The sequence below is a fragment of the Rhodopseudomonas sp. BR0M22 genome, from assembly GCF_010907035.1.
Lineage (GTDB): Bacteria > Pseudomonadota > Alphaproteobacteria > Rhizobiales > Xanthobacteraceae > Rhodopseudomonas.
Genome location: NZ_QUMK01000001.1, coordinates 57,224 through 112,710, shown reverse-complemented (window position 1 = coordinate 112,710; position 55,487 = coordinate 57,224). Strand labels below are relative to the sequence as shown.

Annotated in this window: 54 protein-coding genes, 1 tRNA gene and 2 pseudogenes (2 of these 57 running past the window's edge); 41 read left to right on the top strand and 16 right to left on the bottom strand. The window is 63.9% G+C overall.

Annotation, left to right across the window (positions count from 1 at the left end; all coding sequences use genetic code 11):
* A protein-coding gene (locus DY468_RS00530) for a group III truncated hemoglobin (protein ID WP_164601353.1) crosses the window boundary here: on the top strand, positions 1–34 show its 3' portion. The gene continues 368 nt to the left of window position 1, outside the view; 34 of the gene's 402 nt are visible here — the last part of the coding sequence; its start codon lies beyond the left edge, outside the window; its stop codon occupies positions 32–34.
* A gap of 177 nt (positions 35–211) precedes the next feature.
* Here DY468_RS00530 and yghU read toward each other — a convergent pair whose 3' ends face one another.
* Positions 212–1,090, bottom strand: coding sequence for a glutathione-dependent disulfide-bond oxidoreductase (gene yghU / locus DY468_RS00525; RefSeq protein ID WP_164601351.1), 879 nt, complete (start codon positions 1,088–1,090; stop codon positions 212–214).
* A gap of 273 nt (positions 1,091–1,363) precedes the next feature.
* Here yghU and DY468_RS00520 point away from each other — a divergent pair, with 273 nt between their 5' ends.
* Positions 1,364–1,570 carry a hypothetical protein gene (locus DY468_RS00520; RefSeq protein ID WP_164601462.1) on the top strand — a complete coding sequence of 69 codons (207 nt, stop codon included), beginning with the start codon at positions 1,364–1,366 and terminating at the stop codon, positions 1,568–1,570.
* 223 nt (positions 1,571–1,793) lie between these two features.
* Here the strand turns inward: DY468_RS00520 and DY468_RS00515 are convergent, their stop codons facing one another.
* Both DY468_RS00515 and DY468_RS00510 read right to left on the bottom strand, forming a co-directional pair.
* The gene (locus DY468_RS00515; RefSeq protein WP_164601349.1) at positions 1,794–2,417 is read right to left on the bottom strand and encodes an NUDIX hydrolase; all 624 of its coding nucleotides are present in this window, start codon (positions 2,415–2,417) and stop codon (positions 1,794–1,796) included.
* A gap of 214 nt (positions 2,418–2,631) precedes the next feature.
* Positions 2,632–3,192: a hypothetical protein gene (locus DY468_RS00510; protein ID WP_164601347.1), complete on the bottom strand. Its 561-nt coding sequence runs from the start codon at positions 3,190–3,192 to the stop codon at positions 2,632–2,634.
* Positions 3,193–3,624: 432 nt separating this feature from the next.
* Between DY468_RS00510 and glyA the strand changes: the two genes are divergently transcribed.
* The 15 genes and pseudogenes from glyA to DY468_RS00440 all read left to right on the top strand — a co-directional run bounded on the left by glyA (position 3,625) and on the right by DY468_RS00440 (position 17,193).
* Complete coding sequence (gene glyA / locus DY468_RS00505; RefSeq protein ID WP_164601345.1) at positions 3,625–4,923, top strand: serine hydroxymethyltransferase; 1,299 nt, start codon at positions 3,625–3,627, stop codon at positions 4,921–4,923.
* Between the two features lie 141 nt (positions 4,924–5,064).
* On the top strand, positions 5,065–5,547 hold the full coding sequence (gene nrdR / locus DY468_RS00500) for a transcriptional regulator NrdR (protein ID WP_164601344.1): 483 nt from the start codon (positions 5,065–5,067) through the stop codon (positions 5,545–5,547).
* Positions 5,544–6,713, top strand: a complete 1,170-nt coding sequence (gene ribD, locus DY468_RS00495; RefSeq protein WP_164601342.1) for a bifunctional diaminohydroxyphosphoribosylaminopyrimidine deaminase/5-amino-6-(5-phosphoribosylamino)uracil reductase RibD — start codon at positions 5,544–5,546, stop codon at positions 6,711–6,713. The genes nrdR and ribD overlap by 4 nt, the downstream gene beginning before the upstream one ends.
* Positions 6,714–6,723: 10 nt before the next feature.
* Positions 6,724–7,332 (top strand): riboflavin synthase, encoded by a 609-nt coding sequence (locus DY468_RS00490; protein WP_164601340.1) that lies wholly within the window; start codon positions 6,724–6,726, stop codon positions 7,330–7,332.
* A gap of 103 nt (positions 7,333–7,435) precedes the next feature.
* Positions 7,436–7,927, top strand: coding sequence for a 6,7-dimethyl-8-ribityllumazine synthase (gene ribH, locus DY468_RS00485; RefSeq protein ID WP_164573619.1), 492 nt, complete (start codon positions 7,436–7,438; stop codon positions 7,925–7,927).
* Positions 7,928–7,932: 5 nt separating this feature from the next.
* A complete protein-coding gene (gene nusB / locus DY468_RS00480; protein WP_205511741.1) occupies positions 7,933–8,457 on the top strand; it encodes a transcription antitermination factor NusB in 525 nt (174 codons plus the stop codon).
* 204 nt (positions 8,458–8,661) lie between these two features.
* Entirely contained in the window at positions 8,662–9,633 is a 972-nt protein-coding gene (gene thiL, locus DY468_RS00475; protein ID WP_164601338.1) for a thiamine-phosphate kinase, read from the top strand.
* 230 nt (positions 9,634–9,863) lie between these two features.
* The gene (locus DY468_RS00470) at positions 9,864–11,984 is read left to right on the top strand and encodes a sodium-translocating pyrophosphatase (RefSeq protein WP_164601336.1); all 2,121 of its coding nucleotides are present in this window, start codon (positions 9,864–9,866) and stop codon (positions 11,982–11,984) included.
* A gap of 139 nt (positions 11,985–12,123) precedes the next feature.
* A complete protein-coding gene (locus DY468_RS00465) occupies positions 12,124–12,813 on the top strand; it encodes a hypothetical protein (RefSeq protein WP_164601334.1) in 690 nt (229 codons plus the stop codon).
* Positions 12,814–13,058: 245 nt separating this feature from the next.
* A complete protein-coding gene (locus DY468_RS00460) occupies positions 13,059–13,823 on the top strand; it encodes a hypothetical protein (RefSeq protein WP_164601332.1) in 765 nt (254 codons plus the stop codon).
* A gap of 129 nt (positions 13,824–13,952) precedes the next feature.
* A pseudogene (locus DY468_RS00455) lies at positions 13,953–14,189 on the top strand (sodium/proton-translocating pyrophosphatase); the annotation flags it as partial.
* 65 nt (positions 14,190–14,254) lie between these two features.
* A protein-coding gene (locus DY468_RS00450; RefSeq protein ID WP_205511739.1) for an IS3 family transposase occupies positions 14,255–15,441 on the top strand; the annotation gives its coding sequence in 2 pieces (ribosomal slippage) (positions 14,255–14,509 and positions 14,512–15,441; 1,185 coding nt in all).
* Positions 15,442–15,608: 167 nt separating this feature from the next.
* Positions 15,609–15,851 (top strand): DUF2171 domain-containing protein, encoded by a 243-nt coding sequence (locus tag DY468_RS00445; RefSeq protein WP_205511737.1) that lies wholly within the window; start codon positions 15,609–15,611, stop codon positions 15,849–15,851.
* A gap of 284 nt (positions 15,852–16,135) precedes the next feature.
* Positions 16,136–16,294: a hypothetical protein gene (locus DY468_RS24575; RefSeq protein ID WP_205511735.1), complete on the top strand. Its 159-nt coding sequence runs from the start codon at positions 16,136–16,138 to the stop codon at positions 16,292–16,294.
* A 35-nt stretch (positions 16,295–16,329) separates the two neighbouring features.
* Positions 16,330–17,193 (top strand): alpha/beta fold hydrolase, encoded by an 864-nt coding sequence (locus DY468_RS00440; RefSeq protein WP_164601328.1) that lies wholly within the window; start codon positions 16,330–16,332, stop codon positions 17,191–17,193.
* An 89-nt stretch (positions 17,194–17,282) separates the two neighbouring features.
* Here DY468_RS00440 and DY468_RS00435 read toward each other — a convergent pair whose 3' ends face one another.
* Complete coding sequence (locus DY468_RS00435; RefSeq protein WP_164601326.1) at positions 17,283–17,768, bottom strand: outer membrane protein assembly factor BamE; 486 nt, start codon at positions 17,766–17,768, stop codon at positions 17,283–17,285.
* 105 nt (positions 17,769–17,873) lie between these two features.
* Between DY468_RS00435 and DY468_RS00430 the strand changes: the two genes are divergently transcribed.
* From DY468_RS00430 to DY468_RS00375, 12 genes and pseudogenes are all read left to right on the top strand, one after another.
* Positions 17,874–18,425, top strand: a complete 552-nt coding sequence (locus DY468_RS00430) for a ubiquinol-cytochrome C chaperone family protein (RefSeq protein ID WP_164601324.1) — start codon at positions 17,874–17,876, stop codon at positions 18,423–18,425.
* 2 nt (positions 18,426–18,427) lie between these two features.
* Positions 18,428–18,994 (top strand): YceD family protein, encoded by a 567-nt coding sequence (locus DY468_RS00425; protein WP_164601322.1) that lies wholly within the window; start codon positions 18,428–18,430, stop codon positions 18,992–18,994.
* A 241-nt stretch (positions 18,995–19,235) separates the two neighbouring features.
* Positions 19,236–20,297 carry a phosphate acyltransferase PlsX gene (gene plsX, locus DY468_RS00420; RefSeq protein ID WP_164601320.1) on the top strand — a complete coding sequence of 354 codons (1,062 nt, stop codon included), beginning with the start codon at positions 19,236–19,238 and terminating at the stop codon, positions 20,295–20,297.
* Positions 20,294–21,271 carry a beta-ketoacyl-ACP synthase III gene (locus DY468_RS00415; RefSeq protein WP_164601318.1) on the top strand — a complete coding sequence of 326 codons (978 nt, stop codon included), beginning with the start codon at positions 20,294–20,296 and terminating at the stop codon, positions 21,269–21,271. The genes plsX and DY468_RS00415 overlap by 4 nt, the downstream gene beginning before the upstream one ends.
* A 142-nt stretch (positions 21,272–21,413) precedes the next feature.
* Positions 21,414–21,770 (top strand): integration host factor subunit alpha, encoded by a 357-nt coding sequence (locus tag DY468_RS00410; protein ID WP_164601317.1) that lies wholly within the window; start codon positions 21,414–21,416, stop codon positions 21,768–21,770.
* Positions 21,771–21,784: 14 nt separating this feature from the next.
* Positions 21,785–22,507: a MerR family transcriptional regulator gene (locus DY468_RS00405; protein WP_164601315.1), complete on the top strand. Its 723-nt coding sequence runs from the start codon at positions 21,785–21,787 to the stop codon at positions 22,505–22,507.
* 345 nt (positions 22,508–22,852) lie between these two features.
* Positions 22,853–22,930, top strand: a tRNA-Pro gene (locus tag DY468_RS00400).
* Positions 22,931–23,557: 627 nt separating this feature from the next.
* Complete coding sequence (locus DY468_RS00395) at positions 23,558–24,028, top strand: hypothetical protein (RefSeq protein ID WP_164601314.1); 471 nt, start codon at positions 23,558–23,560, stop codon at positions 24,026–24,028.
* 129 nt (positions 24,029–24,157) lie between these two features.
* Positions 24,158–24,316, top strand: a pseudogene (locus DY468_RS00390) (transposase); the annotation flags it as partial.
* 633 nt (positions 24,317–24,949) lie between these two features.
* The gene (locus DY468_RS00385) at positions 24,950–27,244 is read left to right on the top strand and encodes a TonB-dependent receptor (protein ID WP_164601311.1); all 2,295 of its coding nucleotides are present in this window, start codon (positions 24,950–24,952) and stop codon (positions 27,242–27,244) included.
* Positions 27,245–27,705: 461 nt separating this feature from the next.
* Positions 27,706–29,802, top strand: coding sequence for a TonB-dependent siderophore receptor (locus DY468_RS00380; protein WP_164601309.1), 2,097 nt, complete (start codon positions 27,706–27,708; stop codon positions 29,800–29,802).
* 153 nt (positions 29,803–29,955) lie between these two features.
* Complete coding sequence (locus tag DY468_RS00375) at positions 29,956–30,393, top strand: hypothetical protein (RefSeq protein ID WP_164601308.1); 438 nt, start codon at positions 29,956–29,958, stop codon at positions 30,391–30,393.
* Positions 30,394–30,506: 113 nt separating this feature from the next.
* On the opposite strand, the gene DY468_RS00370 is transcribed toward DY468_RS00375, so the two are convergent.
* Complete coding sequence (locus DY468_RS00370; protein ID WP_164601306.1) at positions 30,507–30,824, bottom strand: hypothetical protein; 318 nt, start codon at positions 30,822–30,824, stop codon at positions 30,507–30,509.
* A gap of 222 nt (positions 30,825–31,046) precedes the next feature.
* Between DY468_RS00370 and DY468_RS00365 the strand changes: the two genes are divergently transcribed.
* From DY468_RS00365 to DY468_RS00355, 3 genes are all read left to right on the top strand, one after another.
* Positions 31,047–32,015 (top strand): SDR family NAD(P)-dependent oxidoreductase, encoded by a 969-nt coding sequence (locus DY468_RS00365; protein WP_164601305.1) that lies wholly within the window; start codon positions 31,047–31,049, stop codon positions 32,013–32,015.
* A gap of 189 nt (positions 32,016–32,204) precedes the next feature.
* Positions 32,205–34,109, top strand: a complete 1,905-nt coding sequence (locus DY468_RS00360; RefSeq protein WP_164601303.1) for a potassium transporter Kup — start codon at positions 32,205–32,207, stop codon at positions 34,107–34,109.
* Entirely contained in the window at positions 34,102–34,896 is a 795-nt protein-coding gene (locus DY468_RS00355; protein WP_164601301.1) for a DUF169 domain-containing protein, read from the top strand. Before DY468_RS00360 ends, DY468_RS00355 begins: the two co-directional genes overlap by 8 nt.
* A gap of 159 nt (positions 34,897–35,055) precedes the next feature.
* On the opposite strand, the gene DY468_RS00350 is transcribed toward DY468_RS00355, so the two are convergent.
* Together DY468_RS00350 and DY468_RS00345 are read right to left on the bottom strand one after the other, a co-directional pair.
* The gene (locus tag DY468_RS00350; protein ID WP_164601299.1) at positions 35,056–36,612 is read right to left on the bottom strand and encodes an undecaprenyl-phosphate glucose phosphotransferase; all 1,557 of its coding nucleotides are present in this window, start codon (positions 36,610–36,612) and stop codon (positions 35,056–35,058) included.
* 112 nt (positions 36,613–36,724) lie between these two features.
* A complete protein-coding gene (locus DY468_RS00345; RefSeq protein WP_164601297.1) occupies positions 36,725–37,864 on the bottom strand; it encodes a glycosyltransferase family 4 protein in 1,140 nt (379 codons plus the stop codon).
* A gap of 270 nt (positions 37,865–38,134) precedes the next feature.
* Between DY468_RS00345 and DY468_RS00340 the strand changes: the two genes are divergently transcribed.
* Complete coding sequence (locus DY468_RS00340; RefSeq protein ID WP_164601295.1) at positions 38,135–40,495, top strand: GumC family protein; 2,361 nt, start codon at positions 38,135–38,137, stop codon at positions 40,493–40,495.
* Positions 40,496–40,522: 27 nt separating this feature from the next.
* Here the strand turns inward: DY468_RS00340 and DY468_RS00335 are convergent, their stop codons facing one another.
* On the bottom strand, positions 40,523–41,731 hold the full coding sequence (locus DY468_RS00335) for a GNAT family N-acetyltransferase (RefSeq protein ID WP_164601293.1): 1,209 nt from the start codon (positions 41,729–41,731) through the stop codon (positions 40,523–40,525).
* 127 nt (positions 41,732–41,858) lie between these two features.
* On the opposite strand from DY468_RS00335, the gene DY468_RS00330 reads away from it, so the two are divergent.
* A complete protein-coding gene (locus tag DY468_RS00330) occupies positions 41,859–42,908 on the top strand; it encodes a polysaccharide deacetylase family protein (protein WP_164601291.1) in 1,050 nt (349 codons plus the stop codon).
* Positions 42,909–42,968: 60 nt separating this feature from the next.
* On the opposite strand, the gene DY468_RS00325 is transcribed toward DY468_RS00330, so the two are convergent.
* A complete protein-coding gene (locus DY468_RS00325; protein ID WP_164601289.1) occupies positions 42,969–43,451 on the bottom strand; it encodes a Dps family protein in 483 nt (160 codons plus the stop codon).
* A 390-nt stretch (positions 43,452–43,841) separates the two neighbouring features.
* Between DY468_RS00325 and DY468_RS00320 the strand changes: the two genes are divergently transcribed.
* Positions 43,842–44,726, top strand: a complete 885-nt coding sequence (locus DY468_RS00320) for a DUF6662 family protein (RefSeq protein WP_246700834.1) — start codon at positions 43,842–43,844, stop codon at positions 44,724–44,726.
* Positions 44,727–44,809: 83 nt separating this feature from the next.
* On the opposite strand, the gene DY468_RS00315 is transcribed toward DY468_RS00320, so the two are convergent.
* A complete protein-coding gene (locus DY468_RS00315) occupies positions 44,810–45,022 on the bottom strand; it encodes a DUF2842 domain-containing protein (RefSeq protein ID WP_110785468.1) in 213 nt (70 codons plus the stop codon).
* A 96-nt stretch (positions 45,023–45,118) separates the two neighbouring features.
* Between DY468_RS00315 and DY468_RS00310 the strand changes: the two genes are divergently transcribed.
* Positions 45,119–46,225, top strand: coding sequence for a COX15/CtaA family protein (locus DY468_RS00310; RefSeq protein ID WP_164601286.1), 1,107 nt, complete (start codon positions 45,119–45,121; stop codon positions 46,223–46,225).
* A 13-nt stretch (positions 46,226–46,238) separates the two neighbouring features.
* On the opposite strand, the gene DY468_RS00305 is transcribed toward DY468_RS00310, so the two are convergent.
* Both DY468_RS00305 and DY468_RS00300 read right to left on the bottom strand, forming a co-directional pair.
* Positions 46,239–46,916 carry a TetR/AcrR family transcriptional regulator gene (locus DY468_RS00305; RefSeq protein WP_164601284.1) on the bottom strand — a complete coding sequence of 226 codons (678 nt, stop codon included), beginning with the start codon at positions 46,914–46,916 and terminating at the stop codon, positions 46,239–46,241.
* Position 46,917: 1 nt separating this feature from the next.
* Positions 46,918–48,657 (bottom strand): thiamine pyrophosphate-binding protein, encoded by a 1,740-nt coding sequence (locus tag DY468_RS00300; RefSeq protein WP_164601282.1) that lies wholly within the window; start codon positions 48,655–48,657, stop codon positions 46,918–46,920.
* 83 nt (positions 48,658–48,740) lie between these two features.
* Here DY468_RS00300 and budC point away from each other — a divergent pair, with 83 nt between their 5' ends.
* The gene (gene budC, locus DY468_RS00295) at positions 48,741–49,538 is read left to right on the top strand and encodes a meso-2,3-butanediol dehydrogenase (protein ID WP_164601280.1); all 798 of its coding nucleotides are present in this window, start codon (positions 48,741–48,743) and stop codon (positions 49,536–49,538) included.
* Positions 49,535–50,614 carry a zinc-binding dehydrogenase gene (locus DY468_RS00290; RefSeq protein ID WP_164601278.1) on the top strand — a complete coding sequence of 360 codons (1,080 nt, stop codon included), beginning with the start codon at positions 49,535–49,537 and terminating at the stop codon, positions 50,612–50,614. The genes budC and DY468_RS00290 overlap by 4 nt, the downstream gene beginning before the upstream one ends.
* Positions 50,615–50,736: 122 nt before the next feature.
* Here DY468_RS00290 and DY468_RS00285 read toward each other — a convergent pair whose 3' ends face one another.
* The 4 genes from DY468_RS00285 to DY468_RS00270 form a co-directional block, all read right to left on the bottom strand.
* Positions 50,737–51,312, bottom strand: coding sequence for a TMEM175 family protein (locus DY468_RS00285; RefSeq protein WP_164601276.1), 576 nt, complete (start codon positions 51,310–51,312; stop codon positions 50,737–50,739).
* Between the two features lie 39 nt (positions 51,313–51,351).
* A complete protein-coding gene (locus tag DY468_RS00280; protein ID WP_164601274.1) occupies positions 51,352–52,632 on the bottom strand; it encodes an O-acetylhomoserine aminocarboxypropyltransferase in 1,281 nt (426 codons plus the stop codon).
* Positions 52,633–52,724: 92 nt separating this feature from the next.
* Complete coding sequence (locus DY468_RS00275) at positions 52,725–53,309, bottom strand: CoA-binding protein (protein ID WP_164601272.1); 585 nt, start codon at positions 53,307–53,309, stop codon at positions 52,725–52,727.
* 134 nt (positions 53,310–53,443) lie between these two features.
* Complete coding sequence (locus tag DY468_RS00270; RefSeq protein ID WP_164601270.1) at positions 53,444–54,271, bottom strand: enoyl-CoA hydratase; 828 nt, start codon at positions 54,269–54,271, stop codon at positions 53,444–53,446.
* A gap of 90 nt (positions 54,272–54,361) precedes the next feature.
* On the opposite strand from DY468_RS00270, the gene DY468_RS00265 reads away from it, so the two are divergent.
* From DY468_RS00265 to rpsI, 3 genes are all read left to right on the top strand, one after another.
* The gene (locus DY468_RS00265) at positions 54,362–54,790 is read left to right on the top strand and encodes a PaaI family thioesterase (RefSeq protein WP_164601268.1); all 429 of its coding nucleotides are present in this window, start codon (positions 54,362–54,364) and stop codon (positions 54,788–54,790) included.
* A 155-nt stretch (positions 54,791–54,945) separates the two neighbouring features.
* The gene (gene rplM / locus DY468_RS00260) at positions 54,946–55,410 is read left to right on the top strand and encodes a 50S ribosomal protein L13 (RefSeq protein WP_011158318.1); all 465 of its coding nucleotides are present in this window, start codon (positions 54,946–54,948) and stop codon (positions 55,408–55,410) included.
* A gap of 1 nt (position 55,411) precedes the next feature.
* On the top strand, positions 55,412–55,487 hold the 5' portion of the coding sequence (gene rpsI, locus DY468_RS00255; protein ID WP_164601266.1) for a 30S ribosomal protein S9. It continues 407 nt past the right edge of the window; 76 of the gene's 483 nt are visible here — the first part of the coding sequence; the start codon lies at positions 55,412–55,414; its stop codon lies beyond the right edge, outside the window.

Here is a 55,487-nt window from a genome sequence, read left to right as displayed (position 1 = left end):
AGGCAAAGTCGCGAGTCCTCGGCACAGCGTGTAGTTCGGGCGCGGCCTTCCAGCCCGTCATTCCCGGGCGCTCACGTTAGTGAGCGAACCCGGAATCTGGAGCTTGTGGAAACGCTCGCCCGGCCAATCTCGGGATTCCGGGTTCGCGCTACGCGCGCCCCGGAATGATGGGAGGGAGAGGGCGCTCACGCGGTCCGTTTGGTGACGTCCCTTACGACTTTGCAGCCTCGAGTTTGTCCTGCGTCTTCGTCTCGAAGTCGCCGGCGTCATGGCGTTCGTGAAGCTGGGTCGACGGATCGCCGCTGACGCGGTTGACGATACGGCCGCGCTTCACCGCGGGGCGGGCGCCGATCGCCTTGGTCCAGCGCTGCACGTTCTTGTAGCTCGCCACATCCAGGAATGTGGCGCTGTCGCCATACAACACGCCGTTGGCCAGCCCGCCGTACCACGGCCACACCGCGATATCGGCGATCGAGTATTCGCTGCCGGCGAGATACTCAGTCTCCGCGAGCCGGCGGTCGAGTACGTCCATCTGCCGCTTCACCTCCATGGCGAAGCGGTTGATCGGGTACTCCCACTTCTCTGGGGCATAGGCATAGAAATGGCCGAAGCCGCCGCCGAGATACGGGGCTGAGCCCATCTGCCAGAACAGCCAGTTCAGGCATTCGGTGCGGCCGGCCGGATCCTTCGGGATGAATTCGCCGAACTTCTCGGCGAGGTAGAGCAGGATCGAGCCGGATTCGAACACGCGCTGCGGCGGGTTCACCGAGCGGTCGAGCAGCGCCGGGATCTTCGAATTCGGATTGACCGCGACGAAGCCCGACGAGAATTGGTCGCCGTCGCCGATCTTGATCAGCCAGGCGTCGTATTCGGCGCCGGTGTGGCCTGCGGCGAGCAATTCCTCGAGCAGAATCGTCACCTTCTGGCCGTTCGGGGTCGCCAGCGAATACAGCTGCAGCGGATGCTTGCCGACCGGCAGCTCCTTGTCGTGGGTCGGACCGGCGATCGGGCGGTTGATCGACGCGAATTTACCGCCATTCTCCTTGTCCCAGGTCCAGACGGATGGCGGCGTGTAGGGGGCGTCGGTCATGCAAGGGCTCCGTCTTGTGGTTCGGATTATCGTTGGGTGGGACCACAGAGATTGGCGAGGCGGGCGCCCAATGCAAGAGGCTGTGAGGCGGCGAGGTGAGCCCCTGCAAGCGGCTGTGACCTCTGCAGGCGTCGCCGGACGAGTGCCGAGGCGAAGGCGCGGTGCGCAACGCCGCTGTCAACTGATTTTCGTCCGGCGCTGCGGATTTGATGCGGCCGCCGTCATCGTGCTGCGCTACAACGCGGGGCAACGACACAACGGACGATGGACGACATGGACAAGAAGGCGATGCGCGAAGAGGCCGAACGGCTGATGCGCGAGGCGATGGCGACCCGCAACGTCACGGTGAAGCAGGGCGATACCGTGATCATGGCCACCTGCGGCAAATGCGGCGCGCCGAACAAGGTGAAGGCACCAAAGGGCGTCAGCCGGGTTGCCTACACTTGCAAGGAATGCGGGGCGAAACAGGAGACGTTGTGAGTCCAGCGGTAGCCCGGATGAGCACAACGACATCCGGAATTTGCCGGAGATCCAGTCGCCGAGCTCAGGTCGCAGATTCATCTCGGCGAGCGATATCGATCCCGCAGACGGTGGCTGCGGCGGGGAGGGCGAAGTCTCTTCTTAGAGCTAAGCGTTTGCGTGGCCGTACCGCTATCGATACGAGTAAGCCTGCGCGTTGCTGCGCTCCGATGATCGCCAATTCTCAATCAAAGATGGTTGTGCGCAACGAGCCGCGCTGGAACGCAAATGCAGCCTCGATATCGCTTTCGACAACGCGGCCGCGGGAGAGTCTGGGTAGGCGGTCCGCCGGGAAAAAATCGACGTCGGTTGTTTCACCGCGGGCTGACGGAGCCGTCAGATCTGTTCTTTCGCAAATGAAGAACAGTTTATAGAAGTCACGCGCGTCCGGCTCGTAGGGTTGCTTTGCCTTGTGGCGGACGCTGTAGAGGCTTCGTGCGGAAACGGCGATTCCGGCCTCTTCCCAAATTTCCTTCACGACGTTTTCTGCCGCGGAGCGACCGACATCGGCAAAGCCGCCCGGAAGTGTCCAGCACCCGTCGCTCCTCTCGCGAACGAGAAGGATCTTGTCTTTCTCGATCACGGCCCCACGGACATCTACTTTGGGTGTGGCGTAGCCCTTGGCGAAGTCCGACACGAGGCCTTCGATCCGCTCGATCGGCACAGTCCCCAGCTGAGCTATCATGCTGTTGGCGATGTGTGCGATCTCGCCATAGCGCTCCTGATCAAACTCGTCCTTGCAGAAGGACAGGCCTGTCGAGGCAATTGCCTGAAGCTGTTTCGCCCATGCGAGCCATCGGTCTTCCATGGCAACCCTCCGTGCCGTTCAGCCGGTGCACACAGCCGTGGACCAGTCGTCAGTTCACAAAGGCTCTGTGCTCGCCCGATGGTGTATTCCGCGCATGCGGCATGAAATGGTCAACTGGTCTGCAACGGTAGCCCGTTGGAGCAAAGCAATAGACATCGGCTGACCAATTCGGGCTATCAGCCTTGCTGATGCGAACAGCGGTGTTATGGCCCCGTTAGTGGCTGACTCTCGCAGCCTCACTGCGACGTTTCAGACCGGCCAGGATGCGGCGCCGGAGCAGGCCGCTGAACGGACGGACCGCGTACCAGTAGGGCAGCAGCTTCCGGCGGGTGCGGCGATCGGGGCAGAAGGCGCGGGTTTCGGTCGTCAGGCGAATGCGGCCGTCGCTTTGCGGAGCGAGCGCGAAGTTGAGCGCGAGCTTGACGAAGCCGGCACGCTGAAACGCGGCGAAAGCAGCGCCGTCAGGAATGCGGGCGAGACCGAAATCGGGGCGCCAGAATTGCCCGACCAGGCCGAAGACCACTTCGCGGTCGTCGTGCTCGAGCAGGGTGAAGTCGTCGATGCCGAACACCCTCGGCGACGTCTCGCTGCCACCGAGCAAGCGCCTCGCGCGCATCGGCAGTTCGCGCAAGGTGATCAGCACGCGGAACAGCGGATCGTCCTCCGGACGGAACGTCAGAATCGCGGCCAGCACCTTGTCGGCCGGCGCATCGACCAGGACGGCGTGGCGCTCGTTGAAGCTGAATGACGGCACGTATTTGTCGATCAACGTCATTGGACGGCTCGGGCAATCTGCAGGCTGTGCGGAGGCGAGGGCCGGGAAGTGTTTGTTTCGGCGGGGAGCCATCTGCGTTGGTTGCGTCGGGGTGCGCTCCTGTTGAGATTCCGTCAAACGCAAAGTGCGGTGCTCGGTCTGCTCACGAGAACGCCGGCTCACGGATTCGCCGCCCCAACCCGCTCCCTCCCTGCCGGGGGGACGTGTCCGCGTGGGCGGTTCGGGAGAAAAGGAGGGGTTCCAGGAGGATTGACCTCCTGCAACTTCCTCGCATCCACCATATCTGGGTCTGACTGGGGCGCATGGCCGCAAATGTGGCGGCGTCCTTGGCCGGCGGGGGCGGATGTGCTATGGCCCAGCCGCCGCTTCCGAACCGCTATCCCGTAACCGCTCGCACCCGATGAACCGGCTGCGACGGTGGAGACTTTTCCCATGAGCACAGCAAACCCCGCGTCCGCGCCCGACAGCTTCTTCTCCGCCTCGCTCGAGCAGGCCGATCCCGAGATCGCCGCTGCGATCCGCGGCGAACTCGGCCGCCAGCGCCATGAGGTCGAGCTGATCGCCTCAGAGAACATCGTCAGCCGCGCGGTGCTGGAAGCGCAGGGCTCGGTGATGACCAACAAGTACGCGGAAGGCTATCCGGGCAACCGCTATTACGGCGGCTGCGAATTCGTCGACGTCGCCGAAAATCTGGCGATCGAGCGCGCCAAGAAGCTGTTCGGCGCGGGCTTCGCCAACGTCCAGCCGAATTCCGGCAGCCAGATGAACCAGGCTGTGTTCCTGGCTCTGCTGCAGCCGGGCGACACCTTCATGGGCCTCGATCTGGCCGCCGGTGGCCATCTGACCCACGGCGCCCCGGTCAACATGAGCGGCAAGTGGTTCAAGCCGGTACATTACACCGTGCGCCGCGAAGACCAGATCATCGACATGGACGCGGTCGCCAAGCTGGCCGAGGAGGCCAAGCCGAAGCTGATCATCGCCGGCGGCTCGGCCTATCCGCGCGCCTGGGACTTCAAGCGCTTCCGCGAGATCGCCGACAGCGTCGGGGCGTATTTCATGGTCGACATGGCGCACTTCGCCGGCCTGGTGGCGGGCGGCGTCCATGCCTCGCCGGTGCCGCACGCCCATGTCGTCACCACCACCACCCACAAGTCGCTGCGCGGCCCGCGCGGCGGCCTGATTCTCACCAATGACGAGGCGCTGGCCAAGAAGTTCAACTCGGCGATCTTCCCCGGCCTGCAGGGCGGCCCGCTGATGCATGTGATCGCCGCCAAGGCGGTGGCGTTCAAGGAAGCGCTGCAGCCCGACTTCAAGGTCTACACGAAGAACGTCGTCGAAAACGCCAAAGCACTTGCGGAAACGCTGCGTGGCGCCGGCTTCGATCTGGTCTCGGGCGGCACCGACAACCATTTGATGCTTGTCGACCTGCGGCCGAAGGGGCTGAAGGGCAACGTCTCGGAGAAGGCGCTGGTCCGCGCCGGCATCACCTGCAACAAGAACGGGATCCCGTTCGACCCGGAGAAGCCGTTCGTGACCTCGGGCCTGCGCCTCGGCACCCCGGCGGCGACCACCCGCGGATTCGGCGTCGCCGAGTTCCAGCAGGTTGGTAACTTCATCGCCGAAGTACTGAACGCGATTGCGCAATCCGAAGGCGGCAGCGCCCCGCTGGTGGAAGCCTCGGTGAAGCAGCGGGTCAAGGAATTGACCGACCGCTTCCCGATTTATCAGTAACGACCAACGGCCCGTCATGCCCGGGCTTGACCCGGGCATCGATCTTCTTCGCAAGATGATGGATTGCCGGGCCTTCGCCGCGCCGAAGGGGCTTCAATCCCGCAGGCGGGTCAGGCCCGGTAATGACGTAGGGAACGAGCGATGCGCTGCCCGAACTGCAACAGCCTCGATACCCAGGTGAAGGATAGCCGGCCCACTGAGGATTCCTCGGTGATCCGGCGGCGGCGGGTGTGCATTGCCTGCAATTTCCGATTCACCACCTTCGAGCGGGTGCAGCTTCGCGAGCTGATCGTGATCAAGCGCAACGGTCGACGGGTGCCGTTCGACCGCGACAAGCTGGTCCGCTCGGTGCAGATCAGTTTGCGCAAGCGGCCGGTCGATCCGGAGCGGGTCGAGCAGATGGTGTCGACCATCGTGCGCGAGCTGGAAAGCGGCGGCGAGGCCGAGGTTTCGTCTGAGGCGATCGGCGAGAGCGTGATGGATCACCTGCGCAAGCTCGACGACGTCGCCTATGTCCGGTTCGCCTCGGTGTATCGCAATTTTCGCGAGGCCAAGGACTTCGAGGCAGTACTTGGCGAGCTGTCTCACGAGGACGAGGCGAAAGCGACCTTGGTCCGCAAATGATCTTCCGCATCCTGGAGGAGCAGGTCGGCCAGAAGCTCGCTGCCGAGAAGGCGGCCAAGGCCGGTGAGTCCTCCGATCGCCGCTTCATGCAACTGGCGCTGGCGCTCGGCCGGCGCGGGCAGGGGCGGACCGGCACGAATCCGGCCGTCGGCGCGGTGCTGGTCAAGGACGGCATCATCGTCGGCCGCGGCTGGACTCAGGACGGCGGCCGCCCCCATGCCGAGGTCGAAGCGTTGCGGCGCGCCGGCGATGCGGCGCGCGGCGCCACGCTCTACGTGACGCTGGAGCCGTGCTCGCATCATGGCCGTTCGCCGCCGTGCGCCGATGCGATCATCGCGGCCGGAGTCGCACGCGTTGTGTCGGCGATCGAAGACCCCAATCCGCTGGTCGGCGGCCAGGGACATGCCCGGCTGCGCGCGTCCGGCATCGCGGTGGAGACCGGGCTGTGTGCCGAGGAGGCAGCGCGCGACCATGCCGGCCACCTCCATCGCATCCGCGACCACCGTCCGCACGTCACGCTGAAGCTGGCGGTCTCGGCCGACGGCAAGATCGCCGCCGCCGGCCACAAGCCGGTCGCGATCACCGGAGAGGCTGCCAACGCGCGGACGCATCTGCTGCGCGCCCGCTCCGATGCGGTGCTGGTCGGGATCGGCACCGTGCTGGCCGACGATCCGGCGCTGACCTGCCGGCTGCCGGGGATGGCGGCGCAATCGCCGATCCGGGTGGTGCTCGACCGGTCGTTGCGGATTCCCACCACCAGCAAGCTCGTGCATTCGGCGCGAACCACGCCGCTGTGGCTGATGGCCTCCGAGATCGCCGAAGCCGCGACCGCCGCGCGGCTCGGCGCGGCCGGTGCCGAGGTGGTCCACGTCGCCGATTGCGCCGACGCGCCGGGCCTCGATCTGCCGGCGGTGCTGCGCGCGCTATCGGACAAGGGCGTGACGCGCCTTTTGGTCGAAGGCGGCGCCCGCGTCGCCGCGGCGTTCGTCAATCGGCGGCTCGCCGACGAGATCTGGCTGTGGCACAGCCAGACGCCGATCGGCGCCGACGGTGTCGACGCACTGGACGGCCAGGCGCTGACCGCGATCACCGATTCCCCGCATTGGCGCGTTCGCAGCACAGACCGCGTCGGCGCGGATAGGCTCACCATTTACGATTCGAACTAGAAGGCATTCCATGTTCACCGGCATTGTCACCGACATCGGCGAGATCGAGACCGTCAAGCCGGTCGCGCAGGGCCAGTTGCACCGGCTGCGGATCCGCTGCGCCTACGACCAGTCGACCATCGCCGACGGCGCCTCGATCGCCAGTAACGGCATCTGCATGACCGTGGTCGGCTCCGGCATCGAGGGCGGCAAGACCTGGTACGAGGTCGACGCCGGCGCCGAGACGCTGGCCAAGACCACCGCGAGCGCCTGGGCCGCCGGCACCCGACTCAACCTCGAACGCGCGCTGAAGATCGGCGATGAGCTCGGCGGCCACATCGTCACCGGCCATGTCGACGGCATTGCCAAGGTGGTGGCGCGCGAGGAGCTGCCGGACATGGCCCGCTTCACGCTGGAAACCAGCCGCGAGCTGGCGCGGTTCATCGCGCCGAAGGGCTCGGTGACGCTCGACGGCACCTCGCTGACGGTGAACACCGTCGAGGACACCAAATTCTCGGTGCTGATCATCCCGCACACGCTGACGGCGACCATTTTAGGCGGCTGGCAGGTCGGCAGCGAGGTCAATATCGAGGTCGACCTGATGGCCCGCTATGCCGCGCGCCTGAGCGAGATGAAATAGAAACCACCGTCATGCGCGGGCTTGACCCGCGCATCCATCCTCTTAACAAGATGGATCGCCGGGTCGAGCCCGGCGATGACGTTCGAGTAGGATTGAGAGTCCCATGGCAGACGCACGGCGCGCACCTCTGAAAGACCAGACCGACGTTTCGGGCGCGCGCGTCCTGATCGTCGAGGCGCGGTTCTATGATGATATCCAGGACGCGCTGCTGGAAGGCGCGGTTGCCGAGCTGAAGGCCGCCGGCGCCACCCACGACGTCCTGACGGTGCCCGGCGCGCTGGAGATCCCGGCCGCGGTTGCAATCGCTATCGACGCCGCGGAAGCTGCCGGCAAGCCCTATGACGCCGCGATTGCGCTCGGCTGTGTGGTGCGCGGCGAGACCATCCATTTCGAGATCGTGTCGATGGAGTCGGCCCGCGCGCTGATGGACCTCAGCGTCGCGCGCAAATTCCCGCTCGGCAACGGCATCATCACCGTTAACACCGACGAGCAGGCCTGGGCGCGGGCCAAGCCCGGCGACCTCAACAAGGGCGGCGACGCCGCGCGCGCCGCGCTGGCGATGCTGCGCATCAAGCGCCGGCTGGCGAAGGCGTGATGCCGATGGCCGAGATCAACAAACCCGCGTTCAAAAAGCCCGATCTTAAAAAGATGACGCCGAAGGGCGAGCGCAAGGCCAACCGCCGGGGCGCGGCGCGCCTCGCTGCGGTGCAAGCGCTGTACCAGATGGACATCGGCGGCGCCGGCATCAACGAGACCTTCGCCGAGTTCGAGAGCTTCTGGATCGGCAACGAAGTCGAAGGCGAACAGTATCTCCCCGCAGAGGCCGCTTTCTTCCGCGACATCGTCGCCGGCGTGGTGCGCGATCAGAAGCAGATCGATCCCCTGATCGACGATCTGCTCGCCAAGGGCTGGCCGCTGGCGCGGATCGACGCGATCCTGCGCGCGGTGATGCGGGCAGGGGCCTACGAGCTCGAACACCGCAAGGACATCCCGGCGCGGGTCGTCGTCTCCGAATATGTCGACGTCGCCCACGCCTTCGTCGAGAAGGACGAGACCGGCATGGTCAACGCCGTGCTCGACCAGATCGCGCGGCGGTTCCGCGAGGACGAGTTTACGCGTAGCTAGCCAAGCGCCACGGCCTAACCTCTCCCCGCGCGCGGAGAGAGGTCGGATCGCACCGTCAGATGCGATCCGAGTGAGGGGGCGCTTCCGCGAAGCCGAGCGTCAGTGCTCGGGGCACCCTCACCCCAGCCCTCTCCCGCAAGCGGGAGAGGGAGCGCGCCGTGCCTTGGGTAACGTAGGTGCAATGACGGCGAGGTTCTTGCTTCGATGCCCTCCGGTGAAGACGGTCTGATCGCACGCTACTTCAAGCCACTGGCGACCGATCAGGGCGCGCGCGGGCTCGTGGATGACGCTGCCGTCTTGGCGGCGACGGGCAGCGATCTGGTGCTGACCACCGACGCGATCGTCGAGGGCGTGCATTATCTCCCCGACGATCCTCCGGAGGCCATCGCCCGCAAGGCGCTGCGGGTGAACCTGTCTGATCTCGCCGCCAAGGGCGCCGAGCCGGCCGGCTTCCTGCTGACGCTGGCGCTGCGCCGGGCCGACGAGCGTTTCCTCGCGCCTTTCGCCGCCGCGCTCGGCGAGGATGCGGCGACGTTCCGCTGCCCGCTGCTCGGCGGCGACACGGTTTCGACTCCTGGCCCGATGATGATCTCGGTGACGGCGCTCGGCCGGGTGCCGCCGGGCCGGATGGTGGCGCGCGACGCGCTGCGCCCTGGCGACGCCATCGTCGTCACCGGCACGATCGGCGATGCCGCGCTCGGGCTCGATCTGCTGCAAGGCCGGGCGACCGCCGCCAATCAGGCTGACCATGCGTTTCTGATCGATCGCTATCGGGTGCCGCAGCCACGCTCGGCTCTGGCGGCGGCCGTGCGCGACTATGCCGGCGCGGCGATGGACATCTCCGATGGCCTCGCCGGCGATCTCGCCAAAATGTGCGCCGCCTCCGGGGTCACCGCGATTGTCCGCGCTGCTGCGGTGCCGTTGTCGGACGCTGCGTGTGCGATTGCGGGAACTGATGAGTCGAAGCTCGCGCGATTACTCAGCGGCGGTGATGATTACGAATTGCTTTGCGGCGTTGCACAAAACAACCTCGATCAGTTTCTTGCTGCGGCGCAACGAAGTGACGTGCAGGTGACTGTCATTGGTGTCGTCGAGCAGGGAACTGCTCCGCCTCGCTGGCTCGATCAAAACGCCCGTGAAATCGCACTGAAGACGCTGTCTTTCAGTCATTTCTGACGCTTAGTCACTGGTATTCCAGCGCGAGGAAGCCCGCTGGAATAGCCCGAAGGTCGGCGGAAAAGCCCAGCTTAGTCCCTTCGCAGCGATTGCGGAGCACCTGTGATTTTGGCAAGGTTCGCCGCGATTTGAGGCTGCCCCGCAAAAGAGGGCACGCCATCTTGTTGCGCGCCCGCGCCGCTCCCGCAGCGCAGGCACGGGGGTGAAACTCGGGACTGAGGCAATCAGGTATGACAGCTCTATGGGTGATCGTGCTCTGCGGAGCGCTATCGATCGTATACGCCATCTGGGCGACCTCGTCGGTGCTCGCTGCCGACCAGGGCAACGCGCGGATGCAGGAAATCGCGGGGGCGGTGCGTGAAGGCGCGCAGGCCTATCTGAAGCGCCAATACATGACCATCGCCATCGTCGGCGTGGTGATCTTCGCAGCGCTCGCTTACTTCCTCGGCATCCTGGTGGCGGTCGGCTTCGCGATCGGCGCGATCCTGTCCGGCGCGGCCGGCTTCATCGGCATGAACGTCTCGGTGCGCGCCAACGTCCGCACCGCGCAGGCGGCCACCACCTCGCTCGCCGGCGGCCTCGAACTGGCGTTCAAGGCCGGCGCGATCACCGGCCTCTTGGTCGCGGGTCTCGCGCTGCTCGGTGTCACCCTGTATTTCATCTACCTGATCCACTTCGCGGCTTTGCCGGCCAACAGCCGCACCGTGGTCGACGCCCTGGTCGCGCTCGGCTTCGGCGCGTCGCTGATCTCGATCTTCGCTCGTCTCGGCGGCGGCATCTTCACCAAGGGTGCGGACGTCGGCGGCGACCTTGTCGGTAAGGTCGAAGCCGGCATTCCGGAAGACGATCCGCGCAACCCGGCGACGATCGCCGACAACGTCGGCGACAACGTCGGCGATTGCGCCGGCATGGCGGCCGACCTGTTCGAGACCTATGCGGTGACCGCGGTGGCCACCATGGTGCTGGCCGCGATCTTCTTCGGCACCGCCTCGCCGGAGCAGTTGCAGAGCGTGATGACACTGCCGCTCGCCATCGGTGGCATCTGCATCCTGACCTCGATCGCCGGCACCTTCTTCGTCAAGCTGGGTGCCTCGCAGTCGATCATGGGCGCGCTGTACAAGGGCCTGATCGCCACCGGCGTGCTGTCGCTGATCGGCGTCGGCGCCGCGATCTACTGGCTGGTCGGGTTCGGCGCGCTGCCGGGCGTCAGCTATACCGGCATGTCGCTGTTCCTGTGCGGCGTCGTCGGCCTCGCGGTCACCGGCCTGATCATCTGGATCACCGAATACTACACCGGCACCGACTTCCGCCCGGTGAAGTCGATCGCCCAGGCCTCGGTCACCGGCCACGGCACCAACGTGATCCAGGGCCTCGCCATCTCGATGGAAGCGACCGCGCTGCCCGCGATCGTGATCATCGCCGGCATCCTGATCACCTACAGCCTTGCCGGCCTGTTCGGCATCGCGATCGCCACCACCACCATGCTGGCGCTGGCCGGCATGATCGTCGCGCTCGACGCCTTCGGTCCGGTCACCGACAACGCTGGCGGCATCGCCGAGATGGCCGGCCTGCCGAAGGAAGTGCGCAAGTCGACAGACGCGCTCGACGCCGTCGGCAACACCACCAAGGCCGTCACCAAGGGCTACGCGATCGGCTCCGCCGGTCTCGGCGCGCTTGTGCTGTTCGCCGCCTACAACGAAGACCTGAGCTACTTCGTCGCCAAGAAGACGCCGTACTTCGTCGGCGTCGAGCCGAACTTCGCGCTGACCAACCCCTATGTCGTGGTCGGCCTGCTGTTCGGCGGCCTGCTGCCGTATCTGTTCGGCGCGATGGGCATGACCGCGGTCGGCCGCGCCGCCGGCGCGATCGTCGAGGAAGTGCGTCGCCAGTTCCGCGAAAAGCCCGGCATCATGAAGGGCACCGACAAGCCGGACTACGGCAAGGCGGTCGACCTTCTGACCAAGGCGGCGATCAAGGAAATGATCATCCCGTCGCTGCTGCCGGTGCTGTCGCCGATCTTCGTCTACTTCGCGATCTATGCGATCGCGGGCGGCGGAGCGGCCGGCAAGTCGGCGGCGTTCTCGGCGGTCGGCGCGATGCTGCTCGGCGTCATCGTCACCGGCCTGTTCGTCGCGATCTCGATGACCTCGGGCGGCGGCGCCTGGGACAACGCCAAGAAGTATATCGAGGACGGCCACCACGGCGGCAAGGGCTCCGACGCCCATAAGGCCGCGGTGACCGGCGATACCGTCGGCGATCCCTACAAGGACACCGCGGGTCCGGCCGTGAACCCGATGATCAAGATCACCAACATCGTCGCCCTGCTGCTGCTGGCGATCCTGGCGCACTAAGCGTCAGGAGAGGTTGGTCCAACATGAAGCCCCGCGGCGCGAGCCGCGGGGCTTTTCATTTTCCGTCGCTTTCCCTCATTTCGGAAGCAGGGTAGCTTTTGACGAAGTTTTTGATTCTTGCCGTTTTGAAGAAAAAGTCATGAATTTCTTTGGCGCATTTACTTTCGGGGTTAAAACGTTTCTGCCGGGTTTTGTTTGGCTCGCGATCTTAATCGTTGGCGAAGACAAAATTGGGCCAAATCTTGCGCTATCCTCAATCTGGAAATTCGCCATCGCCCAGCCGACACTTGCCTTGGGGCTGGCATTGCCCGTCGCGACCTTGCTGGGGTTGTTGTCAAATATTGTAGTGTTTATGGGGCCCTTAGATTCGTTGGTTCGCGATCCTGTCCTCGAGCAAGATGAGAAGCTAAGAGAGTTGTGCGCACATTTGTCGGGATGCTTATTGGATCGGTGTTGGTCATCCGGCTCATTCCAGCGTCCTGACCTTAGGGAGGAGTTCGATTCGAAAATCGATCCCGAATTGCTACTCATAGAGAAAATCGGTGTCGCTACTGTCGACCACATTCGCGAGGGATATTGGTACCACCTTGAATTCCAACTAAATCTTCTGTTGTCGTTGGTCGGCGTGATGATCGTCACTTTGTTTTACGTGGTGGAGTCTCCGGCGCCTACAACTTCTCTACTCATTCTTTTGATGACTCCTCTAGTTGGCGTGTACTTGCTGAAGTCCGCTCGAAAGAATTTTGCTAGGTACATGGCAAAGAGGGCAAGTCTTATCGCTGCCGTCCTAAGTTCAGACAAAATGAAAGCAGTTGCAGGTAAACGGTAAGGCGAGCCATCTAAAGAGGGATGACCAATGTCACTGTCATCCGCCAAGACCTGCGCGCCGCCAAGTGGTGAAACAGAAGAAAGCGAGCGTCGTACCAAGGCGCTGCCGAGCTTACGGTTCAAAGCGAGTTAAGCCTGAGCAAGCGCGTCAAGACCCTAGAAATGCGTGACCCGCAGCCGAAGGCTTCATTCAAGCCATAGTGGAATTACGCACCTCGGCTAACTTTAAGCTCTACGGTTAAAAAAATGACCGACCGCATCCAGCCTGACCGAGAGAAGCCCGCCTCAAACTCTCGAACATTGATTAATTTCGTTGGTATAACATGGCGGATGTTAGCAACGAATTGTGGTGCGATCGCGGCTGTGGCTTCGGGAATTGGTAGCTTAGCGGCAGCTCTGGTGGCATATGCAGCTTTGGAATTGTCCAGAGACGCGACCCGGATATCTCAAGAGTCGTTTCGACTCACGTCAGAAAGCACAGTGAGAGACCAGCGCTTTCAAGAGATTCAGTTAATGCCGTTTGTGCGCATTGAGGTCGACCCCGCACGGTTGGAAATCACGGTCGTCAATAACGGAACGGGCATTGGCGACATCTACGAGTTCTTTATGATATTGGGCGAAAGGCATCATGTGGTGAAGAACGGCGAAACGAACCTCAAGGACATTAGGGAGCGCGGGTCTGATTTTTTGCGTTGGGCTGTGTCGGTGCCCAAGACAAGCTTCCAGGGCAAATTTGAGAATAGTAGATTTGAACTCTCGATTCCGCGAGGCGCGCTTATGCCCGGTCAGCGTCACACTATTCTTCGATTTTTCCCGCAAGGTGTCGAGGAAAGTTCTTTGTCCGATGCATTTCTCAGTTTGACTGATAGCATGTTATTTGGTGTCTGTTTCACAAACGTGCATGGCAATCTTAATGGCAGATACGCTTGGGGAGACATATCCAATTCGCACAATTGCGACCCAAAGCCTACCAATCCTCTAGGCCTCGATTGGGGTAAGGGGGCTAATTAGAAGAAGTAATCGTGCAATCCTCGGTCGCCGGTCGCGCCACCGACGTGATCCAGGGGCTGGCGATCGCGATGGGATCCACGACGGCGCACGCGATGGTGATCATGCCCGGCAATATGGTGGGGTGTTTTCCTGTTCGGCGGCCTGCTGCCGTACCTGTTCGGCGCGATGCGCATGACCGCGGTCGGCCGCGCCGCCGGCGCGATCGTCGAGGAAGTGCGTCGTCAGTTCCGCGAAAAGCCCGGCATCATGAAGGGCACCGACAAGCCGGACTACGGCAAGGCCGTGGACCTGCTGACCAAGGCGGCGATCAAGGAAATGATCATCCCGTCGCTGCTGCCGGTGCTGTCGCCGATCTTCGTCTACTTCGCGTGACCTGCCCCTGAGTTTTTCCTCCAGTTGGAGTTAGAGTCCGGCCAGACGAGGACGGACTGATGAATCGAGCAAGGTTCACGGAAGAGCAGATCATCGCGGTGCTGAAGGAGCACGAGGCCGGCGCCAAGACGGCCGATCTGGCGCGCAAGCACGGCATCTGTGAAGCAACGCTGTACAATTGGAAGGCCAAATTCGGCGGGATGGACGCCTCGGAGGCCAAGCGACTACGGCAGCTCGAGGACGAGAACGCGAAGCTGAAGAAGCTGCTGGCCGAGCAGATGCTGGATGCGGCGGCGTTGCGCGAGCTTCTGTCAAAAAAATGGTAGGGCCCGCCGCCAAGCGCGAAGCCGTCGCGCACCTGCAGACCGTGATGGATCTGTTGGAGCGTCGGGCCTGCCAGATCGTGGGAGCGGACCGCAAGATGGTCCGCTATCGGTCCCACCGGCCGCCGGACACCGAGCTGCGTGCTCGGCTGCGCGACTTGGCGAACGAGCGGCGGCGGTTCGGCTACCGCCGGCTGCACGTGCTGTTGCGGCACGAGGGGCATCTGGTGAACCGCAAGAGGACGCAGCGGCTCTACCGGGAGGAAGGGCTGTCGGTACGCCAGCGGCGTGGGCGCAAACGGCCGACCGGCGCACGGGCGCCGATCCTGGTTGAGGCCAAGCCGAACGCGCGCTGGTCGGTCGACTTCGTGTCGGACCAGTTGGCGTCCGGGCGGCGCTTCCGCATCTTCAACGTGGTCGACGACGTCACCAAGGAATGCCTGGCGGCGATCGCGGACACCTCGATCTCCGGACGGCGGGTGGCGCGCGAACTGGCCGACGTGATCCGGCGACGGGGCAAGCCTGACCTGATTGTCTCCGACCATGGCACCGAGTTCACCTCGAACGCGATGCTGGCCTGGACCCAGGATGCCGGCGTCGACTGGCACTTCATCGCGCCCGGCAAGCCGATGCAGAACGGATTCGTCGAGAGCTTCAACGGCCGGATGCGGGACGAACTCCTCAACGAGACGCTGTTCTACGATCTCGATCACGCCCGCGCCGCCGTCGCCCGATGGATCGGTGCCTACAACCGGACACGACCGCATTCCGCGCTGGGCTACATGACACCCGCTGCCTACGCAGCCTCCATCACCGCAACGGACGATCGGCTGCGCAACCCCGACCAGCTCCGCCGATCGTCCGTTGCTCAACCGGCGCACCTGCGCCAATCTCAACCCGTGACTCTGGCTTCAGCTGGATGAATGAAAGGGGTCACAGCAAGCGCAGCGAAACCCACCAAGCGCCTGCCACGGGATCGACGTGGATGATGGGTATCGCTTCGCTAAATCCATCCACGGCCGACGGCAGCCTTGAAACCTCTCGGAACCCGGCGCGTTAGCCGATCCCCGACCGACGAGAGGACAAAGACATGAGCGGCGTGAGCAACATCAAGGAACATATGGAATTCATCGGCGCAGACGGCGTGCATGTCGGCACCGTCGACAACGTCGAGGGCAACCGCATCAAGCTGACCAAGAAGGATAACGGCGAGGGCAGCCACAAGGGCCATCATCACTTCATCGACGGCGGCCTGGTGGCCGAGGTCGAGGGCAACAAGGTGCGACTGTCCGCCAACGCCGCTGTTGCCGCGACGATGGAGGAAGAGAAGTAGTTAGTCGAATTCGACTTGCTGAAGCACTGTGGCTTGGCGGCGATTGCCGCGGGACCTTTTCTTGCGCCTAGCGAAGCCCTCATGGTGAGGAGCATCGCGAAACGATGCGTCTCGAACCATGATGCTACGATTGCGACGCTGCCCGCGCCTGTGGCCATCCTTCGAGACGCCCCGGCTGCGCCGGGGCTCCCTCAGGATGAGGGGCAATGCATTGTGGCTGCGACTGTTCCTTCAGCATGATAGGTGACGAGGCATGTTCCAACTCACTCCAAGGAATGACCCCAATGTCGCTGTCATCCGCCAAGAACTACGCTCTGCGTGCGGCCAAGTCGCAGGATCAGAAGGAAGCGATCGAGCTGCTGTCGAAGGCGATCCTCGAACTGGCGAATTCGATCGAGACGACCGACGCCAAGCTCAAGAAGATCAACAAGGACAAATCCTAGTGTAGGATCGCCTCTGAAGGGCAGGGACTTTAAGGATGGCGCTCGAGACGGCGACGCTGGAAGCCAATGGCCTGCGCTTTGCGGCCGACACCGCGGGGCAGGGTGACATCGTTGCGCTGTTGCTGCACGGATTTCCCGAGGCGCGGCAATCCTGGCATCGGCAGATCCCGTTCCTGGCAGAGCTCGGCTGGCGGGTGGTGGCGCCGGATCTGCGCGGCTATGGTGGCACGTCGCGGCCCGAGGGCAAGGCGGCGTACTCGATCGAACATCTGACCGACGACGTCGCGGCGCTGTTCGCCGCGCTCGGCGGCAAGCGCCGCATCCTGATCGGCCACGACTGGGGCGGGGTGATCGCCTGGCAGACCGCGCTGCGCGGCAAGGTGCATCTCGACGGGCTGATCATCCTCAACGCGCCGCATCCGGATGCCTTCGCGCGGGAGCTTGCCCGCGGATGGCGGCAACGACGCCGGTCTTGGTACGTCGCGTTCTTTCAGATTCCATGGCTGCCGGAATGGCTGCTGACCCGCGAGGGCGGAGCACCGCTGGAGAAGATGTTCAAGAGCCACAGCCAACAGATCCCGGCCAAGCAGATCGAGATCTATCGCCGCAACATCGTGCAGCCGGGTGCCGCGACCGCGATGCTGAATTACTACCGGGCCAACTTCACCGGCCTCGCTGGCGGCGCCGGCAGCAATCCGGTGATCAATGTGCCGACGCTGATGATCTGGGGCGAGGACGACCTCGCGCTCGACATCGCCCTGACCGAAGGCAACGCGCAATTCGTCGAGGACTTCAGTCTGCACAAGCTGCCCAATTCCTCGCATTGGGTACAGCAGGACGCGCCCGACGAGGTCAATGCGACGATCGCGGAATGGGCGAGGGCGAAGGGGCTAGCGTAGCAGAAGCGGCGCTTCGTCGATGGGTTTCGCTTACGCTCAACCCATCAACACCATTGCGTTGATTCCCATTGCGTTGATCCGCCTCCGCCTCAGCGGAAGCTGATCAGCCGGAACAGCGGCGCCAGATAGCTCATCTCCTGGCCGGAGGTCGGCGTGGTGCGGCTGATGAAGTCGAAGATCTTGCCGTCCTGCAGGCCGTAGTTGGCGATCCGGCGGACCTGGCGGTTCTTGTCGAAATAGATCGCAATCACCCGCTGGTCGACCACCTTCTGCGGCATGAAAGCCACCGGACGCTCGGTACGCTGCGAGATGTAGTAGAATACTTCACCGTCCAGCGTCGCGACCGTCGACGGCGTGCCCATGACCAGCAGCACCTGATCCTGGCTCGCGCCGATCGGAATCTGCTCAAGCGCGCCGTTGGGCAGGATATAGCCCTTTTGGAATTGTTCCGAGGTGCAGGCGCCCATGCCGGCGCCGACCAGCGTCAGCGCTACGGCAAGGCCGAGGCTGCGCGGCAGCGAAAAACGGCTTCGCAGCGCATTGGCGCGCTCGCGTCGGTCGATCGAAATACTCATTCGGGAGCTGGCCCCATCCCCTTGCATCGCGCAGGGCGTTGACGTACCGGGCAAGAACTCGGAAAGCAATCCCGAAAGGCCCGCACGGGCCGACTGGAACCCGCGATGATCTGGCCTTTCAATCTGCTTCGTCCGCCCCGAACGCCGTCGCACGGCACCATTGAAGCGATCTATGGCACGATCGTGGCGCAGTCGCGCCTGCCGGCCTTTTATCAGGAATTCGGCGTCGCCGACACCGTCAACGGCCGATTCGAGATGCTGGTGGTGCATTTGTGGCTGGTGCTGCGCCGGATTCGCAGCATTCAGGACGCTTCGCCGTTCGCCCAGGCGCTGTTCGACTATTTCTGCAGTGATCTCGACGCGAACTTGCGCGAGCTCGGGGTCGGCGACCTGTCTGTGCCGAAGCGGATGCAGGCGTTCGGCGAGGCGTTCTATGGCCGTTCGGCGGCCTACGATCTGGCGCTCACCGAGGGGCGTGAAGATCTCGAGCTGGCGCTGAATCGGAACGTTCTCGACGGCGCCGACATTGAAAATGCACGCCGGCTGGCGGTTTATGTCGGGCAGGTGATTGCGGCGCTCGACTCGGTGCCGCCGGCCAAGCTCCGCAGCGGGGAATTGCCGTTTCCGCAACCGGCGGTTCGAGACGGAGAGGTTTGACGATGGCGAGCGAAGACAATCCGTGGAGTGTGCCGGTGATGGTGCTGCAGATTCCCGAGACCGGGCTGCACCTCGACATCGTTGCGAGCGCCGAACAGCGCGAGGCGATCAGCAAGCTCGGCGACCTGCGCGGCGTCGCCGAGGCCGTTGCGTCATTTGATCTGAAGCCGTTCGCCGATGGCCGCGTCCATCTGACGGGGCGGGTGCGAGCCAAGGTCACGCAGACCTGCGTGGTGACGCTCGACCCGGTCGACAATGTCATCGACGAGCCGGTCGAACTCACGTTCCTGCCGCCGGAGCAGATTCGCGAACTCGCCGACACGGTCGACGACGACGGCGAGCCCGATCCCGGCGATCCGCCGGAGGCGATCGAGCGCGGCATCATTGACGTCGGCCGCGTCGCCACCGACGCGCTGTATCTCGGGCTCGATCCCTATCCGCGCAAACCGGACGCGGTGTTCGAGCCGATCGTCGACCGCGACGATCCCGATATGAACCCGTTCGCTGCGTTGAAAGCGCTCCAGCAGCCGGTAGGCTCCGAAAGCCCGCGCAAGCCGAAAAAGGGCTGAGCGGGCAGCGTCCGCCCAGCCGCCGCAGACGCGGCGCGTTCGCAGCACGAAATCATGCACGCACGCTACGAATTGCGACTTAAATCTGCCCGATCAAGATGTTGTATCGGAGCCGAGAAAGGCTATTGTCCGGCCCAATCGGTGTGCAGCGCTGCACGCTTTTCACCGCCCCTTCGGGGCTTTTTTTGAGTCCGCGACCAAGCGCTTCCAGGTCGCAGGCGATCAGGTTTCCGGAACGCCCATGCCTCAAAACGTTCGAATCGCGCTCGACGCAATGGGTGGCGATTTCGGCCCCTCTGTCGTGATTGCCGGCGCGGCGATCGCCCTCGGCCGGCATCCGGACATCGAATTCCTGCTCTACGGCGACAGCAAGCTGATCGAGAAAGAACTCGCCGGGTATCCGGCGCTGCGCAAAGTCTCGCGGGTGATCCACAGCGACGTCGCGGTGGCGATGCACGACAAGCCGAGCGTGGCGCTCCGCCGTGGCCGCTACAAATCATCGATGTGGCAGGCGATCGACGCGGTGAAGAAAGCCGAAGCCGACGTCACGGTGTCGGCGGGCAATACCGGCGCGCTGATGGCGATGGCACGGTTCTGCCTGCGCACGCTGCCCGGCATCGATCGTCCGGCGATTGCCGCGACTTGGCCGACGATGCGCGGCGACTCGGTGGTGCTCGACCTCGGTGCCTCGATCGGCGGCGATGCGCAGCACCTGAAGGCGCTCGCGATCATGGGCGCGGCAATGGCCAGCGTGCTGTTCGATCTGGAGCGGCCGACCGTCGGCCTGCTCAACATCGGCGTCGAGGAAATCAAAGGCGGCGACGAGGTGCGCGAGGCCGCCGAGCTTTTGCGCGCGATGAACTCGCCGCGGTTCGATTTCATCGGCTTCGTCGAAGGCGACGGCATCGGCAAGGGCGCCGCCGATGTCATCGTGTCGGAAGGCTTCGCCGGCAACATCGCGCTGAAGGCCGCGGAGGGCACTGCGCGCCAGCTCGCGGAGTATCTGCGCGCGGCGATGTCCCGGACCTGGCGGTCGAAGATCGGCTATCTGTTCGCGCGCGATGCGTTCAAGGCGCTCAAGGAGAAGATGGACCCCAACAAGTCCAACGGCGGCGTCTTCCTCGGCCTTAACGGAATCGTGGTCAAAAGCCACGGTGGAACCAACGCCGAGGGCTTTGCCTCCGCAGTCGATGTTGGCTATGACATGGTCCGCTACGATCTCCTGACCAAGATCAATCAAACGCTCAATCGTGATGCCGGCGCGTTGGTCGCGACGCCGAGCGCCCAGGAGGCTGTCTCGTGACGGTGATTCGTTCGGTCGTACTGGGCTGCGGCGCTTATCTGCCGGAGCGGGTTCTCACCAACGAAGAGCTGGCTCAGAAGGTCGATACCTCGGACGAATGGATCGTCCAGCGCACCGGAATTCGCGAACGCCACATCGCCGCTGACGGCGAATTCACCTCGCATCTGGCCACCAAGGCGGCCCAGGCGGCGCTCGACAATGCGGGCCTGACCGCCGATCAGATCGACCTGATCGTGCTGGCGACCTCGACCCCCGACCACACCTTCCCGGCGACCGCGGTGCAGGTGCAGGCCGCGCTCGGCATGACTCACGGTGTCGCTTTCGACCTGCAGGCGGTGTGCTCGGGCTTCGTGTTCGCGGTTGCAACCGCCGACAATTATCTGCGCGCCGGGTCGGCCAAGCGGGCGCTGGTGATCGGCGCCGAGACCTTCTCCCGCATCCTCGACTGGAATGATCGCGGCACCTGCGTGCTGTTCGGTGACGGCGCCGGCGCGATCGTGCTCGAAGCGCAGGAAGGCTGGGGCACCTCCGCCGACCGCGGCGTGCTGACCACGCACCTGCGCTCGGACGGCCGCCACAAGCACAAGCTGTACGTCGACGGCGGCCCGTCGAGCACCCAGACCGTCGGCCATCTGCGGATGGAAGGCAAAGAGGTGTTCAAGCACGCGGTGGGCATGATCACCGGTGTGATCGTCGATGCCTTCAAGGCTTCCGGCACCAGCGCCGACAATGTCGACTGGTTCGTGCCGCATCAGGCCAACAAGCGCATCATCGACGCTTCGGCCCAGAAGCTGCACATCGCCCCCGAGAAGGTGGTGATGACGGTCGACCGCCACGGCAACACCTCGGCAGCCTCGATTCCGCTGGCATTGTGCGCTGCGGTAACCGATGGCCGGATCCAGAAGGGCCACCTCGTTCTGCTCGAGGCGATGGGCGGCGGCTTCACCTGGGGCGCCGCGCTGCTGCGCTGGTAGTTGTGCGCGTAAGATTTTAGCAGTATTTCCATGGCGTTCGGTGCTAACTTTGAGGTGCTTTAAGACCCGCCGCTGTTGACCGGCGGTTGTTAACCTCTTAATTTCAGCGCAGATTTTCTTTCGCCGTGAGGTGGGGCAGGCGATGGCCGGACGAACAGTCACACGTGTCGATCTATGCGAGGCGGTCTACCAGAAGGTCGGACTGTCCCGCACCGAGTCGTCGGCATTCGTCGAACTGGTACTGAAAGAGATCACCGACTGTCTGGAGCGTGGCGAGACGGTGAAGCTGTCGTCGTTCGGCTCGTTTCTGGTCCGCCAGAAGGGGCAGCGCATCGGACGTAACCCGAAGACCGGCACCGAGGTGCCGATCTCGCCTCGGCGGGTGATGGTGTTCAAGCCGTCGGCGATCCTCAAGCAGCGCATCAACGCCAATGGCGCGATGCCTGATTCGACGACAGAATCCGAAGAGACCACCGCACAAACCGCATCCGGCGGCTGACGGGGAGCTGGCCTTTGGACAAGGCACCCGACGCATTCCGCACCATCAGCGAGGTCGCAGCCGAGCTCGACATTCCGCAGCACGTGCTGCGGTTCTGGGAGACGCGGTTCAATCAGATCAAGCCGATGAAGCGGTCCGGCGGTCGGCGCTACTACCGGCCGGACGATGTCGATCTGCTCAAGGGCATCCGCCGGCTGCTGTACGGCGAGGGCTACACCATCCGTGGCGTGCAGCGGATCCTGAAAGAGCACGGCATCAAATCGGTGCAGCGACTGGCTGATGCCGAGGTCCACGCCAGCTTCGGCGCGGTCGAGGCGGCGATCACGCGCTCGGTCGCCGAGGAAGAAGAGTTCGAGCCGATCCCCGGCGGGATCGATGCCGATGACGACGATTACGACGGCGAGGATGAGGGGCTCGATCTGCACGCCGCGATGGCCGAGCCCGACCACCGGCCGGCACCCGCGCCGCGCCGAACGATTGTCGCCGAACCGCGCCACGATCCACATTTCGACGATCACGAGGACGACCACGACGACGATTTCGCCGTCGAGCCGCCCCCGGCTCCTGCGATGGCAGCGCCCGGCCGTGTGCCTCGGTTCGATCTGCCGCCGCTCGAGTTTCCGGCCGCCCAGGCGCCGGCGGCTGCACCGCCGGTCGATCTTGCCCCGTTGCGCGCTGCCTTGAGCGACCTGATCGCCTGCCGCGAACTTCTCAACGCCGCGGCCAAGGACGGCTGAGGGCAGGCGGGTAAGGTTGAGCAATCACCTCAAGAATCGCCTTTAAGCGTAGGCTAGGCTGGAACTTTTGTGACGATCTAGCTGGCCCCGGCCAACCACGATTGTGCGTGTTCGAGAACATTTGAGCACAAGTGGATTCGGCAAAGACGTGGCTGCCCGGGAAGAGCCGGGCATGATGCCGTTCGAACGTGGACTGCCGGAATAGACGGCGGTGCTGTGGATTGCACGCCAATCGAACCAGCTTGGTCCGACGTCACATTCTTCAGCATACACGTCTCGGATTTGATCCTCCGCAGCTTGCGCGAAGCACCGATCGCCGCTACAGCATCAGGGCCGAAACGGCATCGGAGCGTGGCGCAGCCCGGTTAGCGCACTAGTCTGGGAGACTAGGGGTCGAAGGTTCAAATCCTTTCGCTCCGACCATTAAATGGCTCTGCCTGCGGCGCTACTCCGCTGGGTGGGCATAAAGAGCTATCGGTTTTTCGCTGGCTTTTTCCGGTTCTTAGTCTGCAGCTTACTTCGTGCCGGATGCGCGCAAACCTCGCGCTGATTGCTTTCCGCCCGCCGAGCGATACGCCGATCCGGGAACTTGAATTGTCATTTGCCAGTCGTGCGCGACGCCACGATGCGGGCGGCCTTTGCGGCTCACTGAGCAGCCGGACATCAGCCCGTATCCTCCGACCTATTCAGGCGACGAGCCCTGATATGTCCGGCGCCGGAGCATTTCGGTGCATACGCCGCAACCTTGCCGCACGTCATTGATCGCCCTGATCATAAGCAACGCCGAGATAAGATGCTACCTCTTTTGGGCGATGTAGGCTGCTATACTCTACCATCGACTGAACGGGCACGATCCATTATGGAGATGACCATGATCCCGGATGACGAACGAGAACTAACGGGCCGGCTCATTAACAACGATTCTTGGGATATATCGACAAACAATGCGACGGTAAGTCATCTTCCGTTTGCACCAATGCCAGCGCCTCCACCGCCGCCGCCGCCGTCTAGTGACAAAGCGCCTTCGCCGCCTTCGTCAGAGAATCCGTAGTGCCAACAGCCGAGACGGTCGATTCTTTCTCTCTGGGCAATCTGGCGAACCTTGCGACAATCGTCGGATTGGTAGTCGGAATTATCGCGCTGCTCTACGCTGGCCGCCAGTTGCGTCTGAGTCGAAACGCTGGTTCTGCAGCAACGCTGATCGCACTGAACGCGGCGTTCCGTCAGGAATGGACGCTCTTTCGAGCGGCACAAATGGACGCGGACCGGCAATATCACTTCGCGAACCTCGTCAACGAACTAGAGGCCGCTTGCGCGATCTACTTCGACGACATTTTCTTTGGTGAGTCTCGACGATTGTTGAAACATTATCTGCTCGACGTGTTCGACCGCATCGACAAAAGCCAAGAGGCGCGAGCACTGCTGCAACCCGTTCTTGCAAACAAAAATACATTTGCCAGCATCCGCGAATTTCTGCGTCATCACGGAAAGAAACACGACGCATTCGTGAAAGCGGCGTAGTGACCACTGTGCTGTATCTCTTAGATTCTCAATTCCCTTTCGCGCCTTCGGTTGCTCATTAAAAGTCTCACAACCACCTCGCCGCCGCAGTGAGTGAATGCCTGATATTCGAGCTTCGCTCGCGGCCCCCTAGATCACGCCGAATTCGATGTGCTGGCCTATATGAGCTTCTCGCCGGCGCACCGCATCAAGCTGCACTCGACTAATCCAATCGAACGGCTCAACGGCGAGATCAAGCGGTACACCGAGGTGGTCGGCATCTTCCCCAACGAAGACGCCATAGTCCGCCCCGATCGGCGATGATCCCGTCGTCAGCCTACGGGCCTTCGCCAACTGACCGGCCCGGACCTACTCTGCCAACGCGATGACCCGCCGCCAACCACACCACGCAAAGGGACACGATCCCGGCACCTTCTTGCCGTGTCGAGCCGTCCGCTGCGCGTTGCCGTTCAAGCCTTGGAGCGGCTGTCGCGCGATGGGCTTGTGGCACTGCCAGCCATGCCGGCGCGCCGATTGGAGGGTGCGCTTTATGATGATGTGCGAGGCCGCTCGACGCGATCGTCTCTTGGCATCGAGGTCGCTGACTCACAGCCGGGGCGATCCGTCGGGTTGCAATCGACGGGCGATCGTTCGGATATAATTCGCGTTGAAGTAACAGTTCTCAGAACTATTCAAAACGTCGCCGATTAGGACTGTTTGTCGCATCACTGGCGCTTTCTCCGCATGATCGCGGGCACCGGGGATGTCCGCTAACAGCTGGCGGAAATGTGAGAATTTGACGTCAGCTAATCGCTAGGCCGAAGCGCTCGCTGGTGCGAGGCGCGTGGTGAACTGGAGGTATTCCATACTGCGACCTCGTGTCCGGATGGATGTGCTCGATTACAGCAGCGATGGAGCTGGGCCTCCCAGCAACATCGGGGCATGGGCATGTTTCAAACAACAACAAAAGCGACAGGGCGAACTCTTCTGCTCTGCACGGTCGGCGCGGTCGCGCTGACGATTCAAATTCCGCAAGCTGTACACGCGCAATCCAATCTGCCGGCCGTCACCGTCGATGCGCCGCGCGCCGAGCGGGCGCGCACCGCGCGTCCGGCCGCCAGCACGCGCGCCGCCACCACGCGGCGCGTCGCCGCGCGCCGGGATGCGCGACCGCCTGCGCCGGTCGCGCCGGTGCCTTATGTAACGCCGTCGACCGGCACGCTCGGCGCGCTGCCGGCGAGCTACGCGGGCGGCCAGGTCGCGAGTGGCGGGCAGGTCGGTTTCCTCGGCAATCGCAGCCTGCTCGACACGCCATTCAGCCAGACCAATTACACCGCCAAGCTGATGCAGGATCAGCAGGCGCGCACGATCCGCGACGTCGTCGCCAACGATCCCTCGGTGCGCGCGGTGACGTCCGCCGGCGGCGGACAGGACGGCTATTTCATCCGCGGCTTCTACTACGACGTCGGCGATCTGGCGCTCAACGGCATGTACGGAATGGCACCGTTCTGGAGCGTCGGAGCCAATTTCATCGAACGGGTCGAGATCCTGAAAGGCCCGACCGCACTGCTCACCGGCATCTCGCCGCTCGGCGCGGTCGGCGGCAGCATCAATCTCGTCACCAAGAAGGCGCCGGATTACGACATCACCCGGCTGACCGCGACCTACGCGTCGCGCTCGCAATTCGGCCTGCAGGCCGATGTCGCGCGGCGCTATGGCGAGCACAAGGAGTGGGGCGTCCGCTTCAACGGCAGCTACAGCGACGGCAAGACGCCGTTCGACCGGCAGAGCAGCGAATTCGGTAACGCCGTGCTGGGTCTGGATTATCGCGGCGAGAACGTCCGGGTCTCGGCCGATGTCGGTTATCAGGCCAACAACCTGAATCCGCCGATCCGGTTCTTCAGTTTCCAGTCGAGCGTTGTGCCGCTGCCGCCGGCGCCCGCGGCGAGCTCCAACGCGATTCCGGATTGGGCGTATTGGAAACCGAAGGACACCTTCGCCACGGTCAAGGCCGAAGTCGACGTCACGCCCGGCCTCACGGTGTACGGCGCGGCCGGGTATCATCAGGCCAAGATCGATTTCAAGTTCCTGTCGCCGACCATCATCAACCAGTCGGGCGACTATGGCTCGCGCCCGTTCGCCGGCGAACAGACGTTCACGGCCAAGACCGGTGAAGTCGGGCTACGCGGCGAGGCCGACACCGGACCGATCAACCACAAATTCGTGGTGAACTACGGGGTTTTCGATCGCCCGAACGAGAACTCCTATCTGGCTGCTAACGGTCTCGTCGGATCGAATATCTACAATTACAAAGCGATCCCCGAGCCGTTGTTCTCGATCCCGAGCAGCAACTCTGTCAGCCTGAAGCAGTGGAGCGTCGGGGCCGCGGACACGATGTCGATCCTGAACGGCGGCGTTCAGGCCGTGGTCGGCGTCCGCCGTCAGCACGTCAGCAACAGCTCGACCGATCTGCTCACCGGCATCACCACCGGGCAGGACGGTGCCGCCTGGAGCCCCGCCTATGCGCTGCTGATCCGGCCGCTGTCGAACGTCACGCTGTACGCCAACTACATCGAAGGGCTGCAGCCCGGCACGACCGTGGGAGTCGGCTACACCAACACCAACCAAGTGTTTCCGCCGTTCCAGACCAAGCAGGTTGAAACCGGCGTCAAGGTGGATTTCGGCAAGATCAGTGTCACCGGCAGCCTGTTCGAGATCAAGCAGCCAAGCACGATCGTGTCGAGTGCGAACGGATTCCTGACGCTGTCGGCTGACGGCGAGCAGCGCAACCGGGGTGCCGAACTCAACATGTTCGGTGAACTGGCGCCGGGCCTGCGGCTGCTCGGCGGCGCCACGTTCATGGACGGCGTGCTGGAAAAGACCGACAGAGGCCTCAACGACGGCAATCGTGCGCCCGGCGTTGCGCGGGTCAACGTCAATCTCGGCGCCGAGGTCGACGTGCCGGGCGTCGACGGCCTGACGTTGACGGGCCGCGTGATCCACACCGGCTGGACCTATGCCAACGCCGCCAATACCCAGGTGCTGCCGGCGTGGACGCGGTTCGATCTCGGAGCCCGGTACACCTTCCTGTCGCCTTGGAACGGCAAGCCGATCGTGGTGCGGGCTGCGATCGAGAACGTGGAGAACGTCGCTTACTACGCGTCGTCCTACAGCGGCAGCGCGATCGGGCTCGGCGCGCCACGGACCTATCTGGTGTCGACGACGTTCAACTTCTGATCCAGAAGGCCTGACAGCCGCGCCGCTGTTGCGGCGGCGCGGCAGCCTTTCAGGCGACAGGTAGCCTGTCGATAGGCGTTGCTCAACGTTGGAAGATGTCGAGACCGAGCGTCGTCGCGAGACGCCAATCGATGACAAAACATGTCTAATTGTTTCGCGAATCCGAAGTTATTAGTTGGCGGCTTGTCTTCTAGATAAATTCTACCGCCTCGTATCGTGCGTCGAATTGGCCGCCAGGTTACACGACCAAGCAAGCTGGCATTGCCGGCAGCAATTGGGACGTGAATATGAAGCCGCAAACAAGACAATCCGTGACGCAGGGCCTTCTGCTATGTTCGGTCAGCCTGATCGCGCTGGCGACGGACTTAGCGCAAGAGGCGCGGGCGCAATCCAACCTACCTGCAGTGACTGTCGATGCTCCTCAGCAACAACAGCGCGCGCGCAGTGCATCGACGACGAGTTTGCGGACGACTGCGCGGGCCGCGCGCCGGACAAGCGCGGCGCAAAATCCGCCGCGGGCTGCGCCGGCCCCTTCGGTCAACGAGCGACTCTATGCCGGCGATCATAGTTATGTCGCCGGGCAGGCGAGTTCAGCGTCCAAGACGAACACGGCTCTGATCGATACGCCGCGTTCGGTCAGCGTCATTGATCGCAAGGAACTCGACGATCGCGGCGTCACCAGCATTCCGGAAGCGGTGCGCTATTCCGCCGGCGTCACCACCGGCGCGTTCGGCTACGATCCAAGGTTCGATCAGATCTACATCCGCGGTTTCGCGACAACCACACTCGGCGACTTCCGCGACGGGCTGAAGCAGTTCCCGGCAGGTTTCTCGACTTTTCGTACCGAACCGTACCAACTTGACAGCGTCGAAGTCATCAAGGGGCCCGCAGCGGTGCTGTACGGGCAATCGGTGCCCGGCGGACTGGTCGATCGGCGCTCGAAATTTCCAGTCGATAATCAAGTCAACGAGATTGCGATTCAGGCCGGCACGTTCGATCGGTTTCAGACCGCGTTCGACATCGGCGGCGCAGCCAATCCCGATAAGTCGCTGCTGTATCGACTGGTTGGTGTCGCCCGCAGTGGCGAGACCAACTTCGACGTCGCCGACCAACGTCTTATGTTGGCGCCGTCGCTGACTTGGCGTCCGACGCTGGACACCACGCTGACGACCTACGCCTTGCTGCAGAAAGACGAAACCGATGCCAGCGTCGCCGCGCTCAATCGCAACGGCAAATTGCTGACCGTCAACGGCCGGTATCTGCGCGCCAGCGATCCCAAATACGACTATCTGAAGCTGCAGCAGGTGCAGACCGGGTATAAGCTGGAGCACCGCTTCGACGAGGTCTTCACTTTCCGTCAGCATACGCGGTTCTCCAATCTGAAGACGGATTCGCGCTATCTCAGCGGGAGCTTCGCCAACTCGACCACGTCGATCTACGATCGGGCGGCCTATGCGGTCGGTGACGAGCAGACCAGCTGGCAGACCGACAACAATCTGCAAGCGGATTTCGCCACTGGACCTGTGGTGCATCGGGTCCTTGCCGGCTTGAACTACGATCACAACGTTTGGGATTTCAAATTCGGCGGCAGTGGCGTGCAGTCGATTTACGCGCTGGACATCACCAACCCGATCTATGGAATCGCCGGTGTGACGCCCGCCTACACCTCCGGCTCGCGCTCGACCCAACAGCAGATCGGGGTCTATCTCCAGGATCAGATGCAACTCGGCGGTTGGCACCTGTCGCTTGCAGGACGGCACGATTGGGCCGATCAGACGCGAATCAACACGTACACCAACGCGGTCACCGGCCAGCGCAACGATTCTGCGTTCTCATACAGCGCGGGGTTGCTGTATCACTTCGACAACGGCGTCGCCCCCTATGTCAGCTACGCCACCTCGTTCCAGCCGTCGACGTCGATGGCGATCGACGGCAGTGTCCTGGCGCCGTCGGAAGGCGAGCAGTTCGAGGGCGGAGTGAAATATCAGCCGCGCGCCGATGTGCTGCTGACCGCCTCGGTGTACGACCTCAGAGAGAAAAACGCGGCGAAGCTCGCTGGCTATGTCAACGGCGTCGCCTATTACGCCTCGGTCGGTGAGATTCACGTCCAGGGCTTCGAGCTCGAAGCGAGGGCGCGGCTGACGCCGGAACTGGAGACGGTGACGGCCTATACGTTTGCCGACGCCGAAATCACCAAGACCACGGTCGCCAGCGAGTTGAACAAGGTGCCGGCGGTAACCCCGAAGCACACCGCCTCGAGCTGGCTGAACTATTCGTTCCTGAACGGTCCGCTCGACGGCCTCGGGCTCGGAGCGGGCGTGCGCTATGTCGATTCGACCTGGACCTCGAATGCGAACACCTCTCGCAACAGCGCCTATACGCTGGTCGACTTGGCGATGCGCTATGATCTCGGCAAGCTTTCGCGGCAGTTTGCCGGCTTCCAGGCGTCGGTCAACGCCAACAACATCGCCGATGATCAGATCGCAGTGTGCAATGCCGGCTATTGCTATCTCAGCCAGGGGCGCACGGTGATCGGCACGCTTCGCTATCGCTGGTAGGGCGGAGCGTTCGAGACTGCTGCCGGCCCGGATGGTCGTCTTGCGTGTCCGCGGATGCTTCGCATTTGTGGTTTGCCGCGACCATCCGGCATCCTTCCGCGCTTCATCGAAATGTCATAACCTCGCTGCATCGCGGCAAGCGAGGAGTCGATGATGCGATTTCGTGTCCGCAAGGCGGCCCATTTTCTCGAGCGTACCGGGCTGGCGCTGGCCGGGGCGGCATGCGGCACGTTCGTCGGCGCCCATGTCGGCACCAGCTTTGTGGCGCTGACCACGATCGGCTTCCTGCTGGGCATGATCGGCCTCGGAGCCATCGGGTTCTATCTCGGCATCGACATCCCGCCGCTGCCGTTCCACGACGCGGAAGAAGAAAGCCGTGCTCGAGGCAAGATCGACGCCGCCGAGTTTCTCAGCGCGTTCGGCACTTTTCTCGCAACGCTGGCGGCGTTCGTGTCGGTCAGTGCCGTGGTGCTACGGCTCAATCTGCATACGGCGTGGAGTTCGCTGATCCTGATCGGCTGGCTCGCCGGCGTGACGATGCAGATCACCGCCGGCGCGATCGCCCGGATACGCCGCGCGCACGCCCACTGAGTTCGCTTTTCCCCCCACAAACGAAAACCGCCCCGGAGGGCGGTTTTCCAGCATCGTGGCGAGTTCTGCTTGGCCTGACCCGCCGCGCGGCACGGGCAGGCTCCGCAGCGGGATTACTTGCGCCCGAGAAATCCGGCGACCGGCTCCGGCAGGGGGATCTTGGCGACGAGCTGCGGGGCGAACACCACCGCGGCAATCGCCAGCGCGATCAACACCGGCAGCAGTTCGAACGACGACACCTGCACCACCAGCCAGATCGCCACGATCAGCGCGGCGAGCTCGGCGGCGAAATACATCAGCACCGTGGTGAAGCCGGGCTTCGGTGACCTGGTCAGCGGCGGCGCCGTGAAGGCGACGAACACCGAAAACACCAGAAGCGCGACCAGCAGCAGGAACAGAAACGCTGCGGTCTGAAGGGTGGCTGCCAGCATGCTCGGGACTCCATAAGGATCGACTGAATCTGCCCGTAAGACTAGGGCAATTCGCCGAATCGCAAAAGCACGGCGCTGTCCGGGACGCGCCTGACGACGAATGCAGGCCCGCTGCAATGCCTCGCGATGGACTCGCGCAAGCTGTGGCCTGCAGCTAAGCTCGCCCATGCAGCTCCGGCTCGAACCGGCGCGCACCAAAAAACGGGAAGGGACGACGCGACCATGAAGGATTTCGCCGGCAGGATTGCCGTGATCACCGGCGGCGGCGCGGGCATGGGCCGCGAACTCGCCCGCCAGCTCGTCGCCGAAGGCTGCCACGTCGCGATCTGCGACGTTTCGCAAGCCGCGATGGATGAGACACGGCGGCTGTGCGAGGCAGACGGCCTGCCGCAGGGCGTCCGGATCACCACCCACGTCGTCGACGTTTCCCACGAAGCCCAGATGCAGCGGTTCCGCGACGAGGTCACCGCCCAGCATGCTACCGGCTGCATCCATCTGCTGTTCAACAATGCCGGGATCGGCGGTGGCGGCAGTATGATCGCCAATTCCCGCGAGCAATGGGAGCGCACCTTCAACATCTGCTGGGGCGGCGTGTATCTCGGCACCCGCACTTTCCTGCCGATGCTGATCGCGGCCGACGAGGGCCACATCGTCAATACCTCGAGCGTCAATGGTTTCTGGGCTTCGATCGGCCCATTGGCTCCGCACACCGCCTACAGTGCCGCCAAATTCGCCGTGAAGGGATTTTCCGAGGCGCTGATCGGCGATCTACGGCTGAATGCGCCGCATGTGCGTTGCTCGGTGGTGATGCCGGGCCACATCGGCACCTCGATCGTCAGCAATTCGCGCCGGATTCAGACCGGCGATCAGACGGACGAACTCAGTGCCGAAGAGGTCGCCGGCATGAGGCAGCGGCTGTCGGCGGCCGGAATCGATCTATCGCAGACCTCCGACGATGATCTTCGCGCGATGGCGAAGGAGCGGGCGCGCAGCTTCCTGGAAGACGCCCCGACCAGCGCAGCAGCGGCCGCCCGGACCATCCTCGACGGCGTGCACCGCGGCGACTGGCGCATTCTGGTCGGCGACGATGCCCATGCGCTCGACGCCCGCGTGCGTGCCACGCCGGAGCGCGCCTATGAGATCGAATTCTACCAAACCTTCGCCACGGAGGTCGGCTGGAAGCTGGGTTAAACGGTTGCAGGCGACCGGCGCCGCCCCGAAAACGGGGCGCCGACATAAAGGACCCATAAAGGACCGTTCATCTTCCACCTCGTTGAAGTACTTATCGGCGATGCAAGTGGCATGGGAGATACTCACGTGAGGAGACTTGAAATATAGCTGTCGCAGAATTCGGTACTGGCCTTTTTAGGGGTTCCTTTCATGAGCGAGGCTCTTTCCACGCCACACGTCGTGCTGCCGGCCCATCGCCCGAGTTCTTTTCTGTCCCTGTCGCTGGGCTCGATCGGCGTGGTCTACGGCGATATCGGCACCAGCCCGCTTTACGCGCTGAAGGAGAGCCTCACCGCAGCTGCCGCCGGCGGGGCGCTGACACGGCCGATGGTGCTCGGCGTGATGTCACTGATGCTGTGGACGCTGACGATCATCGTCACGTTGAAATACGTGCTGCTGATCATGCGCGCCGACAATCACGGCGAGGGCGGCACGCTGACGCTGATGGCGCTGCTGCAGCACGTGATGCATCGCCGCTTTGCGACGATTTCGCTGCTCGGCATGGCGGGCGCCGCGCTGTTCTACGGCGACGCCATCATCACCCCGGCGATTTCGGTGCTGTCGGCGGTGGAAGGCCTCAAGCTGGTCGAGCCGGCTTTCGACCCCTATATCCTGCCGCTGTCGATGGCGATCCTGATCGGCCTGTTCGTCGTGCAGAGCCGCGGCACCGCGGCGGTTGCGGCCTGGTTCGGTCCGATCATGCTGTTGTGGTTCGGCGTGATCGCGTTCGGCGGCATCATGAATCTCGCCAGCGACCTGACCGTCCTCAGCGCGGTCAACCCGATCTACGGCATCGACTTTCTGCTGCATCACGGCCGCGCCGGGCTGGTCGCGCTGGGCGCGGTGTTCCTGACTGTCACCGGCGCCGAGGCGCTGTACGCCGACATGGGCCATTTCGGCCGCAAGCCGATCCGGCTGGCGTGGTTCGTGGTGGTGTTTCCGGCGCTGGCGCTGTGCTATCTGGGGCAGGGCGCGCTGCTGCTCGATCATCCGGAAAAGCTCGAAAACCCGTTCTTCTTCCTGTTTCCCGAATGGGCGCTGCTGCCGATGGTCGGCCTCGCCACCGCGGCGACCATCATCGCCAGCCAGGCGGTGATCTCCGGCGCCTATTCGCTGACCCAGCAGGCGATCCAGCTCGGATTGCTGCCGCGGATGGATATCCGCCGCACCTCCGAGACCGAGAAGGGCCAGATCTACATCCCGCGTGCCAACTGGCTGTTGTTGATCGCAGTGCTCTATCTGGTGTTCGCGTTCAAATCGTCGAGCGCGCTGGCCTCGGCCTACGGCATCGCGGTGACCGGCACGATGATGATCACCAGCATCATGGCGTATTTCGTGATGCGCAAGTGCTGGCACTGGTCGGTCGCGACTTCGGCGCTGATCATCGCGCCGTTTCTCGCAGTCGATCTGATCTTCCTGATGGCCAATATGCTGAAGATTTTCGAGGGCGGCTGGATCCCGCTGTTGATCGGCGTCGGCCTGATGGGGGTGATGATCACCTGGCGGCGCGGCCTCAAGATCGTTGCCAAGAAGACCGTGCGCGACGAGGTCAACCTCGACGATTTCATCGCCTCGATCTCGCATTCGTCGTCGATCAGCAAGGTCCGCGGCGTCGCGGTGTTTCTCACCGGCAATCCGAACTCGACGCCGACATCGCTGATGCACAATCTCAAGCACAACAAGGTGTTGCACGAGAAAAACGTGATCCTGCGCGTCGTTACCGAGGACGTGCCGCGCGTTCCCGAGAGCGAGCGCAGCAGCGTCGAGATCGTCAACGACCGGTTCTCGCGGATGGTGCTGAGGTTCGGCTATATGGAGAGCCCCAACGTGCCGAAGGCGATGGCGGCCTGCACCACGCGCGATTTTGCATTCGACATCATGAGCACGTCGTTCTTCCTGTCACGCCGGGTGATTCGTCCGGCGGTGCCGTCCGAAATGCCGCGCTGGCAGAGCTTGCTGTTCACCAACATGGCAAAATGGTCCGACGATGCGAGCTTGTACTTCCGGATTCCAACCGGACGCGCGGTCGAAGTGGGGATGCAGATCAATGTCTGACGGCGGAGCAGCAGAGCAGGGCGAAACCTTCGACTATGCCGCGCTGGTCGCGGATCTCAACGCGCTGCTGCGGCTGAAAACCACCGTGATCGGCATGAAGATGTTCGCCACGGCCGCCGAGATGCAGGCGGTGCCGAAGATCCGCCGGCCGAACGCCATCCACACCACCGACCAGATCGTATCGATGGCGTCGCGTCTCGGTTGGACCGTCGGCATCACCGCCGCCGACCTGGTCGGCGAGCAGTGCCGCGCGGTGATCGGCCTCGCCCCGCAAAACGAGCAATGGCTCGCAGGCCGCTCTTATGTCGGGGTCTGGCACGCCACGCCGGAGGATGCCAGCGCGCGGCAGCATGCGCTCGACGTCGTTCCATTTGGCCAGCATCAGGCGATGGCGGTGTCGCCGCTGACCAGTGGCCGGCTCGATCCGCCGGATATCTGCCTCGTCTATGCGACGCCCGGGCAGATGATCATCCTGATCAACGGTCTGCAATATGCGGGTTACAAGAAGTTCGAATGGAGCGTGGTCGGCGAGACTGCTTGCGCCGACTCCTGGGGCAGGGCGCTGAAGACCGGGGAGCCGAGCCTGTCGCTGCCGTGCTTCGCCGAACGCCGCTACGGCGGCGTACCGGACGAAGAGATGCTGATGGCGCTGAGCCCGGCGCATCTGGCCAAAGCCATCGAGGGCATGAAGCAGCTCGCCAAGAACGGCCTGCGCTACCCGATCGCGCCCTACGGCATCCAGGCCGACGTTCGAGCCGGGATGGGCGCTTCGTATGCGAGTAAGTAATTCTCTTAGCCCCGTCATTCCGGGGCGCTCGCGAACGCGAGCGAACCCGGAATCTCGACGCGGGGAAGGTACGACGTTTCGACAATCTCGGGATTCCGGGATCGCCGCTGCGCGGCGCCCCGGAATGACGGTCTGGGGACAGCGCGTGAAGCGAGCGCCTCAGTAAGCGTTCTCACCCTTCAGGAGCGCCCACGGCGTTCTCAGCAGGATGTAGAAGTCGAACAGCACCGACCAGTTCTCGATGTAGTACAGGTCGAACTCGACGCGCTTCTTGATCTTCTCTTCGTTGTCGATCTCGCCGCGCCAGCCGTTGATCTGCGCCCAGCCGGTGATGCCGGGCTTGACGCGGTGGCGGGCGAAGTAGCCGTCCACGGCTTCGTCGAACAGCCGGCTCTGCAGCTTGCCCAGCACCGCATGCGGGCGCGGGCCGACCAGCGACAGATTGCCCTTGAACACCACGTTCAACAATTGCGGCAGCTCGTCCAGACTGGTGCGGCGGATGAAGCGGCCGACGCGGGTGACGCGCGGATCGTTGCGGGTGACGACCTTGGAGGCGGTGGGGTCAGCCTCATGATGATACATCGAACGGAACTTGAGCACGTCGATGCGCTCGTTGTTGAAGCCGAACCGCTTCTGCCGGAACAGCACCGGGCCCGGACTGTCGAGCTTGATCGCCAGCGCCACCAGCGCCATCACCGGCGCGGCGGCGAGCAGGATCAATCCGCCGACGACGCGGTCGAACACCTGCTTGATCACCAGATCCCAATCGGTGATCGGCGCCTCGAACACGTCGAGCGTCGGCACTTTGCCGACATAGGAATAAGCGCGCGGCCGGAATCTGAGCTTGTTGGTGTGCGCCGATAGTCGGATGTCGACCGGCAACACCCACAGCTTTTTCAGCATTGCCAGAATTCGGGTTTCGGCTGAGATCGGCAGTGCAAACAGCACGAGATCGACCCGTGTGCGTCGCGCGAATTCGGGGATGTCGTCGATCTTGCCCAGCTTCGGGACACCGGCGCAGGTGGATTGCGAGCGGGCGTCGTTGCGGTCGTCGAATACACCGAGGATGTGGATGTCGGAGGCGTCGGCGTGTTCGGCCTTCAGCGCCTCGATCAACCGGGCACCATTGTCGTCGCCGCCGACGATTACGGTGCGTCGATCGAGCCGGCCTTCGCGCCCCCAGCGTCGGACCAGTGCGCGCACCGCCATTCGTTCGCCAATCAGCGCGATCAGACCTAACGAGAAGAACGAGCCGAGCCACAGCCGCGACACCTCGCCGCCGAGTTTTGCAAAGAACGACGCGCCGATAAACAGCAGGAATACGAACGACCACGCCGAAATCAGCCGCGTCGTCTGCTTCAGCGTGCCGCGGAAAAGCTGGACCTCGTACAGGTCGGCCGCGTGGAAGGCGACGATCGCGGTCAGCGTGATGCCGAAAATGGCGGCTATGTACTCCCAGGAGAACCCATTGCGATGCACGACGATCGCGAAGTACAGCGCAATGCCGACCGCAGCGATCGTCAGAAAATCGGCCAACCGCACCGAGCCTGCGATCACGATCGGCGAATAGGCGGGCTGCACCTTCTCGTTGGCGACGGCGAGGGCGGCCGGCGACAGTCGCTTGCGCCGCTCGACGCGCCGTGTACCTTCGTTGGTTGTGACCGCGGCTCCCTTCGCAGCAGCGCTGATCATCGAGCGTGCGCTGATCGGCTCCATATGCTCAATTCCGTATCTTTGGCCGGTATGACGCTTAGGTCGTCCGGCAAAATCGCCCGGTTCGGCAGTTAACGTAAAAATTGCAAGAAACGGTTAGCGCCACGGTATAGATTCACTGTTTGGCCAGCGCCGCGCGGTAGCCGGCGAGCACGCCCTCGACCATCGCCTTCTGCGAAAAGTGCAGGAAGATCCGCTCGCGCAAAAGTTTCGCGCGGTCGCGAGCGGTCGTCGGATCGTCGAGCGCGGCGGCGATTGCAGCCGCCATCGCGGCCGGATCGTTGGGTGCGAACAGTGCTGGACGATGCTCGGGGCCGAAGATCTCCGGGATGCCACCGACATCGGCGGCGATCATGGGGACGCCGGCGGCTGCGGCCTCGATCACCACATACGGCATGGAATCGCCGCGCGACGGCACCACCAGCAGACGGCCCTGCGCGAAGCCGTGGCGCGCCTTGACATGGCCGATGAAGCGCACGGCGGCCCCAAGATCGAGCCGCGCCACCTGGGCTTTCAGCGCTTCGGTCTCTTCGCCGTCGCCGCCGAGCGTCAGAGTCACACGCCGGCCTTTTGTACGCAAACGTGCAATCGCATCGACCAGGAGGTCGGCGCCTTTGATATGTCGGAACTCGCCGACGTAGCAGACGTCGGTGGCGTCAGGCGCGAGTGCGATGGGATCGAATTCGCCGGCGGTGACACCGTTGAACACGCAGCGTACCAACCCCTCGGGTTTGCCGATCATCCGTTGGTAGGTGGCGCGGGCGAATTCGCTTTCGAACAGAAATAGTTCGGTCCGATTCATCGAGAGCCGCTCGAGCCGGCTGTAAAGCTGGCCCCGCCAAGTCGAGCGCGGGTAGTGCAGCGAACCGCCGTGCGGCGTGTAGACGCGGATCGAGCCGGCGGGCCGCGGCACGATCCGCATGAACACGCCGGCCTTGGCTCCATGGCCGTGCAGCACGTCGGGCTTCAGCCCGGCGATCAGGCGGACAAACCTGCCCCACACGAACAGGTCGGTGACGCTCGGCTCGCGCCGGATCGGCAGCCGATAGACGCCGAGCTTCATCTTCGGGGCGATCTCGTCGAGCGCTGCTGCGGCGCGATCTCCGCCGGTGAGGCTGTCGGTGATCAGCGCGACCTGATGGCCGCGGTCGGCCTGGCCGTTGGCGAGATCGAGAATGTGGCGGATGATTCCGCCGACCGGCGCGCGCACCGCATGCACGATTCGCAGTGGTCGCTCCTGCGCAGAAGAGGTCATCGAACCCCAGCCCCACGCACAGCCGCGCTGCAGCTGCCCCAACGGGGTGCGGCGGCAAGAGACGCGTTCAATGCGGGGGCGATGCGCATGGATCAATCCGAAAAAGGCGATTCAGCTTAGCGACTTTCGTGGTTAACAAAGCGTGTAAATGCCTTTGTCGATACCATGGATGAGTTACACTCATTCGTCGAGATTAACCGCGCAGCAACCTTAATGGTTTGTAGTTGGAGGCGAAATAGAAGGCTCGGTCGCGTCATCTAGGAGTATGCAATGCGGATCGCGTTCTGGCGCCGGAACAAGGACGGCACGGCGAAGACCACGGTTGCGCGCGCAGCGGCCTCGAAACCCGACACCCCAGCCGCCGACACCAAGGCGTCTCCCGGTTTGGTCGCCGAAGCGCGGGGCTCTGCACCGAAGCAGGCGATCTTCAAGCGCTCGCCGGCTCGGGCGCCGTCCTCGGACCAGCCAGCTCCGTTGCTCGCTGACGGCGACATCGACATCCGGCTGATTGGCCAGGCGCTCGCCCGCAAAAAGCATCTGATCATCGCGCCGACCCTGCTGGCATTGGTGCTGTCGCTTGCGATCGTCAACCTGATCACGCCACGCTACAAATCGGAAGCTCGGATTCTGATCGACGGCCGCGAAAACAGTTTTCTGCGTCCGAGCGGCGATCGCGACGAGCAGCGCAACGCGGTCGATCCCGAAGCGGTGACAAGCCAGGTTCAGCTTCTGTTGTCGCGCGAACTCGCGCTCGAAATCATCAAGAAGAACAAGCTCGCCGCACGGCCCGAATTCGACCCGGTGCTGAAGGGAATCAATCCGATCAAATCGCTGCTGGCGCTGATCGGAATCGGCCGCGACCCGTTCGCGATGTCGCCGGAAGAGCGGGTGCTCAACGCTTACTACGAGCGGCTGACAGCCTATGCGGTCGACAAGTCGCGGGTGATGGTGATCGAATTCCAGTCGGAGGATCCCGAACTCGCCGCGCGCGTGGCCAACTCGATTGCCGACGGATATCTGGTGCTGCAGCAGAACGTGCGCCAGGCGCAAGCAAAGGCGGCGGTGCAATGGCTGTCCGGCGAAATCGACTCGCTGCGCAAGAAGGTCTCCGAAGCCGAGGACAAGGTTGAGGCGTTCCGCTCCCAGTCGAGCCTGTTCATCGGCAACAACAACACCACGTTGTCGAACCAGCAGCTCGGCGACATCAACGCCCAACTTGCCAATGCCCGCGCGCTGAAGTCCGACGCCGAAGCCAAGGCGCGGCTGATCAAGGAAATGCTGAAGACCGGCGGCCCGATCGAGGCCTCCGAAGTGCTGAACTCCGAACTAATGCGCCGGTTGTCCGAACAGCGGGTGACGCTGCGGGCGCAGCTCGCCGAACAAAGCTCGACGCTGCTCGGCGGCCATCCGCGGATCAAGGAGCTGAAAGCGCAGCTCTCCGATCTCGACCAGCAGCTCCGCGACGAGGCGGTGAAGCTGTCGCGCTCGTTCGAAAACGATGCTCGGATCGCCAGCAGCCGGGTCGAGAATCTGTCCGCGAGCCTCGATCAGTTGAAGAAGCAGGCTTCGGCGACCAACGGCCAGGACGTCCAGCTCCGCGCGCTGGAGCGCGAGGCCAAGGCGCAGCGCGATCTTTTGGAGACCTATCTGGCCAAGTATCGCGAGGCGACCACCCGTGAGAGCATTGACCAGAGCCCGGCGGACGGGCGCATCATCTCTCGCGCCATCGTCTCGAATACGCCGGCCTATCCGAAGAAGCTGCCGATCGTGCTGATCGCGACACTGGCGACGCTGCTGCTGAGCACGGGCGGCATCGCGACGGGGGAATTGCTTCGGATGACCCAGCCGCGCGGCCGCGAGGTTGCTGCATCCGCAATGGTCGAGCCCGAGCTGCGACCGACGAGCACTGCCGCTGCCGTCGAGCCGCCCGTGGTTGCTCCCGCTATGCCGGCTGCCCCGGCCTTCGCCGCCGCCCCGGAGGTTCCCCCGGCCGTTGCCGCGGCGCCTCCACCAGCTCGAGTGGCGCCGACCGGCGAGATCGACGCGCTCGCTGAGCGCCTGCGTGGAGCCGGCGAGGGGGGACGCAAACTCACCGTGCTCGGCACCGGTGACACCGATTCGGTGACGACGACTGCCTTGGTCCTGGCCCGTCATCTGGCGCAAGATGCCAAAGTGGTGCTGATCGATCTGTCGGAGTCATCGGAGATGCTCAAGGCCGCTTCAATCGATCCGGCAGCACCGGGACTAGCGGAACTGATGCTGGGCGAGGCCGCTTTCGGCCAGATCATCACCCGCGATCGTGCCTCGACGCTGCATCTGGTCAGCGCCGGAAGGCCGGGCTTCGACCGGATGCTGCTGCATTCGCCCCGGCTGGCACTCGCCATCGACGCGCTGATGCGGGTCTACGACCATGTGCTGCTCGATGCTGGAACCGCGTCCGATCTGCCGGCGGAGTTGCTGACATCCCAAGCACAGGCCGCAGTCGTGCCGGCACCGACGATGACGAGCGAAGACCGCGCCAAGATGGCCGAACAGCTGGTTGCGGTCGGATTTTCCGAAGTGACGATGTTGCGCCGAGCCGCCGACCCGATTGATCCGAGCGTGAACGGTCCGCGCACCGCCGCTGCGTAGCCTCCGCAAACGGCGCCGAGAGGGGCCTCAGGGCTGGACGGCCTTGGTCGGCAGCGCGCCGCGCAACCGCCGCACGAGCTGCATCATCGCCGGGCTGTGCTTAACCATGTGCTTGCCGCGGCCGACCGCGGCGAGTGCTGCGGCGGCCACGCGGCCGCGAGGGCTGAGCGCGATGTGGCTGTCGAAAATCGGCTCGAGATCCTTGCAAAATATCTTCTTGTAGTCGTCCGAGCCGATGCCGAGATCGATGAAGCAATAGCCGCGCGCCGCGTAGTGATCGATGATGTGACGCATCAGGATCAGGCCAGGGCTGTACCGCGCGGCATCCGACAGGGTGTAGGTATTGAACATCATCGAATAGCGGCTGCCGTCGGCGACGCCGGCATAGATCGCGATCATCTCGTCGTCGCACTCGAGCGCGTGGATCTCGATCGCGCGGCCACCGCCGGGAAGCTCGGCGGCGCAGGCCTCGCGGATGAAATCGGCGACGCCGGGATCGGCGAACACGTTCGGCAAATGCTGCGCCGCCATCCGCACCGGCTTGATCCGGAAGAACGCGTCGAGCAGACGGTCGATGTCGGCCGGGGTCCGTGCCTGGCCGTAACGATAGCCGGGCAGGTCCTGCAGCTTGCGTTCCTTGCCCTTGAGCCGGCGGCGCATCGAATTGCTGACGAGGTCGTTCGGCGCGGCCCCGGCCGGCAGCAGCAGCACCGGGCAGTCGTTGACCGAAGGCTGGTTCGGCAGCAGCGCCAGCGGATTGGCGAGGTCGTTCCAGCGCAGCGGCTGCTGCAGCAGGGCGAGCACGTCGACATCACCGGCGGTACGAAGTCCGCTCAGCAGCGCGTCGAGGTCGCGCGTATCGGCTGAGGCGGCGAAATCACGGCGCCATAACGGCATGTTGAAAGTGGCGTGTTTGCCGCCGAGAAAGCTCGCCACGCCGATGCCGAATTTGCGTTCGACACCAAGCGGTAGCAGAAGCAGAGGTCGATCGTCGGCGTCGCGCGCGATCGCGACGAACGGCTCGATCCGCTCGGCGCTGCCGACATGGCGTTGCCAGGCATTCAGGAAATCGAACCGCTGATAGGGCGAGAAGTATCCGCCGGAGTGTTCGAGCGCGCGCCAAGTCGGCTCGGCGAGCGCGAGATCGCGCACCATGTCGACGCGGGCGATCCTGCTCTGCGTCGCAGCCGCGCGATCGGCGGTCCGGGCTTCGGTCAGCACGGCCATCATCGTCATCCGGCGATCCAATGAAAACAGGCAAGGGCGCAATTCGAGCCGTGCGAACCTTTACAAACAAATCTCAACAAAGCGTAATGACCAACAGCGAAACCGTAGCCGCACACCGCACCGCGAGGACATAGCCTTGTCGAATAACGGCTGGTGGACGGCGGCACGGCTGCAATTCGCTCATTTCAGCGGCATCGCGCGGGCTTCCGAAGCGCGCGGACGCGGCAGCGGCGTGGTGCTGCGGTTCGACCGGGTCCGCCCCGCGCGGCGCCAGCGGTTTCAGCCGCTGCGAGGGCGCGAGATCACGCCGCAGTTTCTCGATGCTCTGCTGCGTGCGCTGTCGCGCTGGAATTGCCCGGTGATCTCGGCCGACGAGGTCTGCGCACGGATTGGCCGGAGCGGCGCACCGGGACGCTTCGTCTGCCTCACCTTCGACGGCGGCTCGCGCGACATTGCCACTTTCGCTTATCCGATCCTGGCGCGCCACCGCGTGCCGTTCACCGTGTATCTGCCGACTGCGTTTCCCGACGGCGTCGGCGAGGCGTGGTGGCTGGCGCTCGAGCAGGTGATCGCGCGCGCCGATCGGATCGCGCTCCTGATCGGCGACAACGAACGACAGTTCGACACCAAGACGGTCGCCGCCAAGACGCAGGTGTTTCACTTCCTTGCCGGCTGGCTGCGCACGATGCCGCCGCCGGCGCTGAGCGCCGCAATCGAGGATCTATGCAAGCGCTACGCGGTGGACCTTGCCGCGGTGACGCGTGAAGCGGTGATGGATTGGGATGAACTCAGCCGTCTCGCCGCCGATCCTAACGTCACCATCGGCAGTGCCACGGTCAGTTACCCCGTGCTTGCCAATCTGCCGAATGCCGCCGCCGAGACGGAGATCGCGAAGGGGCGCAGGGTGCTGCAGGCGGCGCTTGGCCGGGACGCGCGTCATTTCGCGTTCCCGTTCGGCGATCGTCGCAGCTTCGGCGCCGAGCACGTCGCCATGGCTCGACAAACGGGCCTCGCCGCGGCGATGACCTCGATCCCCGGCGTGATCGGACCGGGCCCGGTCGATCGATTCGCGCTGCCGCGGATCGCCTGGGACGGCCGGCAGCGTTCGCTGCACGCCTTGAGGGTCGTCCTGTCCGGCCTGATGCCGAGTGCGGCGAGGCGGATCGGACGGAACGACAACGGATAGCGGGACCGTGCCGCGGCCCGAAGACGGTTCCCTCGGGCCGCGCATGGAGTTGGTGTCCGATCAATCCTCCAGCAGGCTGCGTAGCATCCAGGCGGTCTTCTCGTGGACGTCGAGGCGTTGGGTCAAAAGGTCGGCTGTCGGCTGATCATTGGCATCTTCGACCAGCGGGAACAGCTCGCGCGCGGTGCGGGCGGTGGCTTCCTGCGCGGTGACCAGATGCCGTACCATCTCCATCGCCTTGGGCTGACCTTCGACCTCGGCGATCGAGGCGAGCTTGACGAATTCCTTGTAGGTCCCCGGTGCCGGGAAGCCGAGCGCACGGATCCGCTCCGCGATCTGATCGAGTGCAGTCCACTGCTCGGTGTACTGCGTCATGAACATCGCATGCAGCGTGTTGAACATCGGCCCGGTGACGTTCCAATGGAAATTGTGGGTCATCAGATACAGCGTGTAGGAGTCGGCGAGCAGGCGCGACAGGCCGTCGGCGATCTTGGCACGCTTGTCTTCGGGAATACCGATGTTGATCTTTGCAGGCTTGGTCATGTCCAGTCCTTGTTGGGATGCACGCCGGCTCTTAGCCGGCGGCTGTAGATAAATACCGTTGAGCAGTATCACGGTGATCCCGCGACCGTTTCCGGCGGCGGAAAGACCTTCGTCGCGATGGCGTTCACTATGGCGCGGTACGCAACTACTAATCATTGTCATCAATCAATTCTCAGGCGTTTTGCCGTTACAGGGCCTGTAAACAAAATGCTTTGACCGCGAGGCGTTCTCAGTTGCAGTTAGTCGACCGATGGAATTCATCGGGGGCTACACATGTTTGCGCATTTGACTGCGTCGCGGCGCTGCGGCGACCGGGGCACGAGACTGAAAGCGTCGCTCATCTCAGCGATCGGATTGCTGGCCGCGATGGGCGCGGGGGCGTCCACCGCAATGGCAGAGGACTTGCCGGGCTGGCTGTCCTACGTGGCGGAATCGTCGCCGGCCGCAACTGCACGGGCGCTCTCTGCGCCAGTCGAAGCAACGCACGACGACGTCGACACCGAGCACATCTTCGGCTTCAGCATGGGCTCGGACATCGGCAAGAAGGGCGAGATCGAACTTGAGATCGAGAATGTCGGCCGGTTCGGGCGGCGGTTCGGCTCCTACACCGGCATCGGCGTACTGTCGCAGGTCAAGTTCACCCTGACCGACAATTTCCGCGTCGCGCCTGGCGTCAGCTTCGCATCGACTCAGATCAGCGGCGTGCCCGACATGATCGATAACCACCGCAACGCCATCGCCGGCGCCTCGATGGAGTTCCGCTACAAAGTACTCGACCGCGACGTGATGCCGTTCGGGCTGACGCTGCATGCGGCGCCGGGCTGGAATCGGGTCGACGAGCTCACCGGCTTCGATGCGCAAATCTACGGCACCGAATTCGCCGCGCTGATGGACAAGGAGCTGATCCGCGGCAAGCTGTTCGCTGCGTTCAATCTCTGGTACTCGGGCGGCGCCACACGCGATCTTACCAACACTTGGTCGCACGATTCCGAGTTCGCCGTGCAGGGCGCGCTGTCCTACAAGGTCAATTCGACACTGATCGTCGGCGTCGAGGCGCGCTACGTGCGGGCCTATGAGGGGCTCGGCCTCGACCGGTTCTCGGGGGACGCGGTTTATGTCGGCCCGACCTTCTCGACGCATCTCACTGAGAAAATCGGCCTGTCTGGCACCTGGAGCACGCAGATCGCCGGCAAGGCCTGCAACGATCCGCGCCATCTCGATCTCGACGATTTCGAGCGGCACCAGGCGATGCTGCGGTTCAACTATCTGTTCTGAGCCAGCACGTACTGCGCGTCACAAAGAAAACGCCGCCATCGGGAGCCCGGTGGCGGCGTTGCCCGTTCGGAAAGGTCACGATCCTACTCGGCAGGGTCGGGACGCGACATCCAGGTGACCAGCGGCATCGCCGGCAGCACCCAGCCGAGGCCGGCGACCACGTAGTACACCGCCTGCAGCCATTTCGATTCAGCGATCACCGGCGCCTGCGCGAAGGCCATCGCGGTCAGCGACCAGACGATCGCCAACAGCAGCAGGCCGACGGTTCCAATCAATTTGCGGGTTCGAATATTCATGCCTCGCTCACACGCCGTTGATGCGTTCTCGCAACGCCTTGCGCGTAAGAACGGCCGGACTATAGAGTGCGGGAAAATCCGTTCAAGGGATGCTTTATGACCATCGCCGCGGTGCCGCCATCGTCCCGAGTTCGCGCCGTGCGGATCTGGCTGACGCTGGTGGCGGCCCTGATCGCCGCGATGGTGCTGGTCGGCGGCGCGACGCGACTGACCGAATCCGGGCTGTCGATCGTCGAATGGAAACCGGTCACCGGCACGCTGCCGCCGCTCGGCGAGGCGCAATGGCAGGCCGCTTTCGACGGCTACAAACAGATCCCGCAATATCGCGAACTGAACGCCGGGATGACGCTGGATCAGTTCAAGACCATTTTCTGGTGGGAATGGAGCCACCGGCTGCTCGGCCGGGTCATCGGCATCGCCTATCTGCTGCCGTTCCTCTGGTTCCTGTGGCGGGGCGCGATTGGGGCTGAGTGGAAGCTGGCGCTGTGGATCATCTTCGCGCTCGGCGCGCTGCAGGGCGCGGTCGGCTGGTGGATGGTGGCGTCCGGCCTGGCGCAGCGGACCGAGGTGTCGCAGGTGCGGCTCGCCACGCATCTGTCGCTGGCGCTGATCATCTACGCCGCGATCGTCTGGACGCTGCGCCGGCTGTCGGACCGGGTGCGCCAGACCGCGCCGGTGAGGCTGAAAGCGACCGCGCTGGTGCTGCTCGGGCTGACCTTCGTGCAGCTCTACGCGGGCGCGCTGGTCGCCGGCCTGCGTGCCGGGCGGGTCTACAACACCTGGCCGACGATCGACGGCGCCCTGATCCCGGATTCGGCGCGGCTGTGGTTCGAGAGCCCGTGGTGGAAGAATCTGTTCGACAATCATCTCACCGTGCAGTTCGATCACCGCATGCTTGCCTATGCGCTGTGGGCGCTGGCGGCGCTGCACATGATCGACGCGCTACGGACGCGGGCAGGGGCCGCGGCACGCGGCGCGGTGTTGCTGTTCCTGGCACTGACGGCCCAGGCCGCGCTCGGCATACTCACTGTGCTGCACGCCGCGCCGATCGACCTCGCCCTGGCGCATCAGGCAATGGCACTGGTGGTGCTGACGTTGGCCGTGCTGCAGGCTGAACGTTTGACGGCAACGAGCGACCCTCAAACCGCGCTGGATCGCGGTGCTGCCGAGCGGCTTCCATCCAAGCCAGTCCTATCGGCATAGGCGCGGCGGCCGACTACAACTTGGCGGTCCTGCTCGTTCGTGCAGGCTTTCGCGCGCTGGTCCGGCGCGACGATTCGAATTCAGCAGTAATCCGGCTGCGCGCGGTTTTGGTGACGACGCCCAGCAGCAGCAGGCGCGTTGCCAGATGCATCTCCTGGGCGAAGCGTTTCCTGCTCCAGTTCACGGCGAGCCAGGCCTCCGTGGTCGAGGCCATCGCGCGCAGCAGCACCTCGGTGAAGGCTTCATCGTCGATGACGCGCTCGATCTCGCCGGCATCCACCGCAGTGCGCACCATCGCGCACCACAATTGCTGCCCTTCGGCGAGCATCATCCCGCGGAGCTCGGCGGCGTGCTCACCCTGCATCGCGGCGTAGAGACCGCGATAGAACGCCGGCTCTGCGCAATAGTGCTTCACCACGAGATCAATCGCCGCCTCGAGCTCGGCGAGCGGCGATCCGGGAAGGCGGGTGGCGAGGCGGGTTTCGAACGCGGCGAACTCGTCCCGAACAACCAGCCGCAACAAGTCGGCCTTTGTCCCGACCAGATTGTAGGGCGTCGCCGGGCTCACGCCGGCGCGCTTGGCGAGCTGGATCATTGAAAACCCGGCACCGCCGGATTCGCGGATCAGGGCGTGCGCGGCTGTGACCAGCCCGCGCCGCCGCGATTCCAGAGTGGTCGTCGATAGCGTCATCTCATGCCGAGTCTGCTGGGATGTTCTCGTAATAGGGAATCAACACGTCGTTGCTACCTTCCTGAACCTGACCGAGCATTGCCACTGTCACGGGATGGACCACGTCGGCATCCGTCATCACCTCGATAAACGCCGGGCCGCCACTGGCGAAGGCGCGCTCCAGCGCCGGCGTGAGGTCGGCAAACCGGGTCACACGCTCGGCATGACAACCGAAGGCCTGAGCGATGTTGGCAAAGTGTGTTCCACCCAGTTTCGAGATCACATGATAGTTGCTGCCGAACATGATTTGCTGGCCGTGGATCGACATTCCCCAGACTTCATTGTTGAGAACCACGGTGACGATCGGCAAGCGGTGCCGGACCATGGTGTCGAGTTCCTGCAGGTGGAAGCCAAACGCGCCATCGCCGGTCAGGTGGATCACCCGGCGGTCCGGAGCTGCGAGCTGGGCGCCGATCGCGAACCCGGGTCCGATCCCCAGGCAGCCGAGATAGCCGTGACTGATAACCGCCCCCGGGCGATCGACCACCGCTGCTGCAGCGCCCCATGATGCGGATTCGCCGCCATCGAACACATAGGTCGCCCCCGGCCCAGCGGCTTCGGCGACTGCACGAGCCGCGTGGTACGGATGGATGCCTTGCGCGGTCTCATGATCGGGGAACATCGTGGCAAACAGCCCGGTTGCCGAGACGGCCTGCGCCCGCCACCCTTCCAACTCGTTGAACTGGACATCTTTCAGAGCTGCGTCGAGCGCGCGCGTCGCCTCGGTGCAGTCCGCCATGATGGCCAGATCGACGTCGCGGATCCGGCCCATCTCGGCCGCATCGCCGTGGATCTGCACGAGGGTTGCGCCGTGCGGCACCAGAACGCCTGAACGTCCGCCGAGCAACAGGCCGAGCTTGCCACCCAGCAGGATGACCAGATCCGGCCGATCGATCCCCAGCATCGGCAACAGGGCGAGGTTGCCGGCGGCACCGCCATTGCAGGAGTGGCCCGGCGGGAGGATGCCGGACGCCAGCGACTTGGTGAACACCGGCAACGGGACTCTCGTACACAGCGCCCGCAGCGCCTCCGCGGTTTCGCGATTAGCTGCGCCATTGCCGGCGATCAGCACGGGACGCTTGGCCGCCTTCAGCAGCTCGACTAATCGCGCAACCTCAGCCGGGGCAGGCGCGGGGCGAGGATTGACGCCGACACCGGCCGGCGGAGTGGCGCGCACAGCGGAGACGCTCATATGCAGCACGTCGATCGGCACTTCGAGCAGCACGGCGCCCCGCGGCAACGTCATCGCCTTGCGGATCGCCATCGCGGTGAGATCGGCGATCCGCTCCGTGCTGGGGATCGAGAACGCCCATTTCACCGCCGGCCGCGCAATCGCGACCTGATCGATGCCGCCTTGCAGCGGATTGGTTTCGATCTCGCGCAGCGGCGGCGCTCCGACGATGAACAGCACCGGTGAACCATCGAGCTGCGCGTTGGTCATCGCCGAGAGTGCGTTGGTGAATCCGGGCCCGGCCGTGACGATGCAGACTCCGAGCTTGCAGGTGGCACGCGCATAAGCGTCGGCAGCGTGGCCCGCCGAGGATTCGTGACGGAAATCGATCAGGGCGATGTCTTCCTCGATGCACCCCTTGAGCAGCGCTTCGAGATGTCCGCCGTGCAGCGCAAACGCTTGGCTGACACCAGCGGCTTTCAGCGTCTTCGCCAGCAACTGTCCGCCGACCAGGCGATCGTGTTCTGCCATCTCATTCCTCCCTGTTGCGGCGTTTGCCGCGGTGTTATTATAGTGCGCTATAATTATAAACATCGACCCGGGAGGACAAGAGGATGGATGAGCGCACGCGCTTTGGTGGAAAAGTCGCGGTGATCACAGGCGGAGCATCCGGCATTGGGGCTGCGACCGGACGGCTGCTTCACGCGGAAGGCGCTAGCTTGGTGATCGGCGATCTCGACGGTGCGGCGGGCAATGCCCTGGTGGCTGAACTCGGGGCCGAACGCGCAAGGTTCATCATCACCGACGTGTCCGACTTCGGATCGGTGCAAGCGCTGATCGACGGTGCGGTAGCGGCCTTCGGGCGGCTCGATGTGCTGATCAACAACGCCGGGATCGGCAGCCTGTCATCGATTGCTGCACTGCCGGTCGAAGACTGGAAGAAGGTCCTCGCGATCAATCTCGACGGCGTGTTCTTCGGCTGTAAAGCCGCGCTGCCGGTGATGGTCGCGCAGCGGGCAGGGGCGATCGTCAACACCGCCTCGGCCTCGGGCTTGGCCGGTGATTTCGGCTTCGCGGCGTACAACGCTGCAAAGGCCGGCGTCATCAACTTCACCCGCACTGCAGCAATCGATCATGCGCGCGATGGAGTGCGGGTCAATGCGGTGTGCCCCGGTCCTGTCGACACCCCGATCCTCGCCGGAATTCAGGGGATCCCGGGGCTGCGGGCCGACTGGGAGGATCGGGTGCCGATCGGCCGGTTCGCCAGTCCGGCGGAGATTGCGCAAGTCATCGCGTTCCTCGCTTCCGATGCCGCGTCCTATGTCACCGGCGTTTCCGTGCCGGTCGATGGCGGACTGACCGCGCACACCGGGCAACCCAATCTGCCCAAGGTGATGGGAGCCGTTCAATGAAGGCCGTAGTCAGGCGTGATGGCCAACTGGTCGACACGGACATCGCCGAAGTCACACCGGGCGAGGGCCAGGTGCTGGTGAAGACGCTGGTCTGCGGAATTTGCGGATCGGACCTTCACGCGCTTCATCATCTCGATCACATGATTGCACTCACGCGCCGCGCCGGCGGACGCCCCAGCCTCGACCCGTCCCAGGACGTCGTGTTCGGCCATGAGTTCTGCGCCGAAGTGATCGACCACGGTCCTGGCTGCAACAAGACGCTGCCTCCGGGCACCAAGGTGGTTTCCGTGCCGGCCGCATTCGGCCCGGCCGGTAACGAACTCGTCGGCTACTCGAACCGCTTTCCCGGCGGCTTTGCCGAACGAATGGTGCTGCAGGAGGCGCTGCTGCTCGAGGTGCCGAATGGGCTTGATGACGCGCGCGCTGCGCTCACCGAGCCAATGGCGGTTGGGGCGCATGCTGTTGCCAGTGCGCCGCTGACACCGCGCAGCGTGGCCTTGGTGATCGGCTGCGGACCGGTCGGTCTGTCGGTGATCGCGGCGCTAAAGGCGCGGGGGATCGGTCCGGTCATCGCCAGCGATTTCTCACCGCACCGCCGCGCCGCTGCGGTGGCACTCGGCGCCGACGTGGTGATCGATCCCGGCGAGCATTCGCCGCACGATCGCTGGGAGGCTCTCGACGTTCCCGCCACTTTGGCGAGCTTCAGCGCCGCGACCCTGCAGGGGCGCTCAATTCGCGATGCGGTCGTGTTCGAGTGCGTCGGCGTGCCGGGCATGCTGCAGCAACTGATCGAGAAATCGCCGCCGACGGCGACCATCATTGTGGTCGGCGTCTGCATGGAAAGCGATACGATCGAGCCATCGCTGGCGATCAACAAACAGCTTTCGTTGCGGTTTGTGTTCGGCTACAGCCCCGCCGAATTCGCCGCCACGCTGCACGCGATCGCCGAAGGACAGTGCGACGTCTCCCCGCTGATCTCCGGGACGGTCGGGCGCGGCGGCGTGGCTGCCGCCTTCTCGACGCTGTCGAAGGCCGACGCGTGCATCAAGCTTCTGGTCGATCCCGGCCGGGCTTAGTCCCTGGGGAGCCTGGGTCAGTCCGTTCTTCGAATGGATCCGCGTCACGATCCTCGGGGCCGCCAAGTCGTGGTGGCCCCGAGGACCTCGATCGCGGCAACGAGTGCCGTCATGAAGTGTCGTTATCGCCGCTTTTCGACCCAGGCGCTGATCACGGGCGACAGGAATCCCACCGGCCAGATGAATTTCGGCCAGTGCGGTTCGACGAGACAGACCAGAGCCGCAAGGGTGAAAAGGACGAACGAAAATGCCGGCGTCGCCAGTTTCAGCCAGTCGCCCCGCGGCGCGACCGCAAGTGCCCAGAGCGCGGTGTTAAACAGCGCGATTAGCCAGAGATTGAAGCCATACAACGTGGTGACGTTCGGCGAGTCGTAATTGTTGCCGTACAGGCCGCAGGTCATCGGCAGCAGGATGATCGACAGCAGAAAGAACAGATTGCCGATCACCTCGCTGCGGCCGGCGTGGCTGGAATAGGCCAACCGCTGCTGGTGGCTGTACCAGAACATGCCGGCGACGATGAAGCTGAGCAGCAGCGTCGAGACGAAGGCACCATAGACGTGCCAAATCTCGTGCCATTGCGGATCGCCGCCGGCGAACTTCTCGCGCGGCGCCTGATAGGCGAGCAGCGTCATCGCGACGCCGAACACGGTGTTGCTGAGCGCTTCCAGCCGCCGCAGTTCGAAATGACCGCTGCTCATCGCCGCCTCCTCGACGACGCTGCCTGAGTGCTTTCCCGGTTAGCCGCCGAGCGCCTGATCGAGGTCGGCGATCAGATCGTCCTTGTCCTCGATGCCGATCGACACCCGCACCATGTTGGGCGCGGCGCCGGCTGCGGTCTTCTGGGCGTCGTCGAGCTGGCTGTGGGTGGTCGAGGCCGGATGGATGATCAGGGAGCGGGTGTCGCCGACATTGGCCAGATGCGAGAACAGCTTCAGATTGGCGACGAGATCGACGCCGGCCTGATAGCCGCCCTTGAGGCTGAAGGTGAACACCGCACCGGCCCCCTTCGGCGCATATTTGCGGGCGAGGGCGGCGTATTTGCTGGAGGCGAGGCCGGAGTAATTGACCTCATCCACCGCCTTGTGGGTGGAGAGGAATTCGGCGATCGCCTTGGCGTTCTCGCAGTGCTTCTGCATGCGCAGCGGCAGCGTCTCGATGCCGGTCAGCAGCATGAAGGCGTTGAACGGCGACAGCGCCGGACCGAGATCGCGCAGGCCGAGCACGCGGCAGGCGATCGCGAATGAGAAGTTGCCGAACGTCTCCTGGATCTTCAGGCCGTGATATTCGGGACGCGGCTCGCTCAGCATCGGATACTTGCCGCCCTTCGACCAATCGAAGGTGCCGGCATCGACGATGATGCCGCCGAGCGAGTTGCCGTGGCCGCCGAGGAACTTGGTCAGCGAGTGCACCACGATGTCGGCGCCGTGCTCGATCGGGCGGATCAAATAGGGCGTCGCCAGCGTATTGTCGACGATCAGCGGCACGCCGGCGTTGCGCGCAACCTCTGCAACCGCCTCGATGTCGGTGATGCTGCCGCCCGGATTGGCGATCGACTCGATGAAGATCGCCTTGGTCTTCGGCGACACCGCGCGTTGGAAGCTGGAGAGGTCGTCAGTGTCGGCCCACACCACGTTCCAGCCGAAGCTCTTGAAGGCGTGAGTGAACTGGTTGATCGAGCCGCCATACAGCTTGCGGGCGGCGATGAATTCGTCGCCGGGCTGCATCAGCTGCTGCAGCGCGACGAGCTGCGCGGCGTGGCCTGACGCCGTGGCGAGCGCGGCGGTGCCGCCTTCGAGCGCGGCGACGCGCTCCTCGAGAACCGCCGTCGTCGGGTTGGTGATGCGGGTGTAAATGTTGCCGAACGCCTGCAGGCCGAACAGCGACGCGGCATGGTCGGCGTCGTTGAAGACGAACGATGTGGTCTGATAGATCGGCGTTGCGCGCGCACCGGTGGTGGGATCGGGCTGGGCGCCGGCATGGACCGCGAGCGTCGCGAATCCCGGGTTGCGTTCGGTCATGGTCGATCCCTCCGTACTCTGGCTGATGGTTGAGCTATCTGATCGGAACCCCGGAGCAGGTCAAGCGCGGGGCGGCAGCCGCGCTGCAGTGTTCAGCCCGGCTCGTTGCGGTTCTTGACGGCGCGGTCGGACGCAGCGGTATTGCCGCCGGAGACGCTCTGGCGGTCGAGCGACAGTCGCATCCCCTTGACCGGTATCGGCGCCCGTTTGGCGCTGAGGGTACGCGAATTCACCCCCATCCAGGAAATCTCCGACGACAACCGGCCGTATTCAATCTTCGGGCAGCGATCCATCACCACCTTGAGGCCGGCGGCCTCGGCTTTCGCGGCGGCTTCGTCGTTGCGCACCCCGATCTGCATCCAGATCACTTTCGGCAGCGGCGACAGCGACAGCACCTCGTCGACCACCGGCATCACATGCGCGGACCCGCGGAATACGTCAACCATGTCGATCGGCCGGTCGATGTCCTTGAGCGAGGCGACGAACGGTTTGCCGAGCAGGCTGTTGCCGACCTGGCCGGGATTGATCGGAATGACGTCGTAGCCGCGCTCGGTGAGATATTTGAACACGAAGTAGCTCGGCCGCACGTTGAGCGGCGATGCCCCGACCATCGCAATCGTCTTCACACCATTCAGGATCGCGCGGATGTAGTCGTCGGCGTAGCTGTCGTGGTTCATGGGCTCAACATGTCCGAGGTCCTCATGGTGAGGAGGGGCCGACAGGCGCCGTCTCGAACCATGAACGTGTGGGTTTCATCCTTCGAGACGCGGCCTGCGGCCGCTCCTCAGGATGAGGAGGAAGTGGAGGTGGCTTACTTATCCTTCCATTCCGGCTGGCGCTTTTCCAGGAAGGCGCAAATGCCTTCTTCGGCATCGGCGGCCATCATGTTCTCGGCCATCACCTGCGAAGCGTAGTGATAGGCGTCGGCGAGGTTGAGCTCGGCCTGACGGTAGAAGGCTTCTTTGCCGACCTTGATGGTGTGCGACGACTTGCCGGCGATCTGCTCGGCCAGCGCCACCGCGGCGGCGCGCTCGGTGCCGTGCGGTACCACGCGATTGATCAGGCCGATTTGGCGGGCTTCGTCGGCGCCGACCGGCTCGCCGGTCAGCAGCATGTGCATCGCGTGTTTGCGCGGCACGTTGCGCGACAGCGCCACCATCGGGGTCGAGCAGAACAGTCCGATGTCGACGCCGGGAGTCGCGAAGGTTGCCTGCTCGGACGCAATGGCGAGATCGCAGCTTGCGACGAGCTGACAGCCGGCCGCGGTAGCGACGCCTTGCACCGCTGCGATCACCGGCTTGGGCAGTTTGACGATCGCCTGCATCATCGCGCTGCAGGAGGTCATGATCCTGGAGAAGCTGGCGCGGCCGCGGTCGGCGTCGTTGCGATGCGCGGTCAGCTCCTTGAGGTCGTGGCCGGCGCAGAACGCGGGTCCATTTGCGGCGATCACCACGACCCGCACGCCGTCGTCGCGCCCGATCAGATCCAGCGCCGCATGAAGATCGTCGATCATTTCCAGCGACAGGCTGTTGCGCGCGGCGGGCCGATTCAGCGTCAGCACCGCAACACCGCCGTCGACGGTTTCGCGCAGCAGAATCGGCGAGGGCTGGGTCGCAGCGAAAGCAGGCAACACGGTCATGGCGGCGTCCGGGAACAAAATGAAGCGCTGGGAACGAGCGTCACCTTATTGTAACAAGCCGGGCGAAGCGAGAGCAGGGGCGGGAACGACATGACACATGCGAGGATGAGCGTCGGCGAACTCGAAGAATTTCTCCAACGCGAGTTCCCGCAGGCGTTCAGCCACGGTGACATCTCGATCGAGACCGCCGATGGTCGCACATCTCTGTTACGGCAGCGCTACAGCGACCGGATGCTGCGCCCGGGCGGCACCGTGTCGGGGCCGACCCTGATGGCGCTGGCCGATTTCGCCATGTACGTCGTGCTGCTGTCGGCGATCGGCCCGGTCGCACTCGCGGTCACCACCAACCTCAACATCAACTTCCTGCGGAAGGGCCAGCCGGGCCAGGATGTCGTCGCGGTCGCCAAACTCCTCAAGCTCGGCCGGCGGCTGGCGGTGGGGGAGGTGACGCTGCTGTCGGGCACCTCGCCGGACCCGATCGCCCATGTGACGTCGACCTATTCCATTCCAACCGCTTGATGTTTTCGAAGGTATTATTGCACCATATTTATAAGCCACTGTAACTGCGAAGGAAAATCCAGCACGGAGGGATTGACGCGAAAGCGGTGCTTCTCTACAAGCGCCCGCAGTCCGGTGCTTCGTGCACCGAATTCCCCCTGTCATGGATCATTCTCATGAAGACGTTTTCGGCCAAGCCCGCCGAAGTCACGAAGAAGTGGGTCATTATTGACGCCACCGGTCTCGTGGTCGGCCGGCTCGCCACGCTGGTCGCGATGCGCCTGCGCGGCAAGCATCTCCCGACCTACACCCCGCACGTCGACTGCGGCGACAATGTCATCATCATCAACGCCTCGAAGGTGGTGCTGACCGGTCGCAAGCGCGACAACAAGGTCTATTATCATCACACCGGCTTCATCGGCGGCATCAAGGAGCGCTCTGCGAAGGCGATCCTCGAAGGTCGTTTCCCGGAGCGCGTGGTCGAGAAGGCGATCGAGCGCATGATCCCGCGCGGTCCGCTCGGCCGTGTCCAGATGGGCAACCTGCGCGTCTATCCCGGCGCCGAACACCCGCACGAAGCTCAGCAGCCCGAGAAGCTCGATATCGGCGCGATGAATCGCAAGAACATGAGGGCCGCATAAGATGTCCGAGACCATGCAGTCTCTCGATCAGCTCGCCGCGCTGAAGACCACCGTCACTGGCGCGGACGCCCCGACCT

What these genes read in the sequence shown, in the direction of transcription:
- yghU (WP_164601351.1), bottom strand. Translation starts at nt 1,090, where the DNA reads ATGACCGACGCCCCCTACACGCCGCCATCCGTCTGGACCTGGGACAAG.
- DY468_RS00520 (WP_164601462.1), top strand. Translation starts at nt 1,364, where the DNA reads ATGGACAAGAAGGCGATGCGCGAAGAGGCCGAACGGCTGATGCGCGAG.
- DY468_RS00515 (WP_164601349.1), bottom strand. Translation starts at nt 2,417, where the DNA reads ATGGAAGACCGATGGCTCGCATGGGCGAAACAGCTTCAGGCAATTGCC.
- DY468_RS00510 (WP_164601347.1), bottom strand. Translation starts at nt 3,192, where the DNA reads ATGACGTTGATCGACAAATACGTGCCGTCATTCAGCTTCAACGAGCGC.
- glyA (WP_164601345.1), top strand. Translation starts at nt 3,625, where the DNA reads ATGAGCACAGCAAACCCCGCGTCCGCGCCCGACAGCTTCTTCTCCGCC.
- nrdR (WP_164601344.1), top strand. Translation starts at nt 5,065, where the DNA reads ATGCGCTGCCCGAACTGCAACAGCCTCGATACCCAGGTGAAGGATAGC.
- ribD (WP_164601342.1), top strand. Translation starts at nt 5,544, where the DNA reads ATGATCTTCCGCATCCTGGAGGAGCAGGTCGGCCAGAAGCTCGCTGCC.
- DY468_RS00490 (WP_164601340.1), top strand. Translation starts at nt 6,724, where the DNA reads ATGTTCACCGGCATTGTCACCGACATCGGCGAGATCGAGACCGTCAAG.
- ribH (WP_164573619.1), top strand. Translation starts at nt 7,436, where the DNA reads ATGGCAGACGCACGGCGCGCACCTCTGAAAGACCAGACCGACGTTTCG.
- nusB (WP_205511741.1), top strand. Translation starts at nt 7,933, where the DNA reads ATGGCCGAGATCAACAAACCCGCGTTCAAAAAGCCCGATCTTAAAAAG.
- thiL (WP_164601338.1), top strand. Translation starts at nt 8,662, where the DNA reads ATGCCCTCCGGTGAAGACGGTCTGATCGCACGCTACTTCAAGCCACTG.
- DY468_RS00470 (WP_164601336.1), top strand. Translation starts at nt 9,864, where the DNA reads ATGACAGCTCTATGGGTGATCGTGCTCTGCGGAGCGCTATCGATCGTA.
- DY468_RS00465 (WP_164601334.1), top strand. Translation starts at nt 12,124, where the DNA reads ATGAATTTCTTTGGCGCATTTACTTTCGGGGTTAAAACGTTTCTGCCG.
- DY468_RS00460 (WP_164601332.1), top strand. Translation starts at nt 13,059, where the DNA reads ATGACCGACCGCATCCAGCCTGACCGAGAGAAGCCCGCCTCAAACTCT.
- DY468_RS00445 (WP_205511737.1), top strand. Translation starts at nt 15,609, where the DNA reads ATGAGCGGCGTGAGCAACATCAAGGAACATATGGAATTCATCGGCGCA.
- DY468_RS24575 (WP_205511735.1), top strand. Translation starts at nt 16,136, where the DNA reads ATGTCGCTGTCATCCGCCAAGAACTACGCTCTGCGTGCGGCCAAGTCG.
- DY468_RS00440 (WP_164601328.1), top strand. Translation starts at nt 16,330, where the DNA reads ATGGCGCTCGAGACGGCGACGCTGGAAGCCAATGGCCTGCGCTTTGCG.
- DY468_RS00435 (WP_164601326.1), bottom strand. Translation starts at nt 17,768, where the DNA reads ATGAGTATTTCGATCGACCGACGCGAGCGCGCCAATGCGCTGCGAAGC.
- DY468_RS00430 (WP_164601324.1), top strand. Translation starts at nt 17,874, where the DNA reads ATGATCTGGCCTTTCAATCTGCTTCGTCCGCCCCGAACGCCGTCGCAC.
- DY468_RS00425 (WP_164601322.1), top strand. Translation starts at nt 18,428, where the DNA reads ATGGCGAGCGAAGACAATCCGTGGAGTGTGCCGGTGATGGTGCTGCAG.
- plsX (WP_164601320.1), top strand. Translation starts at nt 19,236, where the DNA reads ATGCCTCAAAACGTTCGAATCGCGCTCGACGCAATGGGTGGCGATTTC.
- DY468_RS00410 (WP_164601317.1), top strand. Translation starts at nt 21,414, where the DNA reads ATGGCCGGACGAACAGTCACACGTGTCGATCTATGCGAGGCGGTCTAC.
- DY468_RS00385 (WP_164601311.1), top strand. Translation starts at nt 24,950, where the DNA reads ATGGGCATGTTTCAAACAACAACAAAAGCGACAGGGCGAACTCTTCTG.
- DY468_RS00375 (WP_164601308.1), top strand. Translation starts at nt 29,956, where the DNA reads ATGCGATTTCGTGTCCGCAAGGCGGCCCATTTTCTCGAGCGTACCGGG.
- DY468_RS00370 (WP_164601306.1), bottom strand. Translation starts at nt 30,824, where the DNA reads ATGCTGGCAGCCACCCTTCAGACCGCAGCGTTTCTGTTCCTGCTGCTG.
- DY468_RS00365 (WP_164601305.1), top strand. Translation starts at nt 31,047, where the DNA reads ATGAAGGATTTCGCCGGCAGGATTGCCGTGATCACCGGCGGCGGCGCG.
- DY468_RS00360 (WP_164601303.1), top strand. Translation starts at nt 32,205, where the DNA reads ATGAGCGAGGCTCTTTCCACGCCACACGTCGTGCTGCCGGCCCATCGC.
- DY468_RS00355 (WP_164601301.1), top strand. Translation starts at nt 34,102, where the DNA reads ATGTCTGACGGCGGAGCAGCAGAGCAGGGCGAAACCTTCGACTATGCC.
- DY468_RS00350 (WP_164601299.1), bottom strand. Translation starts at nt 36,612, where the DNA reads ATGGAGCCGATCAGCGCACGCTCGATGATCAGCGCTGCTGCGAAGGGA.
- DY468_RS00345 (WP_164601297.1), bottom strand. Translation starts at nt 37,864, where the DNA reads ATGACCTCTTCTGCGCAGGAGCGACCACTGCGAATCGTGCATGCGGTG.
- DY468_RS00340 (WP_164601295.1), top strand. Translation starts at nt 38,135, where the DNA reads ATGCGGATCGCGTTCTGGCGCCGGAACAAGGACGGCACGGCGAAGACC.
- DY468_RS00335 (WP_164601293.1), bottom strand. Translation starts at nt 41,731, where the DNA reads ATGACGATGATGGCCGTGCTGACCGAAGCCCGGACCGCCGATCGCGCG.
- DY468_RS00325 (WP_164601289.1), bottom strand. Translation starts at nt 43,451, where the DNA reads ATGACCAAGCCTGCAAAGATCAACATCGGTATTCCCGAAGACAAGCGT.
- DY468_RS00320 (WP_246700834.1), top strand. Translation starts at nt 43,842, where the DNA reads ATGGCAGAGGACTTGCCGGGCTGGCTGTCCTACGTGGCGGAATCGTCG.
- DY468_RS00315 (WP_110785468.1), bottom strand. Translation starts at nt 45,022, where the DNA reads ATGAATATTCGAACCCGCAAATTGATTGGAACCGTCGGCCTGCTGCTG.
- DY468_RS00310 (WP_164601286.1), top strand. Translation starts at nt 45,119, where the DNA reads ATGACCATCGCCGCGGTGCCGCCATCGTCCCGAGTTCGCGCCGTGCGG.
- DY468_RS00305 (WP_164601284.1), bottom strand. Translation starts at nt 46,916, where the DNA reads ATGACGCTATCGACGACCACTCTGGAATCGCGGCGGCGCGGGCTGGTC.
- DY468_RS00300 (WP_164601282.1), bottom strand. Translation starts at nt 48,657, where the DNA reads ATGGCAGAACACGATCGCCTGGTCGGCGGACAGTTGCTGGCGAAGACG.
- budC (WP_164601280.1), top strand. Translation starts at nt 48,741, where the DNA reads ATGGATGAGCGCACGCGCTTTGGTGGAAAAGTCGCGGTGATCACAGGC.
- DY468_RS00290 (WP_164601278.1), top strand. Translation starts at nt 49,535, where the DNA reads ATGAAGGCCGTAGTCAGGCGTGATGGCCAACTGGTCGACACGGACATC.
- DY468_RS00285 (WP_164601276.1), bottom strand. Translation starts at nt 51,312, where the DNA reads ATGAGCAGCGGTCATTTCGAACTGCGGCGGCTGGAAGCGCTCAGCAAC.
- DY468_RS00280 (WP_164601274.1), bottom strand. Translation starts at nt 52,632, where the DNA reads ATGACCGAACGCAACCCGGGATTCGCGACGCTCGCGGTCCATGCCGGC.
- DY468_RS00275 (WP_164601272.1), bottom strand. Translation starts at nt 53,309, where the DNA reads ATGAACCACGACAGCTACGCCGACGACTACATCCGCGCGATCCTGAAT.
- DY468_RS00270 (WP_164601270.1), bottom strand. Translation starts at nt 54,271, where the DNA reads ATGACCGTGTTGCCTGCTTTCGCTGCGACCCAGCCCTCGCCGATTCTG.
- DY468_RS00265 (WP_164601268.1), top strand. Translation starts at nt 54,362, where the DNA reads ATGACACATGCGAGGATGAGCGTCGGCGAACTCGAAGAATTTCTCCAA.
- rplM (WP_011158318.1), top strand. Translation starts at nt 54,946, where the DNA reads ATGAAGACGTTTTCGGCCAAGCCCGCCGAAGTCACGAAGAAGTGGGTC.